The organism is Vibrio mimicus CAIM 602 (genome assembly GCF_000338875.1).
Lineage (GTDB): Bacteria > Pseudomonadota > Gammaproteobacteria > Enterobacterales > Vibrionaceae > Vibrio > Vibrio mimicus.
Genome location: NZ_AOMO01000022.1, coordinates 1 through 57,671, shown reverse-complemented (window position 1 = coordinate 57,671; position 57,671 = coordinate 1). Strand labels below are relative to the sequence as shown.

Below are 57,671 nucleotides of genomic sequence, written 5' to 3'. Positions count from 1 at the left end.
CGTTAACCGATTTCAAACAGCGGCTCAGTTAGGCTGCTCCAAAAGCTGAGCTAACGCGGCTTTTTCTTCCTCAGTGCGCGATTTGAGCTCATTCGAGCCTCGAGTTATGGTTGCAATACCCACTCCGAGCATCTGACTAATTTGACGTTGAGACATCTCACCACTCAATAGTTCATGCACGATATTGACTCGAGCAACAAGCGATTCACGTTCATCAGGCGTCATCAGCAAGGTCAACAACATTTCATGTTGATCTTCTTGCACCGCCTGCTTGACCAAATCCAATACTTGCTGCCACTCACTGTAATAAGGTTGTTGTACCATGGTTGTACTCGTTAGGTGATACACGGGCACATTGTAGTACAGCAAGTTGAGGAATCAATACTTTGTATTTAACTCGTGATCATTAAGAAAACGCCCTTCCACACCCATCAAATCTCGGTAATAGGTTTCGAACATCAAAATGTTCTGTACATAACCACGAGTTTCAGCAAAAGGAATCGCTTCAATGAAGCCGTATGCATCCAGCTTGCCTTGACTACGCTTCAACCAAGTATCGACTCGACTTGGGCCAGCATTGTATGCCGCAAACGCCAAGATCCGATTTTGATCATAGCGTTCAAGTAAGCTGCTTAAATAACGGCTACCAATCTCAATATTCTTGCCAACTTGATACAACTCATCCGGGTTGGAATAACTCAATTGATATTTTCTCGCCGTGTAGCGCGCCGTATCAGGCATGATTTGCATCAAGCCTCGAGCTCCCACTGGTGATTGCGCATCTGAATCCATCGCACTTTCTTGTCTTGCCAATGACATCAAAGTAATCGGATCGATGCCATTTTTCTGCCCATGCAAATTAAACAGGTTTTGATGTACTACTGGGAAGCGTAATTGATTGTTATCCCATAAGCTCGCAGAAATGGTCGCCGTGATCGTCATCTGATGCCAACCTGCATTTGCAGCATACGCAGCCAACATTTCCTTCTCTTTTTGTGAAACTCGCTCAAGCAGCCAACGCCATTCACTTTTTGCTGCGATAACCTTATCCAGAGCAATCAACTCATCAATTCGTACTAAAGCTTTCTTATGCGCTTTAATCAAAGCCATATCGAGCGTAACTGTGCTGGTCGGATAATTAACGGATTGTTGTAGCACTTTTGCTGCCGCAACACTGTAAAAGCTGCGCTGACCAAGCAATGTTTTAAGGCGTTCTGTTCCTTCTTTCTTCTTACCGAGCGCCATTTCACTGCGCCCGAGCCAATATTGCCAACGCAATGTTTTACGTTCTTGTTCTGGTAAAACAGAAATCCATTGGGTCAATTCTCGCCAATTATTCTCACGCAGCGCTAAACGAGTTCGAGCCTCAATCAAGCGAACGTTGTTACTTTGACGAGCCACCTCATCACGCCATTTAGCAAGCGCTTCATCTTCGGTTTCCATCAAACGGATTGCGATGAAATGGGAAATCCGGCTTTTTTGCTCACGATTCCAGCCTTGAGCTTTGGCCACATCGTTTAGAACCGCTTGAGCTTCTTGAGGTTCGGATCTTGCCCACTTTTGTAAGGCTAATTCTGCAACCTTTTGATTAATGGGATCTTGTGAGGCCTTACGGCTATAGGCTACCACCCGTTCTGGTTTATCAAACAATTCAAGCATTGCCTGCGCTTTGGCTTGTGATTTTTTCCCATCCAGCTTTTTCTGCAGATAAATCATCAGGTTTCGGTTGCGACCTTCAAACGCGAGCAAGCTTCGTTTTAACACCCACTCATCCGTCAATCCCCCAACGCGTTCCCACTCAGCGAATAATGGATCACAGGCATCAGCGATACTCGCTCCATTTAGCCACAGTTTTTTAGCGCCTTCGAAAGCTTCACTGCGTTTTCCTGTTTGCAACTTGGCATTGAAGTAATGGCATTGATAAGTCTCGCCATTGGGCAATTGGGTTTGAAATTGCAGTAACGCCGCCCATTTTTTATTTTGAGCCAAAGCATCAAGATAAGGCGCAGCAACCCGGCCAGAGAAAGGATACTCTTTGTGGCTATCAATAAAATTGCGCACCGCGATCGGCGGCTTACTACCGAGATCGACTAAAAATGCCCGATAGTCGAGATAAGGAGTCAACGGATAGCTCTCTATTTGTTTACGAATGCGTTGGTATTCCGGGACTTTCTTTTCATCCAACCAACGCTGAGCCTGTTCATATTGAGCCCTCTGCGCTTCTAAATCCAAAGCACTCGCGCGAGCAGAGCCCATTGCACATACCGTGGTTAGCATCAAAATCGAAACAAGGCTATGCGGCTTAAATACCGTCAGGCGCGTCATGAGATCTCATCCTTAAAATCAGTGTGATAACAAATTATTACGCGTAATCTCGCCTTAAATGTAAAGACAGGCGAAGTAAACTTAACGCAAATAATGCAACATTTTGTTGAATTTCCCATTATCGCGAGCGATGAAATAAAACCCTTGAATACTAATAGGTTTATTCATCATTAAGACCTTGGTGAATCAGCTTTAATTGTATTAACAGAGTGCAAATACTTCGCGCCAGACTCTCATTAGATAAGAAAGAGATTAAGAATTTTTTACCCGAGCCGAAAAGCGGGTGCTCTAGTAACAAAACGTCTGGCTTTGGTATAGAATAGCGACTTTATTCCGTTTGAAAGATTAGGAACGATCGGCAATGGCTGAATACGTATATACCATGTCTCGGGTGAGCAAGATTGTGCCGCCCAAGCGTCAAATTCTGAAAGATATCTCCTTGAGTTTCTTCCCGGGTGCCAAAATCGGTGTTCTGGGCCTTAACGGTGCGGGTAAATCAACCCTGCTGCGTATCATGGCAGGCATTGACAAAGACATCGATGGTGAAGCTCGTCCACAACCTGGTCTTAAGGTGGGTTACCTACCTCAAGAACCAAAGCTGGACGAGAATAAAACCGTACGTGAAGTGGTTGAAGAAGCCGTTGCTGATGTCGCTCATGCGCTAAAACGTCTTGATGAAGTTTATGCGGCATACGCCGAGCCAGATGCTGACTTTGATGCACTGGCAAAAGAACAAGGTGAGCTTGAAGCGCTGATCCAAGCGAAAAATGGCCACAACCTAGATAACGCACTAGAGCGTGCTGCCGATGCGCTGCGTCTGCCTGAATGGGATGCGCAAGTGAAATTCCTGTCGGGTGGTGAACGCCGCCGTGTAGCTATCTGTCGTTTGCTGCTAGAAAACCCAGACATGCTGCTTCTCGATGAACCGACCAACCACTTGGATGCAGAATCTGTCGCTTGGCTGGAACGTTTCTTGGTGGATTACTCAGGTACTGTGGTCGCGATTACCCACGACCGTTACTTCCTAGATAACGCCGCAGGTTGGATTCTGGAACTTGACCGTGGTGAAGGTATTCCATGGCAAGGTAACTACACTTCATGGCTAGAGCAGAAAGATGCTCGTTTGAAGCAAGAAGCCTCGCAAGAGAAAGCGCGCCAGAAAACCATCGAGAAAGAGTTGGAATGGGTTCGTCAGAATCCTAAGGGTCGTCAGGCTAAATCGAAAGCGCGTATGGCACGTTTTGAAGAGCTGCAAAATACTGAGCACCAAAAACGTAATGAGACTAACGAGCTGTTCATTCCACCAGGTGAGCGCTTAGGCGACAAAGTGATTGAAGTGAAAAACCTCACTAAATCATTCGATGGCCGCGTACTGATTGATGATCTTTCTTTCAGTATGCCAAAAGGCGCGATCGTTGGCATCATCGGCCCGAACGGTGCAGGTAAATCAACCCTATTCAAGATGCTGAGTGGTGTAGAACAACCGGATTCAGGCACGATCGAGCTGGGTGATACCGTCAAGTTGGCCTCTGTGGATCAGTTCCGTGATAGCATGAACGACAAGCACACCGTATTCCAAGAGATCTCGGAAGGTGCGGATATCATCCGTATCAACAACTTCGAAATCCCTGCTCGTGCATACTGTTCACGCTTTAACTTCAAAGGTGTTGATCAGCAAAAAGTGATTGGCGAGCTATCTGGTGGTGAGCGTAACCGTGTTCACTTGGCAAAACTGCTCAAAGCGGGCGGCAACGTACTGTTACTCGACGAACCAACCAACGATCTGGACGTAGAAACATTACGTGCTCTAGAAGAAGCGCTGCTTGAGTTCCCTGGCTGTGCCATGGTGATCTCGCATGACCGCTGGTTCCTGGACCGTATTGCTACCCACATCCTTGATTACCGTGATGAAGGTAAAGTGAACTTCTACGAAGGTAACTACACTGAGTACATGGATTGGTTGAAGCAAACTCTCGGCGCACAAGCGGCTGAGCCTCACCGCATCAAGTACAAGCGTATCACCAAGTAATTGATCGCTATGTAGCGGATAATCCGTTTAGCCCAAACACAAGAAAAGGTCGCACTGCGGCCTTTTCTTTTTTCACGCATTCAATGAGCTTACTTCTTAAAGAATGACGTGTACTTAACTCTCAGCGGATTGTTTGTGATTAAGTAGGCTTATTTCGGTATGGGTTCGGTGATTTATTACACACTTTGCTATGCTTATTTTATCTGTAAGCCGTCTTTGTTTGAGAGAACACTATGATCGAAAAACGCCGCTTTTCACGAGTTCTGTACCAAGCGCCAGCCACCTTAAGTCAAGGAGACAAAGAACTGGCCACTTGCATTCAGGATTTGTCGCTGCACGGATTGCTGCTCTGGTCAGAAGAAGAGCCGGATTTAGATACTCACGCTCTGGTGGATGTGGTCTTTACCCTACCAGACAGCGATGTCACTTTATCGCTGACCGCGAAGATCATTAGCATCCAAGAACGGATTATTCGGATGGCGATCAATCATATTGATATCGAAAGCATTGGGCACTTACGCCGGCTAGTCGAATTGAATGTTGGGAATGACAGTCTGTTACACCGAGATTTAGAGCATCTCTCTGATCTTGGTTTGCATTAACAATCCCAAGCCCAATTGGGCTTGGGATGTATGTTGCTTAAAGCTAATCTTAAGCTCGGTGAATCGCGTCGTTAGCCTGTTTGAGCAGATTTTGGCTCTCGTTCATAAACTGTTGTGAGTAACCACCAAACCACTGACTGACTCGTTCAAATTGAGCAACAAAACTCTCTTTATCTCCCGCACTCACCAGCTCAACCGCTTCACTTAAACAACGGTGAAAGCGTTGAATCATCTCAATGTTGTCGGGGGATGAAAGAATAATGTCTCCATACAAATGAGGATCCTGACCAAACAATCGCCCAACCATGGCTAACTCTAAACGATAAATGGGAGAGCTTAGTTTAAGCAGTTGTGCCAAATTCGGGTTTTCTTTGGTTAGGTGCAAACCATAAGCAAAGGAAGTGAAGTGGCGCAGTGCTTGGATCAGCGTCATACCACGATCGTGTTCGGCAGCATCAATCTGGCACAAGCTTGCGCCCCAAATAGCAAACTGTTGTAACAGCCATTGGTAGTGTTCATTGCCTCGACCATCACAGTAAACAATCACCTGCTTCGCCAAGCTGGGAACGTCTGGGCCAAACATAGGGTGCAGCCCAACTACAGGGCCTTTGTGCGCTTGTAGCATGGCCGCAAGCGGCTTGGCTTTGATTGAGGTGAGATCGCACAAAATGCAATCGTCCGGTAACAGGCGCAGCTTTTCGATCACGCCGAGTGTCAAATGGATAGGTACCGAGACCACCACTAAGCCAGCATCGCTGAGCAGTTCATCCGCTTTATCCCAATCTTGGCTACCCAATACTTTGACTTGATAACCAGAGAGTTTAAACATGCGGCCAAATAGTCGACCAAGCTGACCATTACCACCAATGATCACCACAGAACGTAATTCAGGATTGAGGCACTTAAAGCCTGAGTCCTTTTCACTGGCGTAGGATTCACGCATGGTACGGCGTAAAATATCTTCAATCAGTTGTGGCGGAACACCTTTACTTTCCGCTTCTGCTCGACGCGAAGCCAGCATCGCAGCTTCACGATCAGGTGCATAAATCGGCAAGCCATAACGGCTTTTCACTTCCCCAACTTGTTCAACCAATGCCAGACGGCGCGCCAGTAGCTCCACCATCTGTTTATCCACTTCATCGATTTGGTCACGTAACTGATTCAACTCTACGGCCATGTTCTATCCTTGTTATCCTTGCAAACGGTTGTGCAGAAAAGGAATCAATTCCTGGTGCGCACGGCGCAATAATGCCTCAGTCGTCGGCCAATTTATACAGCCGTCAGTGATCGATACGCCGTATTGCATCTTTTCACGAGGCAGATCGGAAGACTGGTTACCTTCATTAAGATGGCTTTCAATCATCAGACCAATGATCGAACGATTCCCTTCACGGATCTGGTGAATCACATCTTCTGCTACCAAAGGCTGGCGGCGGTAATCTTTACGTGAGTTAGCATGGCTACAATCCACCATCAAAGAAGCTTCTAAACGCGCTTTTTGCATCTCTTCTTCACATTCAGCGACTGACACAGAATCGTAGTTGGTTTGTTTGCCACCACGTAAAATCACATGCCCATTCGGGTTGCCTTGTGTAGTGAGCAGCGCCACTTGTCCTTCTCGGTTGATCCCCATGAAACGATGGCTGGATGAGGCTGCCTGCATCGCATTAATTGCCGTTGCCAAGTTGCCATCGGTACCATTTTTAAAGCCAATTGGCATGGAAAGGCCACTTGCCATCTCACGGTGAGTTTGTGATTCCGTGGTACGCGCACCAATCGCTGCCCAACTAAAGGTATCTGCCAAGTATTGCGGACTTATCGGATCGAGCGCTTCGGTTGCCAACGGGATTTCCATTTCTGCCAAATCGACCAGCAGTTGGCGACCCACATGCAAACCGTGTTCGATATCAAAACTGCCATCAAGATGCGGATCGTTAATCAGCCCTTTCCAGCCAACCGTGGTACGGGGTTTTTCAAAGTACACACGCATCACAATGTATAGCTGATCGCTGAGTTCTGCTGAGAGTGCTTTCAGTTTTTTCGCGTACTCTTTCGCAGCATCAACATCATGAATTGAGCAAGGCCCACAGACGATCAACAGTCGAGGATCGCGCTTATGGATGATATCCGCTACGGTCTGACGCGACTCACGAATAAATTTACGCGCCTTGTCACTGAGCGGAATCTTGGCTTTTAATGCATCAGGGGTGATCAATATCTGTTCGTCACTGATATTTACATCGCTCAATTCACTTTTCTTCATCTCATCACCTGTAATTATTTTTTTACACAACCAACTAAACTCGCTGGAAACTTAAACAGAAAACACGTTAACAGGCTTTTGAAACAATGCAAGTGTAAATTTAAACCAACATTTAGTGTAATGATTATTTTACATACTCTATTTAATTGCACTTGGTACACAAAGTGGGGAATAAAGCGTGTTTTGTTCGCTTTGAGTATCTTAAAATAAGCCGTTTTTCAGATCAGTGCGACGGACAGGTTATGGATCTCATCCTCTCATTATTACAACAGATGTGTGTTTACCTTGTTCTCGCTTATATGCTGAGTAAAACACCTATTTTTCTCCCCTTACTCAACATTTCTGGCCGCCTTGACCATAAAGTCAGCGTTTATGTTCTTTTCTCACTGTTTTGCATTATGGGCACCTACTTTGGCCTGCAAATCAATGATGCAATTGCCAACACTCGTGCGATTGGGGCTGTGATGGGCGGCTTATTTGGTGGGCCTGTGATTGGCTTTGCCGTCGGACTAACTGGCGGATTGCACCGCTACACGTTAGGTGGATTTACCGATCTCGCCTGTGCTATTTCCACCACCGCCGAAGGCTTAATTGGTGGCTTGCTACATACGTATTTGCTACGCAAAGGTAAAGGTCAGTTACTGTTTAGCCCAAGTATTGTGTTTGCCGTTACCCTGTTCGCCGAAATCATTCAGATGCTGATCATCTTGTTGGTTGCTAAGCCGTTTGACCAATCCTACGCGTTGGTATCCACCATCGCCGCGCCGATGATCATTGCTAACTCAGTCGGTGCCGCTCTATTTATGAGTATCCTGCTCGATCGCAAAACCATTTTTGAAGAATATTCCGCTACGTTTTCTCGCCGAGCACTGAATATTGCTGAACGTTCTGTCGGTATTCTTGCCGCGGGTTTTAACCCGGATAACGCCAATAAAATTGCGCGGATTGTTTATGAGCAAACCAATGTTGGTGCCGTCTCCATCACAGATCGCGAAAAAATCCTCGCCTTTGTAGGAATCGGCGATGATCACCATAAGCCTAATACGCCGATCAGCTCGCAAAGTACGCTGGATTCAATTAATCGCAATACGATCATCTATCTGGATGGCAAAGAGCATCCTTATCAATGTTCTTTGTCACCGACCTGCAAACTGGGCTCTGCGTTAATCATTCCATTACGTGCTGGGGATCGGGTTATCGGCACCATCAAGCTCTACGAACCGAAACGTAAGCTGTTTTCCACCATTAACATGTCGATGGCGCAAGGCATTGCACAACTGTTATCCAGCCAGATCCTGTACGGCGAATATCAGCAAAAGCAAATCCTGCTATCGCGTGCAGAAATCAAACTGCTGCAAGCTCAGGTCAATCCGCATTTTCTGTTTAACGCACTCAACACTATCAGTGCGGTGATCCGCCGTGAGCCAGATAAAGCCCGCGAACTGATTTTGCATCTCTCGCAGTTTTTCCGCAGCAACCTAAAGCAGAACGTAGAAACCGTTACGCTGCGTGAAGAGCTTGCTCATGTAAACGCTTATCTCACCATTGAAAAAGCGCGTTTTAGTGACCGTCTCGATGTTGAAATTGCGATTGATGAATCCCTGTTAGAACGCAATGTCCCCAGCTTCACCTTACAGCCTTTGGTGGAGAATGCCATCAAATACGGCACGTCTAATCTATTAGAAGCTGGCAAAGTGCGGATTTACAGTGAGGTAGTACAAGGTGGAATTCGGGTCGTGGTGGAGGACAACGCCGGACTCTATCAACCACCGAGTGAAGATTACGATGGTTTGGGCATGCAAATTGTTGAAAAGCGCCTAACCAATAAATTCGGTACAAAATCAGGGCTACAGATTGAAGTAGCACCACAAGAGTACACGCGAATGAGCTTTATCATTCCCGAACAAGGAACCTACTAAGGGATTAACATGTTATCTGCATTAGTCATTGACGATGAACGCTTTGCCCGTGAAGAACTCGCGGAGCTATTAACCGAAAGCGGTCAGATTGAGGTCATCGGCCAAGCAAGCAATGCGATTGAAGGGTTGAAAAAAATCAATCAACTCAAGCCGGATGTGGTGTTTTTGGATATCCAGATGCCGCAAATATCGGGTATCGATCTGCTCAGTATGCTCGACCCAGACACCATGCCTGAGGTCGTTTTCGTCACCGCCTACGATCAATATGCGCTACAAGCGTTTGAAGACAATGCGTTTGACTATCTGCTCAAGCCGGTCGACACCGAGCGCTTAGCCAAAACCGTGCAACGTTTAATTCGCCAGCACAAGAAAAGCGACTATTCACTGCTGACTCAACCCAGCCTAGATCAAATCCCTTGTATTGGCTTAAACCGTATTGTGCTGCTGCCGATTAATGAAGTGGAGTTTGCCTACAGTGACATCAGTGGCGTCAATGTGCAGACTGCACAGCAAAAGGCAACCAGCCAGCTGACGCTGAAGGTTCTAGAGGAGAAAACAGCCTTAGTACGTTGCCATCGCCAGTACTTGGTGAACTTGAAAGCGATTCGCGAAATCAAGCTGTTAGAAAACGGGCTGGCGGAAATGATTACCCATACGGGTCACAAGGTCCCAGTCAGCCGCCGTTATCTTAAAGAGCTGAAAGAAATGCTGGGATTTTACTGATCCCAGCTCTACTTCTATGAGGAAAACTATTCGGAGAACTGCTCGATTAAGCGCTGCATATTGGCTGAAGCTTGCTGCCAACGCTCTGAGCGCTTCAGTTCACTGTAGCTGAATTGCTGTTTTTTCAGCAGTGCTGTGGCTTGAGGAACTTCCATGATCGGTAGGTGATCCAGCACTTCGACTGCCGCCTCACGCTTGTTACACATCAAAATCATGTCACAACCCGCGACCAAGGCTTGATGGGAGCGCTCAACCGGCCCGCCCATCACGGCTGCGCCTTCCATGCTCAAATCATCAGAGAACACGATGCCTTTAAAGCCGAGTTCTTCACGTAACACTTGCTTTAACCAGTAGCTCGAACCGCTCGCAGGTTGTGCATCGTAATGCGGATACACTACATGCGCTGGCATCATTGCATCGAGTACTCCTGCTTCAATTTGCGCACGGAAAATCGCCATGTCTTGGGCAATCGTCTCTCGCTCATCGTAAGGGGTTTCTAAATGGGAATCGGCAATCACCGCGCCATGGCCGGGGAAGTGTTTGCCAGTGGTCGCCATGCCTACCGCTTTCATACCGTGCAGAAAAGCACTGCTGTGATTGAGTACGGTTTGTACATCTTCACCAAAAGCGCGGTTACCAATCGCTTTACAAACAAAGCCCATATCGAGCACTGGAGCAAAACTCAAATCGACATCGTGTGCAATCAGCTCTGCCGCCATCAGCCAACCGCCTTGTTCAGCGAGCTCAACGCCATTCTCAGCACGCGCGTAATACTGCGCAGGGGGAATGCGAGAAAAGCCTTCACGGAAACGCTGCACACGGCCACCTTCTTGATCGACACCAATCAAAATCGGTCTTTTCGCCGCTTGGCGGATCGCTTTATTGAGAGCCAGCAATTGCTGGTTATCGTGATAGTTGCGACCAAACAGAATCACACCACCCACCGTTGGGTGCTGCAGAATTTCGCGATCTTCGGCACTCAGTTCGTAACCGGCCACATCCAACCAAAGCGGTCCCATGCTTGCTCCTTGAAAAATTTGGCAAAATTGTCACAAGCCACGAGGTTATTCAGTTTATTTTTCAATTACAATGCCTTTGTTTGAATATGACAGAGGGATAACCAAATGGCAGAACGCGAACTCTATATCGGTGTGATGTCGGGAACCAGTTTGGATGGTGTGGATACTGCGTTGGTGGCGCTGCAAGACGATAAAATTGAACTGCTTGCTCACCACGACTTCCCAATGCCTGCCGACCTCAAACAGCGGCTACTCAATGTATGTATTGGCCAACCAACCACCCTGATTGCGATGGGCGAATTGGAGCACGATCTTGGTCATTTGTTCAGTGATGCAGTGCTGGCGCTTCTACAGCACAGTGGCTATCGCGCCGAGCACATTCGTGCGATCGGCTGTCATGGACAAACCGTGTTCCATCAACCGACAGGCACGAAACCTTTTACCATGCAAATTGGCGATGCCAACATTATCGCTACGCGCACAGGCATCACGACTGTCGCCGATTTTCGGCGCAAAGATGTCGCACTTGGCGGGCAAGGCGCCCCGTTAGTTCCCGCTTTTCATCGCACGATATTTCATGCCCATCAATCCACGGTCGTGGTGCTCAATATCGGGGGGATTGCCAATATCTCTGTACTCAAGCCCAATGGTGAAGTGATTGGCTACGACACCGGCCCCGGTAATATGCTGATGGATAGCTGGTGCCAAAAAGAACATAACCAGCCTTACGATAAAGATGCCCTATGGGCAAAACAAGGCTGCGTGGATTCCGCATTACTGACCCATTTAAAACAAGATCGTTACTTTGCACTGCCAGCCCCCAAAAGCACAGGCCGAGAGCTATTTAATTTGCCTTGGTTAGAAGCGCAACTCGCCACGTTTTCGGTTGATGCAACCGATGTGCAACGCACCTTATGTGAATTCACCGCGCAAACCATTGTTGAGCAAGTCACTTCGTTTGCAGAAGGGCCTCAACCCCAACTTTTGGTGTGTGGCGGCGGTGCGCAAAATCCTTTACTAATGGAACGCTTACAAGCCTTGCTGCCAAGCTGGCAAGTTGCCCCAACCACCCAAATGGGCGTGGATGGCGATAATATGGAAGCCATGGCTTTCGCTTGGCTGGCACAAAGGCGCATGCACGGTTTACCCAGTAATTTGCCCGCGGTGACGGGCGCGTCACGCCTCGCGAGCCTTGGCGTGATTTACTACCCCGATTAATCACTACAGGAATTTTTATGACCAACGATGCTCTTATCGCAGCCCTTTCTCATCTCGTTTCCGAAGGTCGTAACCCCGATACGATGGACATCGATTTGCTCTCTTCACAAGAAATTGTCGAGCGTCTCAATCAACAAGACAAACAAGTACCACTAGCGGTGGAAGCCGTACTGCCACAAATTGCCCAAGCAGTCGATAAAATCACCGCGGCCTTTAAACAAGGTGGTCGTTTGATTTACTTAGGCGCGGGCACCAGTGGCCGTCTTGGCGTGTTAGATGCCTCAGAATGCCCACCAACTTTTGGGGTGAGCGATCAAATGGTGATTGGCCTGATTGCGGGCGGTAAAGAAGCCATGTTTACCGCACAAGAAGGGGCGGAAGATAACGCCACGCTGGGCACGCATGACTTACAACAAATCCACTTTAGCAGCAAAGACGTACTGGTCGGAATTGCTGCTAGTGGCCGTACGCCTTATGTGATTGGCGCACTTGAGTACGCCAATGATTTAGGCGCGACCACCATCGCCCTCTCGTGCAACCCTGACTCACCGATTGCAGAAATCGCCCATATTGCGATTTCTCCCGTCGTCGGGCCTGAAGCGTTAACCGGTTCAACACGTCTTAAATCCGGCACAGCACAGAAGTTGGTGCTCAATATGCTCACCACGGCCAGCATGATCCGTCTTGGTAAAAGCTATCAAAATCTGATGGTGGATGTACGTGCCACCAACCGCAAGCTGATTGCCCGTGCGGTAAGAATTGTCATGCAAGCGACCGATTGCCAACGCGAAGAAGCCGAAGCACTGCTCAAAGAGAGCCACAACAACGCAAAACTGGCGATTTTGATGCATCTGACTGGCATGAACTATGAACAGGCGACAGCGAAACTCTCGCAATCGGACGGCTTCTTACGCCGCGCCATGGAAGAGCACGAAGAGTAAGAAATCAGAGAAAAACGAGAGCCCTATGGGCTCTCGTGACTTTTGATAAGCGAGACGACGATTTCGCCCTCTTTCGGCGAAAAGCTCGCCACATCCTGACACATCTGCACTCGCCCACGGCTGTCGACTAAAAATAGCGGCAATACAAAACTCTCTTTGTGCGTTTGCTGATAATCCTGATAGGTGAAGTTTTCACTCAATTTGGTGTGTTTCACTTCCGCACCTTGGCCTACCAAACTCGCCAGTTTCTTGTAGCTCACTTCACCGCCTAAAAAGGGCAAACCGTGGTATTCCTGAGCCACCAGATGTTTTTCACTGACATTATTGGCGGCATTGTCATTGAGGCAGAACACGCGTTTATCACCAAAGTCAGATAGAAACTGCATGCACGCCATGATGTTGAAGTGTTTATCAGGGCTCAGTGCCAAAACATGCCCAATCCCGATCAAATTGAGGTAATCCTCAGCATGGCTGGAAATGGGGTTACCGTAATAATGCTCAAGCCCGGCCATTCGCGCTTGGCGAATGTAGTCCCAGTTGGAGTCTGTTACCACCACTCGACAATCGTACTTGGCGATCGCTAAACCGACCTGACGCGCTACATCGTTGGCACCAATGATCAAGAAGCCTTTCGGCGCAGGTTCAGACACTTTCAATGCCAACGCCATTGGCCGAGCAGTCGCACTCTGCAACACCACAGTTCCTATGATCACCATAAAGGTCAACGGCACTAATAACTTGGCATCGGCGATACCAAACTCCATCAATTTGATGGCAAACAGAGAAGAGATCGAAGCCGCCACAATCCCGCGCGGAGCCACCCAAGCTAAAAAGGCTTTTTCACGAAAATTGAGCGTACTACGCAAAGTTGAAATGAAGATAGACGCAGAACGAGCCAGCAGTTGCATCACCACAAACAGTCCTAAGGCGCTCCAGCCTAAAGCTTGGAAATCCGCCACTTCAATCCGAGCCGCGAGCAGAATAAAAAGCCCCGTGATCAGTAAAATCGTCAAGTGCTCTTTAAAGTGCAAGATGTGCTGAATATTGACCCCTTTGGCATTCGCCAGCCACATCCCCATTACCGTCACAGTAAGTAGGCCAGATTCTGATTCCAATGCATTGGATACAGAAAAAACACCGAGCACCACACTCAGCACAGCAAAGGGCTGCAAATACTCCGGCAGTAAGCCTCTGCGTAGCACAGCAGCAACAGCTGCTCCCGACGCAATACCAATGGCAAAACCAACCAATAAGATGAGACCGAAGACTTGTAAGCTATGGGCATGGCTGCTGGATACGATGAACTCATACACCATCACCACAAACAGTGCGCCAAGTGGGTCAATCAAGATCCCTTCCCAACGCAGAATGTTGGCTAAGCGTGCCGTTGGGCGCACAGTACGCAACAAAGGCACAATCACCGTTGGGCCTGTCACCACAGTCAAGCTGCCAAACATCAGCGCTAATGACCATTCAAAGCCAAGCAACCAGTGCGCCGCGGTACTGGTAATTCCCCATGAGACTAATGCGCCAAGGGTAACAATACTCCATACCGTATTACTGACGCCGCGAATTTCTTTGAAGTTAAGGGTCAAACTCCCCTCAAATAAGATCACTGCCACGGCGAGTGAAACTAAAGGGAAGAGCAAATCGCCCAATAGCCGCTCCGGGTTCAATACCCCAAAAACTGGGCCTGCGAGTATCCCTGCCAACAGCAAAAATAAGATGGCGGGCAGACGCAATCGCCACGCTAACCACTGACATCCCAAACCGACTACGCCAACCGCGGCAATAGTCAGGCCAATAGACTCTTCGTGCATCATTGCACCTCTTATCGGTTATTGATTGTACTCATTCCAACCGCGTTGCCATTCCATACGAAAACGCTGGGCTTGCTCTGTACCTTCACAAATCCCTTCATAGTATTGACCACTCAGGCCAATTTGATAGGCAACATTGGGATTGCAGTATTGTTCGAGCCCTTTTTGGTAGCCCTGTTCATAATCCGCTAAGTTGGCAGAGCCTAATTCGATCAGCGATTGATAAGAACGTTGTGAATGTCCAGCTATCGCATCTTGGTACCCAATCTCAAACCAGTTCCCTTCCTTGACCCATTGCGACTCACTGGCAGCACAACCTGCGAGTAGTGAGATGAAGCTCATTACTATCCATTTTTTCATGTTTTACCTTGAGTTAGCCAATCGTCATGTCAGTTGATGAAATGAGCATGCCACTGAATGGGGTATGCTGCCACTCAAATTTATGCTCAACCGTTTACTCTCACTCTAAACCACTCAATCAAACTAAACGCCGCTTAATTCACGACACGACCACTGACTCTGAAAGCCAGTGAAGCTCGCATATCGATAACTTATTATCCACAGTGAGCTTAATTCATTAACAAAAGGACAAACGCTATGTTGTGGTTTCTTACCTGTGTCGCAGCCCTCGTTGGCGGTTACTTTATTTACGGAGCTTTCGTAGAGAAAGTATTTGGCATCAACGAAAAGCGTCAAACCCCTGCCCATACAAAAACTGACGGCGTCGACTATGTACCGATGTCCACCCCAAAAGTTTATCTCGTACAACTGCTGAACATCGCGGGCGTAGGCCTATCTTTGGTCCAATCATGGGTGCGCTGTACGGCCCTGCGGCCATGCTGTGGATCGTTGTTGGCTGTATCTTCGCGGGTGCTGTTCACGACTACTTCTCAGGTATGCTTTCTATCCGTAACGGCGGTGCTTCGGTTCCATCCATCACGGGTCGTTACTTAGGCAATGGCGCTAAACACTTTATGAATATTTTTGCCATTGTGTTGCTGCTTCTCGTTGGTGTGGTGTTCGTTTCAGCACCAGCTGGCATGATCACTAACCTGATCAACCAACAAACCAGCCTGACAGTCAGCATGACTAGCATGGTCGTGATCATCTTCGCTTACTACATTCTGGCAACCATTGTCCCAGTCGACAAAATCATCGGTCGTTTCTACCCACTGTTTGGTGCGCTACTGATTTTCATGTCTGTTGGTCTGATGACAGCGATTGCGTTCTCTTCTGAGCACCAAGTTCTAGGTGGTTTTGAAGTGAGTGACATGCTGAAAAACCTCAACCCGAACGACATGCCTCTGTGGCCTGCTCTGTTCATCACCATCGCTTGTGGAGCTATCTCTGGCTTCCACGCTACTCAGTCACCACTGATGGCACGTTGTATGGAGAATGAGAAGAACGGTCGCTTCGTGTTTTACGGCGCGATGATTGGCGAAGGCATCATTGCCCTGATCTGGTGTACGATCGCTCTATCTTTCTTCGGTTCACTGGAAGCACTGTCTGAAGCGGTGAAAAACGGTGGTCCAGGTAACGTAGTCTATGGTGCCTCTTTCGGTCTACTGGGTGTGTTTGGTGGTGTGATTGCTTTCCTGGGTGTGGTTATTCTACCAATCACTTCTGGTGATACAGCGTTCCGCTCAAGCCGCCTGATCCTTGCTGAATACTTCAACATGGAACAGAAAACTCTGCGTAACCGCCTAATGATGGCTTTACCTCTGTTCGTTATCGGTGCAGTATTGACCCAAGTTGATTTCGGTATTATCTGGCGCTACTTCGGTTTTGCAAACCAAGCCACTGCGGTAATGATGCTGTGGACAGCCACCGCTTACCTGATGCGTCACAACAAACTGCACTGGATCTGTACTGTGCCTGCGCTGTTTATGACTACCGTGTGTATCAGCTTTATCCTCAACAGCAGCACTTTAGGCTTTGGCTTACCAATGCAGATTTCAACTATTGCAGGTGTGCTTGCTTCACTGGGCGCTCTGGCTTATGTGGCTAAAGTATCTAAAGGCAAAGGCGAAACGGATTTAGCGGATGAAGAGAAACCACAAGGCGTGACTAAAACCGCTTAATATCGAATCTTCAATCACGTGATTGAAAAACGAAAATGGCTCCCAGATTGGGAGCCATTTTTTTGTTCTGCGAACAGAGCAGAGAGCTGTCATCCACATCAATCAACCGAGTGGATGACGAATGGATTAATCGACTTGCTTAATTTGCAACTCTTTAGGCACTTCAAAGAACATGTTCTCTTCGCGACCAAGTACCTCTTCTACCGAAGTTGCACCCAATTCTTTGATGCGATCCAGAATTTGGTTCACCAACTCTTCCGGTGCAGAAGCCCCTGCGGTTACGCCCACTAAACGAGCATTCTCGAACCATTCAGGATGGATATCTTGCGGGCAATCGGTCAGATACCCCGGAGTACCCAGTTTTTCAGCCAGTTCTTTCAGGCGCGTCGAGTTCGATGAGTTTTTCGAGCCGACAACCACCATCACATCCACTTGCTGCGCCAAAATACGCACCGCATCTTGGCGATTCTGCGTGGCATAACAAATGTCGTCTTTGCGTGGTCCTTGAATCTTAGGAAATACGCGGCGCAGCTCATCAATCACATCGGCTGTTTCATCGACTGATAGCGTGGTTTGACTCACGTAGTGCAGATGACTTGGATCTTTCACCTTAGCTTGTAGCGATACTACATCTTCTGGCTTTTCGACCAGATACATGCCGCCTGTATCACTGGCGTACTGCCCCATCGTCCCTTCCACTTCAGGGTGACCTGCGTGACCAATCAACACCACTTCCATATGTTTACGGCTAGCACGCGCGACTTCCATATGCACTTTCGTCACCAGTGGACAAGTCGCGTCGAAAACCGTCAGCGAACGCTCTTTCGCTTCTTGACGCACAGCCTGTGATACGCCATGAGCAGAGAAAATCACGATGTTATCGTTCGGAACTTCACTCAGCTCCTCAACAAAACGTGCACCACGCTGTTTTAACCCTTCGACAACAAAGCGGTTATGCACCACTTCATGACGGACATAAATCGGCGGCTGATAAAGTTCAAGTGCACGCTCAACAATGCTGATGGCGCGATCCACACCCGCACAGAAGCCGCGAGGGTTTGCTAACAGTATTTTCATTTCATTGCTCATTGCTAGTCGTTATGGTTGGCTATTGTAAGGAAAGTCACTCAACAGACAAGATCTCAACATCAAAGGTGATGTCTTGACCTGCGAGAGGATGGTTAAAGTCGACCGTGACAGAATCGCCGGCAATTTCAGTAATGATGCCCGGAATTTCCATACCATCTGGCCACTAAAAGCCATGATAGTGCCTACCTCTAATTCCAGATCGCCACCGATAAACTTACTGCGATCCATATAATGAATGTGATCAGGATTAGGTGCGCCAAACGCATCTTGCGCGGCGAGAGAAACCAATTTTTTTTCACCCGGCAGCATACCAAGCAAACACTGTTCAAAGTTCGGGCTTAGGCTGCCATCCCCCATCACCAACTTGGCCGGTTTTCCTTGATTATGAGTACTATCGGCGAGTGAGCCATCTTTGAGCTTAATCGTAAAGTGCAGAGTAACTGCAGAATTAGGGGCAATAGGGTTCACGTTATCACTACCTTGTTATCGTTTGACGAACTATTTGACGAACACCGCTCAACAAGCGCGGAAAATGGCTGACCAAAAGCACAGCCTTTATAGTAAAAAGCGCCCTCCGAATCAACGGACGGCGCTTGTGGTTATTTACCTTGTTCAGTTTGCCGTAGAGCAACACGCTTAAGATTGGCTAGGCGAGCTTTTCTTCGCAAGAAACCCATCTAAGATGATCATCGCGGCACCGATACAGATCGCGCTATCCGCTAGATTGAACGCTGGCCAATGGTAAGTACCCCAATAAAAATCGAGATAATCGACCACAAAACCATGCACGATGCGATCGAACACATTACCCACTGCGCCACCGATGATCAGTGCGTAGGCAATATTATTCCATTTATCGGTCGCAGGTAGGCGGCGCATCCAATACGCGAGCATCCCTGTTACCACAAAGGCAATGCCAGTAAACAACCAACGCTGCCACCCTTCCTGATCACTCAGAAAGCTAAACGCAGCACCGTAGTTATGTACATAAAGCAGGTTAAAGAAAGGCAGCACCTCAATTCGGTTTGCCCAGCCATAGCCCATCTTATCCATCACAATTAACTTGATCGTAATGTCTGCGATGAACACTAGAAGCGCCAGCCACAGCCAGCGCAATCCAGATTGTTTGAGAGTCAGTGACGAATTCGACATTGCTATCAGCCTAAGTTACGCAAACTTGCGTACTTCACCTTCACCCTCGACGTTAGACACACAGCGGCCACAAATCGTAGTGTGACCAGCAATCGTGCCTACATCAGGAGTGTGGTGCCAGCAACGGTCACACTTCTCAGCTTCCGTTTTGTTCACTTGAACAAACAGGCCATCAATATCTGTTGCGTGCGCAGACTCACTCTTCTCAGCCAGTGGTTTCACCACTGCTTTTGAAGTCAGCAGGACAAAACGCAGCTCATCGCCCAGTTTCGCCAGCTTGCTCGCCAGTGCATCATCCGCAAACAGTACTAATTCTGCTTGCAGTGAACCACCGATCAGTTTTTCGTTACGGGCGTTTTCTAGCAGTTTGTTGACTGAGCCACGCACTTTCTGAATGTCATTCCAGAACGCGTTGTTCAGCTCTTCACCCTCTGCCAGACCAAACAGGCCATCGAACCATTCAGTGGTAAACACAAACTTGTCACGTGCGCTGCCGTCCGCTTTCTGCGCTGGCATTGCGTTCCAAATTTCGTCTGCAGTGAATGACATGATAGGCGCCATCCAACGAACCAGAGCTTCAACGATGAAGAACAGTGCGGTTTGACAGCTACGCTGTGCATGGCCACCACGTTTCGCTGTGTATTGACGGTCTTTGATCACATCCAGATAGAAAGAGCCCATCTCGATAGAACAGAAGTTCATCAAACGCTGTACGACCGCGTGCAGGTTGTAATCCTGATACGCTTGGATGATTTCTTGTTGAGCAGCCAGTGCGCGACCTACCGCCCAACGATCCAGCGCCACCATTTCTTCAACAGGAATAATGTCTGTGGTTGGGTTGAAACCGTTCAGGTTCGCAAGGAAGAAGCGGGCTGTGTTACGAATACGACGGTACGCATCCGCAGAACGCTTGAGGATCTCATCTGATACCGCAACTTCACCAGTGTAATCGGTTGAAGCAACCCACAGACGCAGAATGTCAGCACCCAGCTTGTTGGTCACATCTTGTGGAGAAACCACGTTACCGATCGATTTCGACATCTTACGACCTTGACCATCAACCACGAAGCCATGCGTCAATACTTCTTTGTAAGGCGCTTTGCCTTTCATCGCCACAGAAGAGATCAGTGATGATTGGAACCAACCACGGTGCTGGTCTGAACCCTCTAGGTACATATCCGCTTCTGCGCCGTTGAATTCGCTACGCGCATCCACAACCGCAGAGTGAGTCACCCCTGAGTCAAACCATACATCTAGCGTATCCAGAACTTTCTCATAGTTGGCCGCATCTTCTGCACCAAGCAGCTCAGCAGAATCAAGATCCCACCATGCTTGAATGCCTTTTTGCTCAACCAGTTGTGCCACTTTCTCAATCAGCTCAGCGCTGTTTGGATGCAGTTCAGCGGTTTCTTTGTGAACGAAAAGTGCAATTGGCACGCCCCAAGTACGTTGACGAGAGATACACCACTCTGGGCGACCAGCCACCATACCTTCGATACGGCTTTGACCCCAATCTGGCATCCATTGTACGCCTTTGATCGCTGTCAGAGCTTGTTCACGCAGACCTGCTTGTTCCATGGATACGAACCATTGTGGTGTCGCACGGAAGATGATCGGCGTTTTGTGGCGCCAGCAGTGCGGGTAGCTGTGCTCATACGCATGATGATGCAGCAGCGCGCCTTTTTCTTTTAGCACTTCCAACACTGAGTCATTGGCTTTGAATACGTGTTGACCCGCAAACAGCTCAGTATCAGAAAGATACACGCCGTTTGAACCTACAGGGTTCGCTACTTCTAGACCGTATTTTTGGCCTACTGCAAAGTCTTCTTGACCGTGACCAGGCGCAGTATGTACCACACCAGTACCTGAATCGGTCGTGACGTGATCGCCCAAAATGGCAGGCACAGTGAAGGCGTAAAATGGATGCTGGAACTGAACCAGTTCAAGATCCTCACCTTTCGCAAAGCCAAGGTTGTGGAAGTGCTCAATGCCTGCACGATCCATCACAGATTTTGCCAGCTCAGAAGCCACGATAATGCGCTCTGGTTGCTCACCTTCAACTTGGATCAGTACGTACTCTAAATCTTCACGCAGACACACTGCACGGTTTGCAGGTAGCGTCCAAGGTGTCGTTGTCCAGATAACGATCGACACGTCGCCTTTGCCTTCATGACCAGCATTCAGACCAAACTTAGCCAGTACCGCCGCTTCATCAGCAGCTTTAAAACGAACGTCAATCGAAGGAGAAACTTTGTTTTTGTACTCAACTTCTGCCTCAGCCAGTGCTGAACCACAGTCAGTACACCAGTGAACCGGTTTAAAACCTTTCAGCAAGTGGCCGTTGTCAGCAATTTTGCCTAGTGCACGGATGATGTTGGCTTCGGTTACGAAGTCCATCGTGCGGTAAGGTTTATCCCACTCACCCATGATGCCAAGACGTTTGAAGCTCTCTTTTTGGCCTTCAACTTGGCCTGCCGCGTATTCACGACATTTTTCACGGAATTCAGCAGCGGTCACTTTTTGTCCCGGCTTACCCACTTTTTTCTCTACCATCAACTCGATAGGCAGACCGTGGCAATCCCAACCAGGTACATAAGGCGCATCAAAACCAGAAAGGGTTTTGGATTTAATAATGACGTCTTTAAGAATCTTGTTCAGAGCGTGGCCAATATGAATATCACCGTTGGCGTAAGGAGGGCCATCGTGCAATACGAAAGATTTTTTGCCTTTTTTAGCCTGACGGATCGCACCGTACAGATCTTCTTGATACCAACGTTGCAGCATTTCTGGCTCGCGTTTGGCCAGATCGCCGCGCATTGGAAACCCTGTTTCAGGAAGGTTCAGGGTATCTTTATACTCACTCATCGATTCTTAATTCCGTTATATTGGGCGAAGTTAGACATGTTGTTGCTTGGTGGAATCAACCGAACAACCCTTAAGCTGACGCAGCCACACCCTTGCTGCTTCAGCATCCAATTCAATTTGTTGCTTTAATGCCTCAAAAGAGGCGAATTTGCGCTCATCACGTAATTTGTGCAAAAGCGCGACTTCCAACTGCTTACCATACAGGTTGCCTTGGAAGTCAAAAAAGTGCACTTCAAGCTGTTGGCGAATGCCATCAACCGTCGGGCGATTACCAATATTGGCAACCCCTCCGATAGGCGTTTGACCTAAACCATACGCTTCAACCACATACACACCTGAAACCGGAGATACACAGCGTTTAAGTGGAATATTAGCGGTTGGAAACCCTATAGTTCGACCCAGTTTTTGGCCATGAGAAACACGACCACTGATGCTGTAGTTACGCCCCAACATATCGGCTGCGCTAGTCAACTCATCGGCAGCTAAAGCCTCACGAATCGCGGTACTGCTCACTCGCTGTTGTTGCAAACAGAAACTTTGGGTGCTGACGACCTCAAAACCGAATGCTTGACCCGCTTGCTGCAACAGAGCGAAATTGCCTTTGCGCTCTTTACCGAAGCAGAAATCATCACCAACTACCAGAAACTTAACACCCAAACAGGTGACCAACAAGTCACGAATAAAAGTGTGGGCATCTAATTGGGCAAAATGATGATTAAAATTGACGCACAACAACCGATCAACGCCAAGTTTGCTCAATTGGACAAATTTGTCGCGTAGACGAGTTAAACGAGCTGGCGCTTGTTGTTTAGCAAACAGCTCTAATGGCTGAGGCTCAAACGTCATCACTACCGAAGGCAACCCCATCTGCTGGGCACGCTGCACCACTTGACTGAGCACCTGCTGATGACCTAGATGAACACCATCAAAATTGCCAATCGTCAATACACAGCCGTGATGGCGAGATTGAATGTTATGAATACCGCGAATTAATTCCATCGGAAGATGCTTAAAACCTATATTTTCATTCTCATGGTGCGAAACTGGCGGATTATACCTAAAGCTCGCTACTCTGTCGCCGCTTTTAAATCTTTGAGGCGAATTCCCAGTAACAGCAAAATCGCAAGATAACTTGCTGCACCAATACCGATTAGCCACGTCAGCATCAGCACTCGCTGACTAATGCCCCAGGTCAACCAGGTCGCCATACTCTCTAGTTGCCACAAAATAACCCCAGTCATTACAGCGCCAGCTAAAGCAAGGCGAGCAACAAACCACACGGTTTTACTGGTCAGCAGATAAACACCTTGGCGGTGCAAACCACCATAAAGCAGAGCCATATTGAGGAAAGCCGACATCGAAGTCGCTACCGCTAATCCTACATAACCATAAAACCAAGCAAAAATAGCGTTGAGTATTATGTTGCTCACCATAGCGATAATGCCATAGCGTACCGGGGTTTTAGTGTCTTGACGCGAATAGTAGCCAGGCGCTAACACTTTGATCAGCATAAAGCTCAGCAACCCAGATGAGTAAGCCAACAGAGAATAAGACGCTTGATCCACATCACTTGGCGTAAATTCACCACGCATAAACAGCACCATCAGCATCGGTTTAGCCAACACCATAAGACCGAGCATTGCAGGGATCCCCAAGAAAGTAACCATGCGAACCCCCCAATCCATGGTATGGGCAAATCCATCACTATGAGCATCAACATGCTTGCGCGACAAAGCAGGCAATATCACCGTCGCAATCGCAATACCAAATAAACCGAGGGGAAACTCCAACAAGCGATCTGAGTAATAAAGCCAACTGATTGAACCAGTTTGCAGAAAACTGGCCACAAAAGAATCAAACAATAGGTTGATTTGGCTAACAGAAACACCAAACAGCGCCGGGATCATCAGTGTGCGAATTTTCACCACACCAGGATCTTTCCACCCCCATTTTGGCCTAACTAGCACTCCGGCTTTGATTAAAAAAGGCAGTTGGAATAAAAACTGTACTAAACCACCTAAAAATACACCAATTGCCAGACCAACTTCAGGCTGTTCTAGATTTGGCGAGAGATACAAAGCACAGAGGATCATCATCACATTCAAGAAAACAGGGGTGAAAGATGAAACTGCGAACTTACCTAAGGTATTTAAAATGGCACCAGAAAGCGCAACAAAGGTGATAAACCATAAATAAGGAAAAGTTATTTTCAGCAACAAGCTAGCTAACTCAAACTTTCCTGCAGCAGGGCCACCATTGAGCCAGTCAAGAAACCAGCCAGCACCAAATAACGCGGTCACCGCACCAGAGCCGAGTACCCCAATTAAGGTGACTATCGAGACTAGAACGCCCAATGTACCGGAAGCACGCGCGATCAACTCTCGAGTTTTATTCATGTCTCCAGAGGCATGATACTCGGTTAATACAGGGACAAACGCCTGAGAAAAGGCACCTTCTGCAAATAATCGGCGTAAAAAATTGGGAATTCGGTTGGCAAAAAAGAATACGTCAGCGCTCGCGCCTGCACCCATCAAATTGGCCACAACCACATCGCGCACCAAACCTAAAACACGAGAAATCAAAGTCATAGCACTTACAATCATGCCAGACTTGAGTAAGCGTTTACTCACGGTAACCTCGAATAAAGAATCAAAGCCGCATTATCTGATTCGAAAGGGTAAGAATGTCATAGTGAGATCAGATAAGTATTAGCATTGGTAAAAAAATGCTGATAGAATCCCCGCCATCTTAACCGCGAAGGCTCTTCGATACCAAGTTTGTTTGGTTCAGTTGGGTTTTTGCACAAATCATTTGACATTAAAGAGCAAATCGGGGATATTTCCCGCCCTTAAAATGTCACCGAACTAAGTTTTTGGGAGTTAGACCCTTGGCAAATAACAAATCTGCTAAGAAGCGCGCTATCCAAGCTGAGAAACGTCGCCAGCACAATGCTAGCCGTCGTTCTATGATGCGCACTTACATGAAGAAAACTGTTGCTGCAATCGCTGCTGGCGACAAAGAAGCTGCAACTGCTGCATTCGCTGTAGTTACACCAATCCTAGACCGTATGGCGACTAAAGGCCTTATTCACAAGAATAAAGCAGCTCGTCACAAGTCTCGCTTCTTTGCTGCTATCAACGCTCTGTAATAGAGTTTGATCATCAGCAACAAAAAACCGGCCTATGCCGGTTTTTTTATTGCCTTTTTTCTACCAATCTACCAAAAATCGAATTGAGTTCTGGCAATCCTAGCTCTGACAATAAAGACGATGTAGAAGCTCAATCATGGCTTTTACTTCTGCACTGCTCAGTGTGTAATAAACGGTTTGTGCTTCTTTACGAGTGTTCACCAATCCATCACGACGCAACCATGCCAAATGTTGGGAGAGCGCAGACTGGCTAAGTGCCAAACGACTGCTCAGTTCACCCACAGACAATTCATTGTCCAGTAACATACACAAAATTTGTAGTCGCCGCTCATTCGCCATCGCTTTGAGCAGTACCACCGCTTTAGCAGAATTTTTTTCCATCTCTTGGAGATTCATTAATAGCCCCCTTTAATACGGCATTTTAATCCCAGCGTTTCCATTCACTTCTCTCTGTGGTTCTAATCTCCGATGATCGACATCGGCTAAGTGATAATGGTGCACCGGAACAGTTAAAGCGGAGAAAACTCGCTGATAATGATAAAAAACTAATCAAGAGCGCTAGTTTATTGTTTTAACTTATCGTTGGGTAGTGATCTACTGCTTAACAGTGATAATTATTTATAAAAACAAGTTAGTAAAATCTGCATCACACACATTTTTTACTGCTGGATGTTGGATCATACGTTCCGCGAAGATGACATAATACTCTTCTTTGATCTCATCCACATGTCCGATCAGTTTTAATGAGGACTCAGCATCCACCTCAGAAACATAAAATGAAGGCGCCATAAATACCGCAGCGCTGTTATAAATAGCGAATGCTTTCATTAGAGCAGAATCATCAAACTCGCCGAGAATATGCGGTTGTAGACCTTGGCGATCAAACCATTGCCTCACTTTACGCCCCATTGCAGTACGGCTGCCCGGCACCAACAGCTTTTTACTTTCTAAGACGGCTGGAAACGGGGCGAAGTCAACCTCTCCAAAGCTAAAAAAGCTCATCCGGCTTTCACCCAGCTTTTTGCTGAAAAGACCGGGGCTTTGACTCGAGTCAACAGGACAATCCGATAAGATCATGTCCAGTTTGTGTTGTGAGAGCTGCTCTAACAGCATTTCGTGGGTTGATTCAAAACAGCGTAAATGAATTCGGTTATCGCCCGGAACCGAAGTAAGCAGAATTTTGCTGACTAATCGTTTTGATAAAGCATCCGCCACACCTACATCAAACAGCAAGTTTGAACGTTGACTGTAGTTGACGATATCTAACATCTCATAACTCAGACCGAACATGCGATCCGCATATTTAAAGACTAACTGCCCTAATTCGGTCGGCTCAATATTACGTCCATTACGCTTGGTTAGTTTACCGTCTAGCCGATCTTCCAAGGCTTTAATTTGCCCAGTCACCGTTTGTGGCGTTAGAAATAGCGCATCTGCCGCTTTGGTGACAGAGCCTTGTTTGCATACCATCCAAAAGTAATAAAGATGATTGTAGTTAAGATGAGACATGGTTTGTTCTACCCATTGAAAAATCTGCCTCTCTTATAACAGAAGCGATCTTTCACAACAATATATTCGAACAAACCGAATTAAATGACGTTTTAGGTTGAATTTTATATAGGTCAAATCACCCCATTGTCATAAATGAAGAGTCTATTTTCTTTCAAGCAAAGCCGTTACACACTTTGTTACAACCAAACCTCGATGAGCATTACGCTTGCTATCCTTTTAAAAACAGTAAGATAAAATCATTTCTATCACTAAAATTTTAAGTCTGCTGCAAGATTGCTGAATAACTCATCAGTTACACCTAAATGTCATATTAGTGAAATATTTCCACTCTAGCATTGGCCTCGAATTCAACAACCGACCGAACCCTTAACAACGGTCCACGGAGAAAATGATGATAAACCAAGCAACTTCCCCAACAGCGCCAATTTCGCTGACAACGAAAGGCCTGCGTTGGGCAAACTTGGCTTTCATGCTGTATCTACTACTTCTTGCTGTCGCTATGGTCGGCAGTGGTTTTAAATGGGCAACTGGCGACCAAGCCAAAGTCCTGTTTGAATTTGCTTCTCATCCTATTGCGGGATTAATGATCGGTTTAGTGGCAACCGCCCTGATCCAATCTTCAAGCACAGTAACTTCCATCATTGTGGGCTTAGTAGCAGGTGGTTTACCTGTTGAGACTGCAATTCCTATGGTGATGGGTGCCAACATCGGTACAACCGTAACCAACACTTTGGTGAGCCTCGGCCACATGCGCTGTAAAGAAGAGTTTCGCCGAGCCTTTGCCAGTGCCACCATCCACGATTTCTTTAACCTGTTAGCGGTACTGATCTTCCTACCTTTAGAAATGATGTTTGGCATTTTAGAGAAAGTGTCACACTGGCTTGTTTCACCTCTGCTTGCTACTGGCGATATGAGTATGAAAGGCTTTGACTTCATCAAGCCGATTACAAAGCCGATCATCACAGGTCTTGAAAATCAACTCTCTGTATTAGGTGATACTTTCGGTGGTGCAACACTGATCGTATTGGGTATTGCGACTATTTTCGTGGCAATTACTGTGATGGGCAAACTCATGAAAAGCCTAATGGTTGGCCGTGCTCGTGAGATTCTACAAAATGCTATCGGTCGTGGCCCAATGCACGGTATCGCGTCAGGTACAGTGGTTACAGTGCTCGTACAATCGTCTTCTACTACCACCAGCCTAATGGTTCCTCTAGTGGGGTCAGGTGTACTGAAAGTACGTGAAATCTACCCATTCACTTTAGGTGCCAACATAGGTACTTGTATTACAGCCCTGCTGGCAGCAACGGCGGTTTCTGGTGAGTTTGCTGTATTTGCCCTGCAAATTGCCTTGGTTCATTTAACCTTTAACTTGATGGCAACCGTGTTGATCTACGGCGTTCCTTTCCTACGTGAACTGCCAATTAAAGGTGCTGAATTGATTTCAGCTCTGGCTTGTAAGAGCAAAATGGTCGTGGTCGCTTATCTTCTGGGTGTGTTTGTGGTGATTCCAGGTAGCATTCTTGCTCTCACTGCATAAGCTTTCCACCAGCACTAAGTGATAAAAAAAGCTCCCTAATCGGGAGCTTTTTTATTTTTGCTGATTTCGTTCCAGCTCAAACAACGTAGGCTTAAACCGAGAAAGGATACTGAATCGCGTCGTGGAACTGGTATCCGGTCACTTCAAAATCATCTAGGGTCACCCAAGTTTCTAAATCATGCAGAGTTTTAATCTCCGGATTGATATGGAACTGAGGTGCAGGGAACGGCTCACGTTTTAGCTGCACATCACGCATCAAATCCAACTGATCTTCATAGATGTGTGCGTTAACGATTTTGTGATAAGCCATGCCTGGTTTTTTACCTGTGATCTGCGCCATCAACGCAAGGAACACATAGACCTGAACCATATTGAAATTCAAACCCAACGGCACATCACACGAACGCTGTGTGCTGTTGAGATACAAGGTATCACCCAGTAACGAAAAGTGATGGCTGTACATACAAGGGCGCAGACAGCCCATGTGAAATTCGCCAGGATTGTAGAAGTTCAGAATTTCACCTCGGTCATCCACCCCACGAGTCAGGTCATCGACAATTTTTTTCAACTGATCGATATGCCCACCGTCCGGCTTTGCCCAAGCACGGCCTTGAACACCATAAACACGCCCCATGTCATCCTCACCTTTACGATAAGGATTATTCAGCCATGCCTGATTCAAGTTGGCATTGGCATCCCATGTTTTCGTGCCTAATTGACGGAAATCCGCCGCATTATCGTAGCCGCGAATATAGCCGAGTAACTCAGCAACGGCCGCTTTCCAAAAACTCTTACGTGTAGTTACCAGAGGGAACTGATTATTGCCAACATCATAAGTCAAATCGGCGTTAATCACGGTCAAACAACGTTTTGCCGTGCGTTCATTTTCAACCCAAACACCTTGATCGACGATGCGCTGACAAAGTTCTAAATACTGTTTCACCTAACTACCCTATTTTGCTGCAACACGATCTTGATACAAACCGCGCTTATAAGACCAAACCATCATCAAAATACCAATGATCACCATCGGTAAAGAAAGAATCTGCCCCATTGAAATGAAGCCACCAAACAGGCCCAATTGAGCATCTGGCTCACGGACGTATTCAACGAGGAAACGGAATGTACCGTAACCCGCCAGGAACAATCCGGACACGCTGCCTAGTGGTCGAGGTTTACGGATAAACCAATTGAGGATGAAAAACAGAACCACACCTTCTAAAGCAAACTCATAGAGCTGCGACGGGTGACGTGGTAGTGGACCACCATTCGGGAACACAAATGCCCAAGGTACATCTGTAACGCGTCCCCAAAGTTCACTGTTCATAAAGTTACCGATACGTCCCATACCTAAACCAAATGGCACTAGAGGAGCAACAAAATCGGCGACACCAAAGAAGGTGCGTTGATTTTTACGGGCATACCAGAACATAGCCGTAATCACACCAAGTAAGCCACCGTGGAAAGACATACCGCCAGTCCACACTTTAAAGAGATAAAGTGGATCAGCAAGGAACAGATCGAAGTTATAGAAAATCACGTAGCCGACTCGACCACCAATCACCACGCCTAAAAAGCCGGCAAACAGCAGGTCAGAAACTTGTTCACGCGTCCACCCACTGTTTGGACGGTCGGCGCGACGGTTAGCCAGCCACATAGCAAAAAGAAAACCCACCAGATACATCAAACCATACCAACGTACTGCTAGGGGGCCAATAGAAAACAATACGGGGTCAATATTGGGAAACTGCAGATAACCCTGAGGCATAACAAACCTTCTCTAAAAATTAGTGGTGTTACTGAAATAACATAGTGGCAGCAACACACATCAAAAAGATGGCAAAGAACTTCTTCAGCCTTGCCGTTGGCATTTGCGTGGCAAGCTTAGCACCAATCCTTGTTGTGAGCATTGATGTCGTAGCAATCGCTAACAAAGCAGGCACGTAAACGTATCCAATGCTGTATTGCGGTAAATTCTCGACCTGATATCCGTGCAAAATAAAGCCGATCATGCCGGATATCGCAATCGCGAAACCACACACCGACGAAGAACCTACCGCTTTTTTCATCTCAATGCCATGTCGATTCAAAAAAGGCACGGACAATGAACCGCCACCAATCCCCGCCAAGCTTGATACCACACCGATTCCGGTGCCACATATCGTGGTGACGAAAGCATTCGGCATTGGATGATGCTGCTGCATGCGAATAGAGCGATACATCTGCACACTCAGACAGAACACGATCACACCAAACACTTTAGGTAGATATTGGCTTGGGATCCACTCTGCAACCGCGGAGCCAAAAAAACCGCCTATCACCACACCGGGCATCAACCATTTGACGACAAACAAATCGACATTTCCCAGTTTTAAGTGGTTTAACGCCGAAGAGCCTGAAGTAAGAATAATGGTTGCCAGTGAAGTTGCTAAAGCAAGCTGCATCGTGATCTCGGCTGAGACTCCGGCATAAGGCAATAAAAATAGCAGTGCAGGCACGACCAATAAACCACCGCCAATACCCAACAGACCAGCAAGCACACCAACCACTGCACCTAACAGCAGCAGCAAAGCTAAGAGTTCAATATTCACATTTGGTTCCTATTTTTTGCCTGCGCGGACAAAACCAGCAAAGCCATGTTTTTCAATATAGGCGAGCATCATATCGTAAATGTCTCGTCCATATGGCTGAATTAATGCACGGTCAGCCAGCTGTTTCAATTCCGCCAGTTCAGAGTGACGCACCAAATATTTTACTTTGGCGACGTTGGAGGTGTTCATACTCAAGGTGGTGTAGCCAAGACCAATCAGCAGCAAAGCACCGATAGGATCACCAGCTAATTCCCCGCATACACAGACCGGGATCTGATGGGTTTCACAAGTCACTTGGATCTGTTTGAGCGCCATCACGACCGCTGGATGCATAGATTCATACACATCCGCTACGCGAGCATTGTTACGATCAACGGCTAATAGGTACTGAGTTAAATCGTTGGTACCGACAGACACAAAATCAATTTTGTCGGCGATCAGCGGCAGCAAATAAAGCATTGAAGGTACTTCTATCATGATGCCGATCTGTGGCATGACGATTCGCGGATCAAGCAACGACACTTCTTGATAGGCTTGATAGATAAATTTCAACGCATCATCCAGCTCCTTCGCCCCTGAAATCATCGGCAAAAGAATGGATAAATTGCCTGATTCCGCACTGGCTTTGAGCATAGCTCGCAGTTGGATAATGAAGATATCAGGATGATCTAAGGTAAAGCGAATTCCACGCCAACCGAGAAACGGGTTATCTTCCTCAATCGGCAGATAAGGTAAAGGCTTGTCACCACCAATATCAAGTGTGCGCATTACCACACGTTGATGAGGGTACATATTCAACACATGACGGTATTGTTGAGTCTGTTCTTCTTCAGAAGGAAAACGGTGCTGCAGCAAGAAAGAAATTTCTGTGCGATACAAGCCAACCCCATCGACACCTTGATTAACGGCAATGCTGGTATCGGCACTCAAGCCCGCGTTTAGCAACAGCTCAACTCGTGCACCATCAATGGTAAAGGCCGGCTCACGAATCGCATCATTGACCATACGGGCCAACTCACGCTCTTCATTCGCTAAAGCACGATACTCATTGAGAATGGTTTTTGAAGGCGAGATGAAAAGCTTCCCGCTGTAACCATCAACGATACCTTTTTTACCATTGATATCGCGAAGATTAATCGAAACCCCCATAACAGCAGGGATCCTAACGCACGTGACAAAATCGCCGCATGCGAATTCGCGGCTCCTTCCAGTGACACTACTGCTAGCAGCTTATCTTTCGGTAACGCAGCCAGAATACTGGCGGTTAATTCCCTAACCACCAATATCACTGGTTTATCAATTTTCGGCTGAGTCGATTCAGTATTAAGCAAGAAAAACAGCAACCGCTGCCCCAATTCACGAATATCTTGCGCCCTTTCACGAAGGTAAACATCCGACATACGAGCAAAGCGGTTAGAGTAACTTTCTACCACTTGTCTGAGTGCCCAATCGGCACGATCCCCTTTTTGAATCTGCGTTTTGAGATCTTTACGCAGCATGGGATCGTTCAATAGGTGAGTAAACAGATCAAAAATGGCAAGTGTTTCTTTGTTGATATCACCATCGAGCTTTTTACGCATACGGCGAAAATCGGCCAGTGCACTCTCTACCGCTAACGCGATCCGTTCTTGCTCTAGATCGATATCCAAGGTTGAAGCTGGCAGTACCTCTGAAAGATCAGGTTGGGTGTCATCCCACCAGTATTCACCAATTGCAACACCTGAAGAGGCTGCTACCCCAGTGATCGCCTGCTGCTTCTTGGATAAACGCCAATGCCCTTGAGTTTGAGCATGCGCTACGAGCACGGCTAACTGCGCTGCTAGAGTCACCAAAAAGGAGACTTCCATTTCACTGAATAAACGGGGGGATTTTTGCTGCACAACCAGCACACCAAGCACCTGTTTGCGATAGATGATCGGCGTACCAAGGAAAGAGTGATACACCTCTTCGCCAAGCTGCTTAAAATATTTAAAGCTAGGGTGTTTAGAAGCTTCTGCTAGGTTAATGGGCTCAGCGGAGCGTTTGACTAATCCGACAAGACCCTCATCGAAATCAATGTGGATCTTATCGCCTTTAAACTTGAGCCCTTGGGTCGCCATCAGTTCAAGGCGGTGCATCTCTTCATTTGCTAAGTAGACAGTGCAACATTCCGTGTTCATCGCTTCACACGTCTGTTTTACAAAAATATCCAACGCCTGATAGACGTTTTCAACTTTTGAAACTTGTTCGACTATATCCCTTAGCTGAGAAAGCATGCCTAACCTCTGTGATTGTTGCGTTTGCCCTTCACTTTCCTTTCTTTAAATGGCATCGCCAATGAAGCAAATTCTTTCATTGCGCGGCGATAAACATCGCGTTTAAACGACACCACTTGCCTTACCGGATACCAATAGCTTACCCAGCGCCAACCATCAAACTCAGGAGAACTGCCACGTTGCATGTTGATTCTGGATTCATCACATTCCAAACGCAGCAAGAACCATTTCTGTTTTTGTCCGATACAGACAGGTTGAGAGTCCCAACGTACCAAACGCTTTGGCAATTTATAACGCAGCCAATGACGGCTGGTTGCAATTACTTTGACGTCTTTCTTGGTTAACCCAACTTCTTCATACAGTTCACGATACATGGCTTGTTCTGGAGACTCTCCATCATCGATTCCTCCTTGAGGAAACTGCCATGAGTGTTGCCCGTATCGTTTCGCCCAGAAAACCTGACCATGGTTGTTACAAATCACAATCCCGACATTCAGCCGGTAACCATCGCCATCGATCACTGGCAAACCTCTAGTAAATTCTTTAATTGCGTTGATTTTTCCACATATCCCCAAGCGGAGCAAACTTACTATTGTGATTCGCCCGAGATTTATTAGTAAATCGGATAAAAAAGGATAAGTTCGACTTAAGATCAGAGTTATCAACAATTTTATGAGACATACCGCGCATTTATTCACGTTTTCTGTGAATAACCGTGTGAAGAAACTTGGAGGTTGTGCAAAAAAATGGATTTACTAACATAGAACAAGGAAATCTGAAATGGCAAAACCAAACAAAATCCAATTAAAAACAACAAGTTAATTTCAATCCAAGAATTAACTACAACAACATGACGAAAATGACGTTAAGATCCTCAGCAAGAGGTCAAAGATCCATCAATTCACACCTCTGACTGCTATAGCCAAGCGAGATAGCAAAAAGACCACCAGCTAGCCTAGGTCTATCAACCTTGGAACACTGTGTATTGATCCATGAGTAAGCTTTATTTCATGAAGAGAAAATAAATCTGTGGATAACCTGCTTATTTAACTTAAAACAGGTGACGTTAACGCATTCCCGAGTTGACTTATCTCTCCACGCAAAACCTGCAACGCAAAATCATTACGAGCAATAAATCGGGTTCGGAAATGCCAAATAGAAGCAAAATCGGTACAATCAGACCGTGATGAACAGAAAAATCAAAATGCCATGAAGCCAGCACCTACTTCCGAACAAGAGTTACTGACCCGTGCCCAACAGATTGCAGGACTTAGTTTTGCTGAATTAGCAGATGAAGCAGGAATGACCGTTCCACCGGATCTGCGCAAAGATAAAGGCTGGGTTGGCCAACTGTTGGAATGGCACTTAGGTGCAACCGCAGGTAGCCGCCCGCAACAGGACTTTGAACATCTTGGCATTGAGCTAAAGAGTATTCCGGTGAGCTATCAGGGAAAACCACTGGAAACGACCTTTGTCTGCGTAGCGCCGCTCACAGGTGTACACGGTTTAACTTGGGAGCAGAGTCATGTACGCAATAAGCTCTCCAAGGTACTTTGGATCCCCGTTCAAGGTGAACGAGAAATTCCCCTCGCCGATCGCTGTGTTGGCTCACCTTTGCTTTGGAGCCCTTCCGCCGAAGAGGAAGCACAACTTAAAGCGGATTGGGAAGAATTAATGGAGCTGATCGTACTGGGCAAAGTGGCGCAAATTACGGCCAAACATGGTGAAGTACTTCAACTGCGTCCTAAAGCAGCAAATGGACGAGCATTAACCGAAGCCTATGGCAGCAATGGCCGCCCCATCAAAACCTTACCACGCGGATTTTATTTACGAACTCAATTCACAGCTCAAATTCTGCAACGCTACTACGCCTAGTCATTCATATCGGTGACATTTTTGTTTTCGTGTTACCGCGACTCGCTTATAGTGAAAATCCTGTTTCCCTTTACTATTTAAATATTCAAGCGGAAACAGCATATACAGTAAGTTCTCTATACCCGAACCACTGAAGTGATAGCGAAACGGCAATCAAGTGCTCTATTGGTATCGCAAAATTGGCACCTGTAAACGGTGTGAGCATGGGGTACACAACTGTCACCATTGCTGCAACTTCATGTTGGAAAGGGATAACTTTCGTCCTTTGGTTTTCAAACAAGGAAGTGCTATGCAATACACCAAGCTGCCTCATTCCAGCCTCGAAATCAGTAAGATCTGTTTAGGAACCATGACTTTTGGTGAACAGAATTCACAAGCTGATGCCTTTCAACAGCTCGATTATGCATTAGAACGTGGCGTTAACTTTATCGATACGGCCGAGATGTATCCGGTTCCGCCTAGCGCTGCCACACAAGGTAAGACCGAAGAGTTTATTGGGAATTGGCTTGCTAAGTCAGGAAAGCGAGAAAAAATTGTGCTGGCGACCAAAGTTGCTGGGCCTCGCAATGTACCTTACATTCGCGACAAAATGGCGTTAGATCATCGTAATATTCATCAAGCCATTGATGATAGCCTTCGCCGTCTGCAAACCGATTATATCGATCTCTACCAAATCCACTGGCCACAGCGTCAAACCAATACTTTCGGTCAGCTCAACTACCCTTATCCAGATAAACAAGAAGAAGTCACACTGATTGAAACGCTCGAAGCGCTCAATGACTTAGCGCGTATGGGCAAAATTCGTTATATCGGTGTCTCAAATGAAACCCCTTGGGGAGTCATGAGTTATCTGCGTTTAGCCGAAAAACATGAACTGCCAAGAATTGTCTCGATTCAAAATCCCTACAATCTGCTCAACCGCAGTTTTGAAGTAGGACTCTCCGAAATTAGCCATCTCGAAGGTGTGAAGCTTCTAGCCTATTCACCACTCGCCTTTGGTACTTTAAGTGGAAAATACCTCAATGGTGCTCGTCCTGCTGGTGCGCGCTGCACATTACATCAGCGCTTCGCACGCTACTTCACACCACAGGGGCTACTTGCTACACAAGCATATGTCGAACTCGCACAGCAATTTGGATTAGACCCAGCACAAATGGCACTGGCGTTTGTTAATCAGCGTCCATTCGTCGCATCAAACATCATCGGTGCTACGAACATGGCGCAACTAAAGTCTAATTTGGATAGTTTGGATATTTCATTAAGTGCAGAACTGCTGCAAAAAATTCAGGAGATTGGAACCACTTACTCCAATCCCTGTCCTTAGTAATATGGGGCTGGTGACCTCACCAGCCCCTTAGCATTACGTCGGTATTCGCGCATTTAACACTCGACGGATGTGTCTTACACGGCGTTCGGCAACAACTGCATCCGGCAGATCCCAGCCAATTGGACGACCATCGGTTTGCAAGCCTATGTCACGCAACAAATGTGGATTATTCCAAGGTAGATGGTAACTACTTCTTCGTACTTTACGCTTCCATTCTCGCTCCTCACGACGCAGATCAGCACGAACCAATAACACAGCTAATTGTAAGTAAATAGATTGACGCATGATATTTTTCTCCAGTTTGTTCGCTGGGGAAAATGACGGTAGGAAAGTCAGAAGACACTCTTACTCAGCTGCCATTTTCCGCAGCCTAATAAGAGGTTACGGATTAATTCAGTTATCTTTGCTCAAATCATTATTCATAACGCGCGCGGTTAAATCTCGGCGAGCGTTTTGAGGTTTAGAATGAGTTTGAGAAGCGCTAAACGATGATGCAGATACGAAATGTGTCATGATGCGCCTCCAAGCAAAGTCAATTAATCCAAAAGAAGAGTGTGTTGAGTAAGTTAAACTTACGGTTAAATTCTAAACAATTCAGGTTACAAAATTCAATAATTTATTACATGAGCTCGAAAATTCAGCGTTTCTTGCTGAGCACTTCTTTTATAGTGTTTATGAATAACATATTCATCCAGGCAATAGAACGAGAGCGGGATATGCATCCGCTATACTTCCACGATTATGAGTAGTTTTTGGCTCAGTGTGTAAGAGAGAATAAAAAATTCAGCCACTTAAAAAAGTGGCTGAACATCAATACAACTCAAATTAGAGAACCTTAGAAATTCTCATCCGTGATTAAGTTGTGTTTATTAAGCAAGCGGTACATGGTCGCTCGTGACACTCCAAGCTCTTTTGCTGCAGTAGAGACTTGTCCAGAATGGGACTCCAATACCAACAGCAACGCATCACGCTCTGAACGCTCACGAATACTCTTCAAACTACGTCGGCCATCACTGCGCTTAGGTAAATCAAGTTGAGATTCATCCAAAACAACACTGTCTGACATCAAGACCACGCGCTTAATTTGGTTCATCAGTTCACGAACGTTACCCGGCCAGTGATAGCGAGTTAAACCGCGTACCGCATCTTCTGAGAAGCTACGCGCTTGCGCGTTATACTCTTTGGAGTATTCCTGCAAGAAATGCTTAGCCAGCAACACAATATCAGATGCTCGCTCTTTAAGACTTGGCACATTAATACGTAATACGTTGATGTAGTGGTAAAGCTCTTCGTTAAAATCGCCGTCAATCAGGGCTTTCTCAATATCAGATGAGTTTGCAGCTAAGATACGCACATCAACAGCACGCACACCCTGATCCGTTTCTACCGTACCTTCTTGTAAGAAACGCAGTAGATTAAGCTGTTGGCTTTTTGGGAGGGTGAGAATGTCATTCAGCAGTAGAGTACCGCCATCAGCTTGCAACAAAAGCGGTTGTTGAACCTCTTCCATATCACCAAGGCCGAACAATTCACTTTCCAGCCTCTTCTCAGACATAGCTCGGCAATTGACTGAAATAAAAGGCTTCTGTGCTCGTGACGACGTTTTGTGAATTGCTTTAGCTACCGTTTCTTTACCCGTTCCACTTTCACCGTAGATCAGAATACTGACATCAGTAGGCCCAATTCGTTTGATCTGATCACGCAGACGCTTCATTGGCATAGATTCACCAATTAAACCCATGTTGCCTGCAGAGCCAAAATGAGGCCAAACCTTCTTTTCTAGCTTCAGCATGCCGAGTTGGTGACCAATGGTGCTCAATAGCTGAGCATCAGGAATAGGAGCAGTAAAAAAGTCGATACAAAAGTTAACGATAAACTGGCAAATGGTGTCCGAGCTTAACTGCGCCTCACGAATAAATGCTAACCAACGGACCTGCTTGTGGCTACTCACCAAATTAGCGATTCCGTTGAGGCTGAATTCATCATGGCTTAAATCAACGATACCGATACATGGACCTGTTTCAACAAACAGCGTATCCGCTTTACGTAAATCAGCCACTTGGGTGCAACGCCAACCCACTTTTTCTAATACGGCAAGCCAGGGTTCATAGGTACCTCCCACCACAACGAGGGAGCCTGGTACTGAATCCATACGGAATTGATTACTCATGAACCTATATTCCTTATTTTTATTGTTACGATGCGAATTATTCTATTCGCACCCACTACTTATTACGGACGTTACATTAGCGAGACTTCGCATAAGAATCTGTCTCATAGGTAAGACTAGGCAATAAATACCAAACTTTCTAATCAACTTATGGGTGAGAATCATAATAAAAATGAAAGAAAGGCTTACATTTCACTGTTCAGACGTGATTATTTTCTTAGTGGTATAAAAAAAGCCGCCCATTTGGCGGCTTTTTAGAACATGTTCAGTGATTATTGCTGAGGGCGCATCGCTGGGAACAAGATCACATCACGGATGGTGTGTGTATTGGTCAGTAGCATAACCAGACGATCAATACCAATACCTTGACCTGCTGTTGGCGGTAAGCCGTGTTCTAAAGCGGTAATGTAGTCGGCATCGTAGAACATCGCTTCATCATCACCGGACTCTTTCGCTTCCACTTGAGCTTTGAAGCGCGCGTCTTGGTCTTCAGCATCGTTAAGTTCTGAGAAGCCGTTTGCCACTTCACGACCACCGATGAAGAACTCAAAGCGATCAGTGAAGAACGGGTTATCATCACTACGACGCGCCAGTGGAGAGATATCCGCTGGGTAGCCTGTGATGAAGGTTGGCTGCATCAATTTAGGCTCAGCCGTTTCACCAAAGATCTCTTCAAGAAGCTGACCACATGTCCAGAAAGGTTCAACATCAACGTGAACGGATTTCGCGATAGAAACCATTAGGTCACGGTTTTGGATGTCTTCTTCGGTGAGAGCTTGGATCTGCGCGTGATTTGGGTTGTAGTGCTTAATCGCGTCGAACATGCTCATGCGCGCGTATTTGCCACCAAACTCAACGGTATGCTCACCGTAAGGCATTGAGGTTGAACCAAGCACTTCTAACGCCACTGAGCTGAGCAGTTCTTCCGTCAAGTCCATCAGATCTTTGTAGTCTGCGTACGCCATATAGAATTCCATCATGGTGAATTCTGGGTTGTGACGTGGAGAAAGGCCTTCGTTACGGAAGTTACGGTTGATTTCGAATACACGATCAAAACCACCTACAACAAGACGCTTCAGGTACAGTTCAGGCGCGATACGCAGGTACATGGGCATGTCGAGCGCGTTGTGGTGCGTGATGAATGGACGCGCACTCGCACCGCCAGGGATCACGTGCATCATTGGCGTTTCCACTTCCATGAACTGTTTTGAGATCATGAAGTTACGAATTGCTGACATCACCTTAGAACGTACAACGAAAGCGTTGCGAGAATTTTCGTTGACGATCAGGTCAACGTAACGCTGGCGGTAACGCATTTCTTGGTCAGTCAGACCGTGGAATTTCTCTGGCAGTGGTCGCAGTGCTTTAGTCAACAGTTGGAATTGTTCCATGTTGACGTACAGGTCACCTTTGCCTGATTTATGCAGCGCACCTTGAACACCGATGATGTCACCGATATCCAGACCTTGGTATTTGTCTTTCAGCTCTTGTTGAACTTCTTTAGATGCATAAGCCTGAATGCGGCCAGAAGTTTCCTGAATAACCAGGAATGGACCACGTTTTGCCATCACACGACCGGCGATAGACACAACATGATTCAGTGCTTCCAACTCTTCCTTACTCTTTTCACCGAACTCCTTCTGCAGATCACCTGCTAGGCTGTCGCGACGGAACGAGTTTGGGTGTCCGTTTGCTTTACAGTCCTTACGGATGTGATCCAACTTGCTGCGACGCTCTGCAATCAGTTTGTTTTCTTCTTGCGCGATTTGCTCTTGATTAATCTCGTTTTGAACAGCATCAGTCATTTGCATGTACCTTGTGTAGTCGGTAAAAAGCTTACAGGCCTGATTTCAGGCTAGCTTCGATAAATTTGTCTAAGTCACCATCGAGTACCGCTTGCGTGTTGCGGTTTTCAATACCTGTACGTAAATCCTTGATTCGTGAATCATCCAACACGTAAGAACGGATTTGGCTACCCCAACCAATGTCGGATTTGGCATCTTCGTTGGCCTGTTTTTCAGCGTTCTGCTTCTGCAGTTCCAATTCAAACAGTTTGGCGCGAAGTTGCTTCATCGCTTGGTCTTTATTTTTGTGCTGCGAGCGATCGTTTTGGCACTGTACGACCGTATTGGTCGGTACGTGGGTAATACGTACCGCCGATTCGGTGGTGTTAACGTGCTGACCACCGGCACCAGAAGCACGATACACATCTATACGCAGATCGGCAGGGTTAATTTCGATATCTATGTTTTCATCCACTTCAGGGTAGATGAATGCAGAAGCAAACGACGTATGGCGACGGCCGCCTGAATCGAACGGTGATTTACGCACTAAACGGTGCACACCCGTTTCTGTACGCAGCCAACCATAAGCGTAATCACCAATGATACGCACAGTCGCTGATTTCAAGCCCGCTACATCGCCTTCCGAAACTTCAATCACTTCGGTTTTAAAACCTTTAGCATCAGCCCAACGCAAGTACATGCGCAGCAGCATAGAAGTCCAGTCTTGCGCTTCTGTACCACCAGAGCCAGCTTGTAGGTCAAGGTAGCAATCTGAAGAATCGTGATCGCCAGAGAACATGCGGCGGAATTCGAGCTGTTCAAGCTTAACTTCTAATTCGTCCAATTCAGGACCGATTTCATCAAAAGTTTCTTGATCTTCAGCTTCAATGGCCAGTTCTAGCAGGCCTTCGACATCTTCAACACCGCGATCCAGTTGATCGATAGTATCAACAACCGCTTCTAGAGCTGAACGCTCTTTACCTAGGGCTTGCGCACGCTCAGGTTGGGTCCAGACATCAGGTTGTTCTAATTCGGCATTGACTTCTTCTAGACGCTCTTTCTTGGCATCGTAGTCAAAGATACCCCCTCAGGATATTTGTGCGCTCAGACACATCCTGCAGGCGGTTTTTAATAGGATTGATTTCAAACATGTTGGCTTACGAGTTATGAATAGAAATTAACCGCGGAATTCTACTGAAAAATGTGATGAAGATACAGGAAAAAATACTCTATCCCACAGGGGAAATCAGAATAAATACCAAAAGAGAGGCATAAAAAAGCGGAAGCCTTGGCTTCCGCTTAATCCATTATTCAACAGGCTTATGCCAACTCTTCTTCTAGGGCTTGTGATGATGTTCCAGAGACAAAGAACATGCAGATCATCGCCGCACAAGTCGGTAACAACCAGCCCATGCCGTATTCAAAGAAAGGCAGGAAATCGAAGGCTGATACATCAAAGCCCGCCACTTTCGCTGCATCCAGCAATGCCACCAGCAGAGAAACTGATAGTACAACGCGGTAAGCAATGCGAGGATTCGGCAATTTGTGACGTACGAAGGTCAGAGCCACCAGTGCAATCGCAACAGGGTACAGAGCAAACAGCACTGGAATAGACAGAGTGATCAGCTGTGCTAGGCCAACATTGGCAACCACACCACAAGCTACACCGTTAATCACAACCCATTTTTTGTATGACCAAGGCGTGTGCTTACTGAAGAAATCTGAACACGCTGAAATCAAGCCAACCGCAGTGGTCAAACATGCCAGCATCACGATCACAGACAGTACTAGCTGACCATAGTTACCAAATAGCGCTTTAACATATTGGCTTAAGATAGCACCACCATTGTTTGCGCCTGCAGCCACACTTGAGCTCGTAGCACCAAGGTAGAACAAAGAACCATAAACCAGTGCCAAACCTATTGCAGCAATGAATGCAGAGGTGATCAGATAGCGAGTCGTTGCAGCGCGATCAGTAATGCCTTTGCTACGTAGAGCATCAACAATCAAGATACCAAACATCAAAGACGCAAACGTATCCATGGTGTTGTAGCCTTCCAAGAAACCTTTGGTCAGTGGCTGGCTCAAATATTCGCCTTGCGCAGCAATCATTTCACCTTGTGGGTTCATGAATACGCCTAAAGCAAGAATGATCAGGCCAACAAACAGAGCTGGAGTCAGCAATTTACCAATCAAATCAACCAGTTTGCCTTGCGACCATGAAAAGAACATAGCTACCGCAAAAAACAACACAGAGAAAAGCGTTAGATAAGATTGAGTGCTCTCTGCAAAAAATGGTTTTACCGCCATTTCATACGCAACAAGACCAGTACGTGGTGCAGCAAACGCAGGGCCAATCACGATGAGGATCAGCGCAGCCATCAATACTGATGCCTTGACTGGCAGATCTTTCGTTAGGTGTTCCCAACTACCACCAGCGACAGCAATCGCAATAATGGTGATCAGTGGTAGACCTACCGCTGTCAGCAAGAAGCCGAACATGGCTGGTGTAATGTTTTCACCCGCTAATTGACCTGCGAGTGGTGGAAAGATGATATTGCCTGCGCCTAAAAAGAACGCGAACAGCATAAAGCCCAAAGCTAAAATATCTGCTAGTTTTAACGTCTGCTTCACAGATAACCCTTATTTATAAATGTAATGAATGTTGTGTGTGCATCTCACTGCTTATAAAAATGTAAGTTTAAGCAGCGTGTGGCCGAATAATGACGAATGTGCCTGTATTTCGCAACCGCAAAGCAAAAAACGCCATAATAATTTATAATCACAACAATAATGCAGTGTCATATGCTATGTCACAATAAAAAACCAGAATTACACACTATATAATTAGATTATTTTTTCACCAACCAACAGAATAAAATGTTAGCAATCATCTTCATGAAAGAGATTTTCGCTTAACTCCTGTTTGGCAGTAAAATTACGATGAAAACCAATAAATTAATGAATAAGAGCTTTCAGTTTAAACAGTTCGCCATAGAAGAAGGGGAATGTGGCATGCCGATCAGCACTGATGGCGTGTTGCTAGGAAGCTGGGCATTTGTCAGCTCTCCGGCCTCGATTTTGGATATTGGTTGTGGCACAGGTCTGCTAAGCCTAATGTGTGCTCAACGCTTTCAATCCGCACAAATCACTGCACTTGATATTGAGCCCAGCGCCTATCAAGCCACTGAAAAAAATAGTGACAACAGCCCTTGGGCAAACCGTATTCAATGTTTACAAGCAGACATTCGCTATTGGCACCCACCACAACGCTTCTCTGCCATTATCTGTAATCCGCCTTATTTCAACAGCGGAGAAACCGCTCAGCAGTTTGCCAGAGCAACAGCCCGCCACACTGGAAGTTTAAAGCACCAAGAGTTGATCGAATCTTTGCCTCAATTATTGGAGCCAGACGGCGTAGCAAGTTTTATTCTGCCTAAAACGGAAGGCGATCAGTTTATCGCTTTGGCTGAGCAGGCCGGGCTTTACCTTGGCCGATATTGCCAAGTGCAACCGACATCAGCCAAGCCAGTACATCGCCTATTGTTTGAGCTGCATCTCTCTCCTTGTACCGTCAAACATTCTGCGCTGGTGATCCGCGAAACTGACAGCTACAGTGAGGCGTTTCGCCAATTAACCCGCGATTTTTATCTGAAGATGTAGCAATTAAAGATGTGATCTAAAGCGTGATCCATCTATAATGTGCGCCCTGTTTTAAGACAGAGCCTTTCAACGCTTGTGGAGTAATTATTTGTGATTAAAACCTTTGCCGACCTCGAACTCGATCCAGTGCTGCTTGAAGCGATCGAAGAAATGGGCTTTAGCCGCCCAACACAAGTTCAGGCTGAAGCAATTCCGCAAGCTCTGGATGGTCGCGATGTCTTAGCCTCTGCCCCAACGGGTACAGGTAAAACGGCGGCTTTCGCGATCCCAGCGCTGCAATACTTGCTCGATTTCCCTCGCCGCAAAGCAGGCCCAGCTCGAATCCTGATTCTAACGCCAACCCGTGAACTGGCGATGCAAGTGGCAGAGCAGGCTCAAGCCCTGGCCAAAAACACTCGCCTGAATATTTTCACCATCACTGGTGGTGTTCAGTACCAAGAACACGCAGATATTCTGGCCACCACACAAGATATCGTGGTGGCAACTCCGGGACGTTTGTTGGAATACATTGATGCTGAACGCTTTGATTGCCGAGCGATTGAGTGGCTGATTCTCGATGAGGCGGACCGCATGCTGGACATGGGCTTTGGCCCAACCGTTGACCGCCTTTCGGCAGAGTGTCGCTGGCGTAAACAGACACTGCTGTTCTCTGCAACGTTAGAAGGACGCGGTGTTGAAGGTTTTACCGCCGATCTATTGAAAAACCCAGCTCATATTGATGCTGAGCCTCCACGTCGTGAACGTAAAAAGATTTCACAGTGGTACCACCGCGCGGATGACATGCCACATAAAGTGGAACTGTTGAAAAAGATCCTGACTGAACAAGCTGAACGTTCAATTGTGTTTTTGAAAACCCGTGAGCGTCTCGCTGACCTGCGTGCTGAGCTAGAAAAAGCCCAGATCCCATGTGCATGGATCCAAGGTGAAATGCCACAAGATCGCCGTAACAATGCGATCACCCGTTTCCGTGAAGGTTCAGTGAACATTCTGCTCGCAACCGATGTTGCGGCACGCGGTATCGACGTTCCGGACATCAGCCATGTGATCAACTTTGACTTACCACGCAGCGCAGACGTCTACCTGCACCGTATTGGTCGTACTGGACGTGCGGGGAAAAAAGGCATCGCGATTTCTCTGGTTGAAGCGCACGACCAACCCATGATGGCGCGTGTTGAGCGTTACATCAAAGAAGAAGTGAAAGAGCGCTTTATTGATGGCCTACGCCCTAAACACAAAAAGCCTGTGTTTAAGAAAAAGAAAAAAGACACCAAAAAAGCAACGGATAAAGGCACCACGAAAAAGAAAACCGCAAGCAAAGCAAAAACGGCAAAGAAAAAATAACCGCCGAAGCCTGATGACAAAAAAGCCGATGATTTCTCATCGGCTTTTTTATATCCGAGATTAAAAATAAAGGCGCGCTCTAAAGTAGGCACGCCTTCATCTCAGTAAGATTAAGTATTAGTGCTCACGAGTCGCGCGGAATTTCACCTCAGGCGAACGCTCCTGTGCCAAGTTGAGGTTAACCATGGTTGGCGCAATGTAAGCGAGGTTGTCACCACCATCGAGCGCTAGGTTACTCTGGTTCTTACGTTTGAATTCCTCAAACTTTTTCACGTCGTCACACTCAACCCAACGTGCTGTCGCTACGTTAACACCTTCATAGATAGCTTCGACGTTGTATTCAGATTTCAGACGCGATACCACCACATCAAACTGCAGCACACCAACCGCACCTACAATCAGATCGTTGTTTTGCAGCGGACGGAATACCTGTACCGCCCCTTCCTCAGAAAGTTGCACTAAGCCTTTCAGCAGTTGCTTTTGCTTCAGTGGATCACGCAGACGAATACGGCGGAACAATTCAGGCGCGAAGTTCGGAATACCCGTAAATTTCAGCGTTTCACCTTGGGTAAAGGTATCACCGATCTGGATCGTACCGTGGTTATGTAGACCGATGATATCACCTGCAAACGCTTCTTCTGCGCGCGCACGGTCACCCGCCATGAAGGTTACCGCATCGGAAATGCTGATCTGCTTGCCAAGGCGCACATGGTTCATCTTCATGCCTTGCTTGTAAGTACCTGAAACAATACGTACGAAAGCAATACGGTCGCGGTGCTTAGGATCCATGTTGGCTTGAATTTTAAACACGAAGCCACTGAACTTCTCTTCGCTCGCGTCCACCACACGTTCTGCCGCTTGGCGAGGCATTGGCGATGGAGCCCATTGCGTCAGGCCATCCAGCATATGGTCAACCCCAAAGTTACCCAGAGCCGTACCAAAGAACACCGGTGTCAGTTCACCCTGCAAGAACAACTCACGATCAAACTCATGAGACGCACCAAGTACCAATTCCAGCTCTTCACGCAGTTGCGCGGTTAAGTCTTCACCCACTGCCTTATCCAGCTCAGGGTTATCTAAGCCTTTCACGATACGCTCGTCTTGGATAGTGTGGCCTTGACCCGTTGAGTACAAAATCGTTTCATCACGGTGGATATGGTAAACACCTTTAAACTCTTTACCACAACCGATTGGCCATGTGATGGGCGAACAAGCGATTTTCAGCTCATTTTCCACTTCATCCAGCAATTCCATCGGGTCACGAATTTCACGGTCAAGTTTGTTCATAAAAGTCACGATCGGTGTATCACGCAGACGAGTGACTTCCATCAATTTACGAGTACGATCCTCAACACCTTTCGCCGCATCGATCACCATCAAGCAAGAGTCCACCGCCGTCAGGGTACGGTAAGTATCTTCCGAAAAGTCTTCGTGTCCCGGAGTATCCAGAAGGTTTACCAGACAATCGCCGTACGGGAACTGCATCACCGAGGTGGTCACCGAAATACCACGCTCTTTTTCCATTTCCATCCAGTCTGATTTTGCGTGTTGGTTTGAGCCACGGCCTTTTACCGTACCAGCTACCTGAATGGCACGTCCGAACAGCAGAACTTTTTCAGTAATCGTGGTTTTACCCGCGTCAGGGTGCGAGATGATCGCGAAAGTGCGGCGTTTAGACACTTCGCCGAAATAAGGTGTAGTTGACATCAACAGATTCTCTTTTTGCTCAGCCAGCCTAATAAAGCCGACCAGCGTTTCGGTTCAAATTTGCGCGGTATTCTCGCTGATCTTGGCGCTTGGAGCAACTTCACTGCAATTAATGAATGATTTCGTGTTTTCTCATTATCGTTTTAATTAATTTATCAACTGATTTGGACTATAACTGTAGAATATAGAGAAAAAATGAAGTCGGCCTATGACCAAATTTCGCAAGATTCATTCGTTGGCTTTCAAGCAAGCCAAAAGTGTTTTCTTAGTCTCGGTACTCTTGGGACTCTGTTTTAGTTTCTACCATACATTGTCCGACCTACATCAAGAGCAGAGTAAGGTCCAAGAACACTACAATTTTAAGCTGGTGCAGAGTTATGAGAATGCCAGTCAGGCTGCTTATCATCTGAATAATCTGTTGGCTGAACAGGTCGCAGCCACCCTAATGCTCGATCCCGGCATTTTTAAAGTCGAAATTGTCGATGACTTTGGCGATGTGATGACCAGCAAAGAACGGGCAATCAGCCAACAAAGTGAACTGGTCAGTATTCTTGCCACTTATCTGACACCTTCTATCTCCATGTTTAGCACAGAGTTGCATCAACCCAATTCCAATGTCGTTGTAGGCAAGCTCAGTTTTTACATTGATGGCTCCTCCATCGCCAAAGTGTTTATTGCCAAAACCACCCGCGTGATTTTGTTCGATTTGCTGCGAAATACGTTACTCACCACGATTTTACTGATCTTTTTCTATCAAAAACTTTCTCGCCCAATCACTATGCTGATCGGTTGGGTGAATTCACTCAATGACACTCAACGCTCCCCTCTTCCCCCGCGGCTGACTCAAGATGATGAACTCAGTGAGTTGGCTTCAACTTTTCAATCGATGTGGAAAGGTAAGGAGTTAGCGGAATCCAAGCTTAATCAACTTGCCTATTACGACAGCTTGACCGGACTTGCGAATCGAAGTCTGCTACTGAAAAAACTCAGTGATGCCATCACTACTGCACAAAATTCACATACCACTGGCACCCTGTTTTATTTGGATCTGGATCGCTTTAAAACCATCAATGACTCGCTCGGTCATACGATAGGTGATCAATTGATTAAAGCGGTAGCACTACGAATGGAGGCATGGACGAAGAATGACTATCTATCTGCCCGCATTGGTGGTGATGAGTTTGCAGTGCTGATCCCTTATCTGTCTCCGAATAAAGCAGAGGAAGTGGCCAAGCAACTGCTCACTCTGATTTCTAACCCCTACACCATAGATGACCACCAACTCTACTGCACGGTGAGTATTGGTATCTCAATTTTTCCTTCAGTTGGGATAAGCAATATCGATGTGCTCCGCCAAGCGGATACCGCACTCTATCGTGCGAAAGCGGGTGGGCGCAATAAATTCATGTTCTATGAACCAGAAATGCAGGCGCAGGTGGAATCTTTCCTAGAGATCGAAAAAGGTCTGCATGAAGCGCTCAATCAGCATCAATTAGAGCTTTACTATCAACCGCAGGTCGATGAACAGCACAACATTGTGGGAGTGGAAGCGTTAATCCGTTGGAATCATCCTAAGCGCGGACTGCTTCCTCCCGGCGTTTTCATGCCAATAGCCGAAGAAACTGGGCAGATTTTACCGATTGGCAATTGGATTATTGAGCAAGCCTGCTATCAATACTCGCAATGGAAAAAACAAGGTATATTACCGCCACATTTTCGCCGTTTAGCCATCAATATCAGTCCATTACAGTTTGCTCAAGAATCATTTATTGAACAGGTGAACCATGCATTACGCCAAGCTGGGATCTCTGGTGAACCCATCGAATTGGAGATCACGGAAAGTTTGCTGCTTGAGAATGTGGAAAGTGCCATGCAAAAAATGGCGCAATTGAAAGAAAGCCACATCAGCATCTCGATTGATGATTTCGGGACTGGTTACTCTTCGCTGCGTTATCTGAAACACCTTGCGGTGGATGTACTGAAAATAGACCGTTCGTTTGTCAGTCAACTGCATCTGGATGATAACGATCAAGCGATAGTGGATACCATTTTGGCCATTGCCAGAAAACTGAACTTGGAAGTGATTGCGGAAGGGGTTGAAGACACCTCAGAGCTCGCAGCACTCAAACAACTTGGTTGTAACCAATTCCAAGGCTATTTGTTCGATAAACCGCTACGAGCGGAAGATATTGCACAGCGCTTTGTTAGCAATAATTACCATAAGATCCAGACGTTGCCCGAACCCAGTAATAGCTTACAAAAATAGGTAACTCATGATGATCGCATCTTCTTTTTTGCCATGAGCAGCAGGGTAATAGTTGATGCGACGGTCGATTTCATTGAAGCCCGCTTGCTGATAAAGATGAAAAGCACGCTGATTACTTTCACGCACCTCCAACCAAGCACTTTCTGCCTTTTGCTGCTCACACTGTTCAATAAAATGATCGAGCAATTGTTTTCCGTACCCTTTGCCTTGCATCGCTGGATCGATAGCAATGTTGAGTAAAGTCACTTCACCAACAATATTCTGGGCATAAAAATACCCCACGACCTGCTGATCAACCAACATCACCTGATGACAAGCCCCACGGCTATTGAGATCGCGCACAATAGATTCCGCCCAAGGATGAGAATGTGCGGCACGCTCGATGCGCCATACGGCATCCAAATGCTCAGATTGCATAGTAGTAAATAGTGAGCTCATGATGCGGTTCCTTGATAAGCACAAATTTGTTGCCACAGTGCGCGGCGATATTGGGTATTACCATCAATGTCACTTAAACGCGGCGAATGGAGCTGCTTTTGAGCTTGATGTGGCAAGGGATCACATCCTGCAAACCAGATCCACTCTAGCCCATCATAGGCAAGGTTATCGAGCTGCGTAGGAGCGATATGGCGAACCATCACCAGTTCAAGATGAAAGCTTTTGAGGATCCTCTCCAGTAACAGGATTTCTGAACCTTGTGGCGGCTCATTGGCTACCAACAAAAGTCGACAAGCTTGATCTAAGGATTGTTTAACGGGCTGAAACCCCATCAAACGCTCAGGATGGATCAATTCCCATTGTTGAATGCCCATCGCGGACAAATAGTGTGAAGAAGAAAGCATGGTGTTACTCGCAGCCTATCTGAGCGGCAATGCTAACAAACAGGTGATTGGCGACTCAAGCGCTAGAGAGAAAAAGGAGCTTAAATGCTCCTTTTTCATGAGGAGTGATACTTAGAAAACCGTAAACTCAGGACTGTATTCAACGAGTCCACGTCGACCGTCCAGCTCTCGCTCCCACAAAGCAACTACGCGGAAAGCGCCTTGAGGAACCTCCCAAGCACAGTGCAATTGGTATTGGGCTGCATCTTCAAAGCCGAAACGTGAGTAATAAGCCGGATCACCAAGGACTACACAAGCGGGGTATCCCAGTTCTCCAAGTGAGCTTAAACCTTCTTTCACCAACTCAGCACCAATGCCTTGGCGACGGTATTCTTCTTTCACCGCCAACGGTGCTAAACCTTGCCAATTCAGATCTTCGCCATCTACCGTCACAGGGCTGAACATCACATGTCCAATAATCTCCCCTTCATCATCACACGCCACCAATGATAACGTTCGCCGTCCATTTTCACGTAACGCCATCACCAAATTGGCTTCAGCCTCAGTGGCAAAGACCGTTTTCAATAGTTCATCGACGGCCAAAATATCGGCAGGCGCTTCAGTTCGAATAAGCATTAATAACCTCTTGGGATGAATTTGGCGTTTGCATCCCTTTATGCACAAAATCCGCCAACTGGTGAAGCAAAATCTGTAAAGGTTTAGGTAATTGTTGCAGATCCACGCTATCCATCAGGTTTTTCACTTCCAAGCCGAGTTCAGTATCTCCCTCGATAGAAAGTCTACGCTGGAAAAATAGTGTATCTGGATCTTCTTTACGTCCCGCAATCAGCACCAAATCATTCAGATTACCGCTAAAGCTGACATCCTCACGAACAGGAGCATCAGCCACCACTAATTTTTCATCTTGGTAACTGATAAACCAACGTAAATCCATGTCTTTCACTTCGACCTTCAGCCATTTCTCTTCGAGAAATTCGAAGTCCCCATCTTGCAACGCCTCACGGAATACCAAACCCATTGCATCAAGCAAGGCTTTTTTTTGAACGTTTTGGGGCAATAAGTGGATTGGAGATCGCAAAATTGAAGCAGCGTTCAGAACCAGTTGAGTGCGAATCTTGTTTAACACGAGCGTTATCCGTTACCTTGTTAGTCAATCTGCGCTAATCATACTGGATGTCAGTACACGGATTCCTGTCATGTATCAAAAAATAACTTCAGGCCGAGAACCTTTTCTACTGTGCAATTCACAGTTATAGTTAATGAGTTACCGAATTGGTAACGCTATACCCAACCGCATGTTACTGTCGGTATCGCTAGGATGTATGATTCGATGAACAGAACCGCTTTCTGTCACCAAAAGGAAAAAACTCTAGCCAAACTGCCTAACTTTGTTGGTGGGGATATTATAAATGTCATCGCGCACGGACAGTTGGTAGTATTTTAAATGCCTGCTCAAACCTCATCTCAGCTCACTCATTGGTTTGCAAAAATTACGTCACACAGTCCGTTCTTTTTTGCAATCCTCAATGACCAACACAAGTATGTGATGGTCAATGAGCGCTATTGTGATATCGCCGGTCTTTCTAGTGAAGAAATGGTCGGGATGAGTGATAGTCAGGTTTTGGGTGAACATTTTTACCGTCACCTCAAGCCATTCTATGAACGCGCTTTTAAACACGAGCACATCGAATCTGAACTGACACTCAGTGAAATCGATCTCGAAACCAGCTTACACTTTTCCATCTCACCGATCGTGATGCACGACCAAGTGCAATACATCGTCTTTCACGCACTGGATACCTCAGAAAAGCAAATCTTAGTGCGCTCTTTGGAAGAGTCCGAAAACAAATATGCGCTACTGACTACCCTATTACCCGACGGGTTGATGATGGTTGAGAACGACTGCATCATCTCAGCCAACCCTTCGGCTGCACGTTTGCTTGGTTTTGAAGACACGCAAAAACTATTGGGTGAAAACTTGTCTCGGCTGTTTATTGATGAGAAAACCAAAACCGTGTTCTCCTCACAATTAGCTTCGCTGCTGACAGAAAGACCACTGATATGCCTAACCGGGCCAAGGTGCGGTTTCGAACGAAAAGTTCAACTGCATGCGGGCAGTACATCGATACTCGGTAGCCAATCGCAACTGATTTTATTGCAAGATGCGGATGAAGCACCAAAACAGCTTTCCGCAACAACCCAAGTCGATGCCCATATCGACAGCCTGACCGGACTGTACAACCGACACGGATTTACTAAGCGCTTAGAGCAGTGTATCCAAAATGAAACCCCTTTGGTTTTACTCTACCTCGATATTGATAACTTCAAAAACATCAACGATTCTCTCGGCCATCACATCGGCGACAAAGTCATCAAAGAAGTAGCCGCACGCCTGAAACGGCTCCTACCGCAACAAGCAGTACTCGGCCATTTAGGCGGCGATGAATTCGGTTTGATTTTACCTGAGCCAGAACACAACCGTTCGGCAGAAATGCTGGCAGATCGCATCATCTCATTGATAAACCAACCTTTTGATCTTCACCATTTCAGTAAACGTTTAGCTTGTTCCATCGGTAGCGTGCGCTATCCGGGCGATGGTAACGATGCCCGCGTGCTGCTGCAAAATGCTGATACGGCCATGTATGAAGCTAAAGAGCGTGGCAGAAATCGTCTCATCAAGTTCAACGATCAGATGAACAAAGAAGCGCGTATGCGCCTCTGGTTAGAGATCGAACTGCAAAAAGCACTGCAACAAAACGGGCTAGAAGTTTGGTATCAACCTAAAGTAAATGCGCGTGATTTTAGTATCAATGGTGCAGAAGCCTTGGTGCGTTGGAAACATCCAGTAGAAGGCTACATCAGTCCCGGTGCTTTCATTCCAGTGGCTGAAAAAGCGGGCTTGATTGAACATTTGGGTCGCGTTGTCATGCGCGAAGTGTTTGCCACGGTAAAGCGTTGGAAACTGCAAGGCATTCTGCCAGGCCGCGTAGCCATCAACATTTCACCAGAGCAATTTGGCAATCCACAGCTCATTGATTACTTAGAAAAATTACTCAGAACAACGGGGTTAGATCCGAACTGCATTACCTTTGAGCTGACAGAAAGTGCAGTAATGAGTGACAGTGAACACACTCAGCAAATGCTTAATGCTATCAAGAAACTCGGCTTCACCTTGTCAATTGATGACTTTGGTACGGGTTACTCTTCACTGGCTTATTTAGCGCGTTTCCCGATTGATGAACTGAAGATTGACCGCGCCTTTATCAGCGACATTGATACGCTGCCTAAACAGCTCACCGTTATCGAAAACATCATCAATTTGGGTCGCTCACTGAGTCTGACTGTCGTCGCGGAAGGGGTGGAAACCCAGCAGCAAGCCACTTTGCTTTCCAACCTCAATTGTCATTCCATCCAAGGCTTCCACTTCTATCGCCCTCAGCCCAAACATGAAGTGGAAGAGCTGTTCGCGCAAAATCGCCGCCACCGCAAATCCCTCTAAGGGGTTAATTTTGCTCTGATTGGCCGAAACCTGCCTTACATCAAATCTGCGTTGCTCAATCCTTCCTAAAATGCGTTCACTATTCCCTGAATTCAGAGCCTTACGCTATGGAACTTCTCTGTCCGGCCGGAAATCTGCCGGCCCTGAAAACAGCGATTGATTGTGGCGCCGATGCGGTTTACATCGGTTTCAAAGATGATACAAACGCTCGCCATTTTGCTGGCCTTAACTTTAGCGGCAAAAAACTGGAAAAAGCGGTTCAGTATGTCCATGACCACCGTAAAAAAAATTCATATAGCTCTCAACACCTTTGCTCATCCGAATGGCTTTGAGCGTTGGACTAACGCGGTTGATCAGGCTGCGGATCTGGGTGTGGACGCTTTGATCATTGCCGATATTGCCGTGCTTGAGTATGCGGCACGTAAATATCCGCACCTTGAGCTGCATCTTTCCGTACAAGCATCAGCCACCAACGTTAAAGCGGTTGAGTTTTATCATCAAAACTTCAACGTCAAACGTGTGGTATTGCCGCGAGTGCTTTCCATTCATCAGGTGAAGCAGCTTTCGCGCAATATTCCACAAGGTGTCGAGTTAGAAGTGTTTGCCTTTGGCAGCCTGTGCATCATGTCGGAAGGGCGTTGCTATCTCTCGTCCTACATGACAGGCGAATCCCCCAACACAGTCGGTGCTTGTTCACCAGCCAAATACGTGCGCTGGCAAGAGACTGAGTCAGGGCTCGAATCTCGCTTGAACGAGATTTTGATTGATAAGTACACAGCGGGTGAAAATGCGGGTTACCCGACGCTATGTAAAGGGCGCTTCATTGCAGAGATAGAAGGTGAAAGTAAGTGCTATCATGCATTGGAAGAGCCAACCAGTTTAAACACTTTGTCACTGCTGCCTGAGCTATTTGCTGCCAATGTGGCTTCTGTGAAAATTGAAGGGCGTCAACGTAGCCCAGCTTATGTAGAACAAGTGACTCGCACTTGGCGTGCGGCTATTGATCGCTATCTGGCGAATCCTAGCCAGTATCGCGTAGAACCTAAATGGGATGCTGCGCTGGCGAATGTATCAGAAGGCACTCAAACCACACTCGGTGCTTATCACCGTCAATGGCAATAAGGTCAAGCGATTATGAAGTATGCTTTAGGTCCCCTACTCTATTTCTGGCCAAAACAGGACGTCGACAGTTTCTATGCCCAAGCTGAGGCTAGCATGGCGGATGTGATTTATCTGGGTGAAACGGTCTGCTCGAAACGTCGTGAGTTGAAACCTCAACACTGGTTTGAGATTGCCAAATCCCTCTCTGATGCGGGTAAGCAAGTCGTACTCTCAACCATGGCACTACTCGAAGCACCCAGCGAAATCAATGTGATGAAAAAATACATTGATAACGGTGATTTTGCGATTGAGGCCAACGATGTTTCTGCCGTACAAATGGCTCACGAAAAAGGTATTCCTTTTATCGTGGGGCCAGCAGTGAACACCTATAACGCGCACACGCTGAAGCTGTTCTTAAAGCAAGGCATGATCCGCTGGTGTATGCCAGTTGAGCTGTCGCGTGACTGGTTAATCAACACCTTACAACAGTGTGATGATTTGGGTATCCGCGGTAAATTTGAAGTCGAAGTATTCAGTCACGGTTACTTACCACTGGCTTACTCGGCACGTTGTTTTACGGCGCGAGCAGAAAACCGTGCGAAAGATGAATGCGAAACCTGCTGTATTCGCTACCCAACCGGAATTCAGGTAGCAAGCCAAGAGGGGCAATCGGTATTTAACCTCAACGGCATTCAAACTCAATCGGGCTATTGCTACAACTTGGTTAATGATTTGCCAAGTATGGCGGGGTTGGTGGATGTGGTACGTTTAAGCCCATTAGGTGTTGAGACGTTCCAACATCTCCAGCAATTCAAAGCCAACGAACAAGGCCAAAAGCCACAGCTCATTGAGAACCACCAATGCAACGGTTATTGGCATCAATTAGCGGGGCTAGCTGTTAAAAATAACTAAGCCAGTGCAAAAAGGGTTGCTTATCTGCAACCCTTTTTTCTACCCCTAATTATGCATAGGAGACTTGCGGCGCTTTCCCCATTTTTCTGACATCACGCCATAGCATGATCGCCACCCCAGTACTCAGCACAATATTGGAGATGGGCAGCGCAATCCACACACCACTTAAACCAAAAAACTTCGGCAAAATAAACAGGAATGGCAGCATAATCGACATATTACCAACGGTAATAAACATGGCTTTACCACCACGATTGGTCGATTGATAATACGCCGCACTCACCACCAAGAATCCATCCAGATACATAGCAAACAGGTGGAGTTTGATCCCCATCTGTGCACCGGCCATCAATTCGCTGTCATCGGAGTTAAAAATCGCAATCGCCTGCTCGGGGAATAGATTCAGCACAACAACAAACACCATGCCCCCCAGTACAGCAATGCCCATGGCTAAGCGTAATAGCTTACGAATGTGATCATAGTTACGTGCCCCAAAATGATAACTGGCCAGCGGCTGCATACCATTTGCAATCCCTTCAACCGTCAGATAATAAACCGTCACTATATAGCCCATCACCGCATAAGCGCCGACCATGACTGCATTGCCATACTCAATCATCAGAGTGTTATGCAGCGCCACCATGGTTGAACCGTAGGCATACATAAAAAAGCTTGAGACACCAATCGCGAAGATCTTAGGTAAAGAGTGCCACTCCAACTTCAGACAGCGACGTGTTAAGCGCATTTTGGCTCGTGCGGAGAAGAAGTATGCCAGCCCCAACAAGGTAACTACCAGCTGGGCTATCGTCGTTGCAATAGCCGCCCCAGTCAGTTCCCAGTTAAGCCAAGCGATAAACACATAGTCGAGAACGATATTGCTGACCGCACCAATCACCATCAAGAGGGTAGCCAAATTGGGGCTGTGATCGTTACGCAGCAAAAACGGCATAGCAATCGAACCCAAAGTGAAAATACAGCCGACGATAAGCACTTGCAGATACTGTAAGCCTAATTCGAATACACGACCTTGTGCTCCCTGCCAATGCAGAAAATCATCGGCCATAAACCACAAAACTAGCGCAACAATAGGGGCAAGTAACAACAAGCTCATTAAACCCGTGGCGAGAATACGCTTGGCACTCTCAGGATCGCCCTCACCTTGTTTGATTGAGGAAAGCGCACCAGTACCAACCCCAACCAACATACCGATACCGAGAATAGTACCGATCACTGGCCAAGCCACATTGATCCCAGCGAGACCTTCAGCCCCCACATAATGGCCGATGAAGATACCATCCACCACTTGGTACAGACCATTAACCAGCATCGCAGCGACCGTGGGAATGGTATAGCGAACAAACTGTCGGTAAATTGATCGATTCATCATAAAGACATATCTATTTAGTTAGTTTATCTAATAAAAACCACCACTAGCGTAGTGCTTTACCTAGCAGCATATCCAACATCAAGGCTTCTTCAGGAGACAAATGTTGCGCGACTTGCTGCGCTAAAATTTGATAGACTCGCGCTTCGCTTGCTAAGTGCAGCTCAGCTTGCTCCGTCAATTCAAAAAGTCGCGAACGTGCGTCTTCTTCACATTGAACTCGTTTCACCAACCCTCGCCTCTCCAGCTTTTTGAGCATGTTAGAAGCGGAAGGCTTACTCACTTCCAAAGCCAGTGCTAAATCGGTTAAACGAATCGCCTGTGGTGAGCTTTGAATCACTTTCAGGTAGTCGTATTCGTTGAAACTGAGCTGAGCAAGAGGATCTTCTTTGCCATATTTACGCCAAACCTTGGCAGCAAAGCGCTCCATCTTCTCTAAATTGATTTCTAGCATGACAAGCAATCATATAGTTAGCAAAGCTAACTATTTTGCCAAAGTAACAGCGATAAAAAAAGCCGCAACATGCCTGTCTCTTATACACAAATCCCCCGTCAAGTACGGGGGATTTTTTTGAACTCTGTTTGATGTTGTCGATCTGATCTTCATTACAACATCAGGCAAGCACTATGAACTTTATATCAAACTCTGCACAATGGGCTAAACATGTCTTTCAACATGCCAACTTAGGTGATAGCCGACGCGTTAAC

At 46.7% G+C, this 57,671-nt stretch carries 45 protein-coding genes and 4 pseudogenes; 17 read left to right on the top strand and 32 right to left on the bottom strand.

What is annotated here, in order from left to right; all coding sequences use genetic code 11:
- Positions 1 to 24: 24 nt before the first annotated feature.
- Both trpR and D908_RS14590 read right to left on the bottom strand, forming a co-directional pair.
- Complete coding sequence (gene trpR, locus D908_RS14585) at positions 25 to 324, bottom strand: trp operon repressor (protein ID WP_000250623.1); 300 nt, start codon at positions 322 to 324, stop codon at positions 25 to 27.
- A gap of 54 nt (positions 325 to 378) precedes the next feature.
- A complete protein-coding gene (locus D908_RS14590; RefSeq protein ID WP_005523101.1) occupies positions 379 to 2,325 on the bottom strand; it encodes a transglycosylase SLT domain-containing protein in 1,947 nt (648 codons plus the stop codon).
- 361 nt (positions 2,326 to 2,686) lie between these two features.
- On the opposite strand from D908_RS14590, the gene ettA reads away from it, so the two are divergent.
- Positions 2,687 to 4,354, top strand: a complete 1,668-nt coding sequence (gene ettA / locus D908_RS14595; RefSeq protein ID WP_000852859.1) for an energy-dependent translational throttle protein EttA — start codon at positions 2,687 to 2,689, stop codon at positions 4,352 to 4,354.
- 233 nt (positions 4,355 to 4,587) lie between these two features.
- On the top strand, positions 4,588 to 4,956 hold the full coding sequence (locus tag D908_RS14600) for a PilZ domain-containing protein (protein WP_000570787.1): 369 nt from the start codon (positions 4,588 to 4,590) through the stop codon (positions 4,954 to 4,956).
- A 49-nt stretch (positions 4,957 to 5,005) separates the two neighbouring features.
- Here D908_RS14600 and tyrA read toward each other — a convergent pair whose 3' ends face one another.
- Positions 5,006 to 6,133 (bottom strand): bifunctional chorismate mutase/prephenate dehydrogenase, encoded by a 1,128-nt coding sequence (gene tyrA, locus D908_RS14605; RefSeq protein WP_005523099.1) that lies wholly within the window; start codon positions 6,131 to 6,133, stop codon positions 5,006 to 5,008.
- 12 nt (positions 6,134 to 6,145) lie between these two features.
- Positions 6,146 to 7,219 carry a 3-deoxy-7-phosphoheptulonate synthase gene (locus tag D908_RS14610; protein WP_005523095.1) on the bottom strand — a complete coding sequence of 358 codons (1,074 nt, stop codon included), beginning with the start codon at positions 7,217 to 7,219 and terminating at the stop codon, positions 6,146 to 6,148.
- Positions 7,220 to 7,461: 242 nt separating this feature from the next.
- Between D908_RS14610 and D908_RS14615 the strand changes: the two genes are divergently transcribed.
- Both D908_RS14615 and btsR read left to right on the top strand, forming a co-directional pair.
- On the top strand, positions 7,462 to 9,138 hold the full coding sequence (locus tag D908_RS14615) for a sensor histidine kinase (protein WP_005523093.1): 1,677 nt from the start codon (positions 7,462 to 7,464) through the stop codon (positions 9,136 to 9,138).
- 9 nt (positions 9,139 to 9,147) lie between these two features.
- Positions 9,148 to 9,861, top strand: a complete 714-nt coding sequence (btsR, locus tag D908_RS14620) for a two-component system response regulator BtsR (protein ID WP_000947389.1) — start codon at positions 9,148 to 9,150, stop codon at positions 9,859 to 9,861.
- Between the two features lie 26 nt (positions 9,862 to 9,887).
- On the opposite strand, the gene nagZ is transcribed toward btsR, so the two are convergent.
- Positions 9,888 to 10,880 carry a beta-N-acetylhexosaminidase gene (gene nagZ, locus D908_RS14625; protein ID WP_005523092.1) on the bottom strand — a complete coding sequence of 331 codons (993 nt, stop codon included), beginning with the start codon at positions 10,878 to 10,880 and terminating at the stop codon, positions 9,888 to 9,890.
- Between the two features lie 105 nt (positions 10,881 to 10,985).
- Here nagZ and D908_RS14630 point away from each other — a divergent pair, with 105 nt between their 5' ends.
- Positions 10,986 to 12,098: an anhydro-N-acetylmuramic acid kinase gene (locus tag D908_RS14630; protein WP_005523091.1), complete on the top strand. Its 1,113-nt coding sequence runs from the start codon at positions 10,986 to 10,988 to the stop codon at positions 12,096 to 12,098.
- Between the two features lie 17 nt (positions 12,099 to 12,115).
- Positions 12,116 to 13,039 (top strand): N-acetylmuramic acid 6-phosphate etherase, encoded by a 924-nt coding sequence (gene murQ, locus D908_RS14635; protein ID WP_000180253.1) that lies wholly within the window; start codon positions 12,116 to 12,118, stop codon positions 13,037 to 13,039.
- 23 nt (positions 13,040 to 13,062) lie between these two features.
- Here the strand turns inward: murQ and D908_RS14640 are convergent, their stop codons facing one another.
- Together D908_RS14640 and D908_RS14645 are read right to left on the bottom strand one after the other, a co-directional pair.
- Positions 13,063 to 14,859, bottom strand: coding sequence for a cation:proton antiporter (locus D908_RS14640; protein ID WP_005523090.1), 1,797 nt, complete (start codon positions 14,857 to 14,859; stop codon positions 13,063 to 13,065).
- 18 nt (positions 14,860 to 14,877) lie between these two features.
- Positions 14,878 to 15,219, bottom strand: coding sequence for a DUF2799 domain-containing protein (locus tag D908_RS14645; RefSeq protein WP_005523089.1), 342 nt, complete (start codon positions 15,217 to 15,219; stop codon positions 14,878 to 14,880).
- A 237-nt stretch (positions 15,220 to 15,456) separates the two neighbouring features.
- Between D908_RS14645 and D908_RS14650 the strand changes: the two are divergent.
- A pseudogene (locus D908_RS14650) lies at positions 15,457 to 16,940 on the top strand (carbon starvation CstA family protein).
- A gap of 126 nt (positions 16,941 to 17,066) precedes the next feature.
- On the opposite strand, the gene ispH reads toward D908_RS14650, so the two are convergent.
- From ispH to murJ, 6 genes and pseudogenes are all read right to left on the bottom strand, one after another.
- Positions 17,067 to 18,029, bottom strand: a complete 963-nt coding sequence (gene ispH, locus D908_RS14655) for a 4-hydroxy-3-methylbut-2-enyl diphosphate reductase (RefSeq protein WP_032467530.1) — start codon at positions 18,027 to 18,029, stop codon at positions 17,067 to 17,069.
- 34 nt (positions 18,030 to 18,063) lie between these two features.
- Positions 18,064 to 18,497, bottom strand: a pseudogene (gene fkpB / locus D908_RS14660) (FKBP-type peptidyl-prolyl cis-trans isomerase).
- Between the two features lie 168 nt (positions 18,498 to 18,665).
- Positions 18,666 to 19,181, bottom strand: coding sequence for a signal peptidase II (gene lspA / locus D908_RS14665; protein ID WP_000071969.1), 516 nt, complete (start codon positions 19,179 to 19,181; stop codon positions 18,666 to 18,668).
- Between the two features lie 15 nt (positions 19,182 to 19,196).
- On the bottom strand, positions 19,197 to 22,046 hold the full coding sequence (gene ileS / locus D908_RS14670; protein WP_000006103.1) for an isoleucine--tRNA ligase: 2,850 nt from the start codon (positions 22,044 to 22,046) through the stop codon (positions 19,197 to 19,199).
- 30 nt (positions 22,047 to 22,076) lie between these two features.
- Complete coding sequence (gene ribF, locus D908_RS14675; RefSeq protein WP_005523085.1) at positions 22,077 to 23,045, bottom strand: bifunctional riboflavin kinase/FAD synthetase; 969 nt, start codon at positions 23,043 to 23,045, stop codon at positions 22,077 to 22,079.
- A 68-nt stretch (positions 23,046 to 23,113) separates the two neighbouring features.
- Complete coding sequence (gene murJ, locus D908_RS14680; RefSeq protein ID WP_005523084.1) at positions 23,114 to 24,676, bottom strand: murein biosynthesis integral membrane protein MurJ; 1,563 nt, start codon at positions 24,674 to 24,676, stop codon at positions 23,114 to 23,116.
- Positions 24,677 to 24,933: 257 nt separating this feature from the next.
- On the opposite strand from murJ, the gene rpsT reads away from it, so the two are divergent.
- Positions 24,934 to 25,194 (top strand): 30S ribosomal protein S20, encoded by a 261-nt coding sequence (rpsT, locus tag D908_RS14685; RefSeq protein WP_000002742.1) that lies wholly within the window; start codon positions 24,934 to 24,936, stop codon positions 25,192 to 25,194.
- 99 nt (positions 25,195 to 25,293) lie between these two features.
- Here the strand turns inward: rpsT and D908_RS14690 are convergent, their stop codons facing one another.
- Entirely contained in the window at positions 25,294 to 25,590 is a 297-nt protein-coding gene (locus D908_RS14690) for an ArsR/SmtB family transcription factor (protein ID WP_001053147.1), read from the bottom strand.
- Between the two features lie 222 nt (positions 25,591 to 25,812).
- Entirely contained in the window at positions 25,813 to 26,703 is an 891-nt protein-coding gene (gene nhaR, locus D908_RS14695; protein ID WP_005523083.1) for a transcriptional activator NhaR, read from the bottom strand.
- A gap of 394 nt (positions 26,704 to 27,097) precedes the next feature.
- Here nhaR and D908_RS14700 point away from each other — a divergent pair, with 394 nt between their 5' ends.
- Positions 27,098 to 28,246: a Na/Pi symporter gene (locus D908_RS14700; RefSeq protein ID WP_000609763.1), complete on the top strand. Its 1,149-nt coding sequence runs from the start codon at positions 27,098 to 27,100 to the stop codon at positions 28,244 to 28,246.
- Between the two features lie 91 nt (positions 28,247 to 28,337).
- Here D908_RS14700 and D908_RS14705 read toward each other — a convergent pair whose 3' ends face one another.
- The 5 genes and pseudogenes from D908_RS14705 to rppH all read right to left on the bottom strand — a co-directional run bounded on the left by D908_RS14705 (position 28,338) and on the right by rppH (position 33,613).
- Positions 28,338 to 29,189 (bottom strand): thymidylate synthase, encoded by an 852-nt coding sequence (locus D908_RS14705; RefSeq protein WP_000816217.1) that lies wholly within the window; start codon positions 29,187 to 29,189, stop codon positions 28,338 to 28,340.
- A gap of 9 nt (positions 29,190 to 29,198) precedes the next feature.
- The gene (lgt, locus tag D908_RS14710; protein WP_001135566.1) at positions 29,199 to 30,014 is read right to left on the bottom strand and encodes a prolipoprotein diacylglyceryl transferase; all 816 of its coding nucleotides are present in this window, start codon (positions 30,012 to 30,014) and stop codon (positions 29,199 to 29,201) included.
- A 28-nt stretch (positions 30,015 to 30,042) separates the two neighbouring features.
- Complete coding sequence (locus D908_RS14715; protein ID WP_005523082.1) at positions 30,043 to 30,837, bottom strand: sulfite exporter TauE/SafE family protein; 795 nt, start codon at positions 30,835 to 30,837, stop codon at positions 30,043 to 30,045.
- A 9-nt stretch (positions 30,838 to 30,846) separates the two neighbouring features.
- Positions 30,847 to 33,092 (bottom strand): annotated as a pseudogene (gene ptsP / locus D908_RS0118970) (phosphoenolpyruvate--protein phosphotransferase).
- A 2-nt stretch (positions 33,093 to 33,094) separates the two neighbouring features.
- A complete protein-coding gene (gene rppH, locus D908_RS14720; RefSeq protein ID WP_005515701.1) occupies positions 33,095 to 33,613 on the bottom strand; it encodes an RNA pyrophosphohydrolase in 519 nt (172 codons plus the stop codon).
- A 688-nt stretch (positions 33,614 to 34,301) separates the two neighbouring features.
- Between rppH and mutH the strand changes: the two genes are divergently transcribed.
- Together mutH and D908_RS14730 are read left to right on the top strand one after the other, a co-directional pair.
- The gene (gene mutH, locus D908_RS14725) at positions 34,302 to 34,967 is read left to right on the top strand and encodes a DNA mismatch repair endonuclease MutH (protein ID WP_000801213.1); all 666 of its coding nucleotides are present in this window, start codon (positions 34,302 to 34,304) and stop codon (positions 34,965 to 34,967) included.
- Positions 34,968 to 35,256: 289 nt separating this feature from the next.
- Positions 35,257 to 36,291, top strand: a complete 1,035-nt coding sequence (locus D908_RS14730) for an NADP(H)-dependent aldo-keto reductase (protein WP_005523081.1) — start codon at positions 35,257 to 35,259, stop codon at positions 36,289 to 36,291.
- A 36-nt stretch (positions 36,292 to 36,327) separates the two neighbouring features.
- On the opposite strand, the gene D908_RS14735 is transcribed toward D908_RS14730, so the two are convergent.
- The 5 genes from D908_RS14735 to brnQ form a co-directional block, all read right to left on the bottom strand.
- Entirely contained in the window at positions 36,328 to 36,579 is a 252-nt protein-coding gene (locus tag D908_RS14735) for a hypothetical protein (RefSeq protein WP_001249918.1), read from the bottom strand.
- 550 nt (positions 36,580 to 37,129) lie between these two features.
- Positions 37,130 to 38,464: a cyclic-di-GMP-binding transcriptional regulator VpsR gene (vpsR, locus tag D908_RS14740; RefSeq protein ID WP_000070670.1), complete on the bottom strand. Its 1,335-nt coding sequence runs from the start codon at positions 38,462 to 38,464 to the stop codon at positions 37,130 to 37,132.
- A 272-nt stretch (positions 38,465 to 38,736) separates the two neighbouring features.
- Positions 38,737 to 40,269, bottom strand: a complete 1,533-nt coding sequence (gene lysS / locus D908_RS14745) for a lysine--tRNA ligase (protein WP_000128757.1) — start codon at positions 40,267 to 40,269, stop codon at positions 38,737 to 38,739.
- 31 nt (positions 40,270 to 40,300) lie between these two features.
- A protein-coding gene (prfB, locus tag D908_RS14750) for a peptide chain release factor 2 (RefSeq protein ID WP_100068112.1) occupies positions 40,301 to 41,399 on the bottom strand; the annotation gives its coding sequence in 2 pieces (ribosomal slippage) (positions 40,301 to 41,323 and positions 41,325 to 41,399; 1,098 coding nt in all).
- A gap of 169 nt (positions 41,400 to 41,568) precedes the next feature.
- Positions 41,569 to 42,882, bottom strand: coding sequence for a branched-chain amino acid transport system II carrier protein (gene brnQ, locus D908_RS14755; RefSeq protein ID WP_000815028.1), 1,314 nt, complete (start codon positions 42,880 to 42,882; stop codon positions 41,569 to 41,571).
- A gap of 309 nt (positions 42,883 to 43,191) precedes the next feature.
- On the opposite strand from brnQ, the gene D908_RS14760 reads away from it, so the two are divergent.
- Positions 43,192 to 43,911, top strand: coding sequence for a tRNA1(Val) (adenine(37)-N6)-methyltransferase (locus D908_RS14760; RefSeq protein ID WP_005523079.1), 720 nt, complete (start codon positions 43,192 to 43,194; stop codon positions 43,909 to 43,911).
- A gap of 90 nt (positions 43,912 to 44,001) precedes the next feature.
- Positions 44,002 to 45,252 carry an ATP-dependent RNA helicase SrmB gene (gene srmB, locus D908_RS14765; RefSeq protein WP_005523076.1) on the top strand — a complete coding sequence of 417 codons (1,251 nt, stop codon included), beginning with the start codon at positions 44,002 to 44,004 and terminating at the stop codon, positions 45,250 to 45,252.
- Positions 45,253 to 45,369: 117 nt separating this feature from the next.
- Here the strand turns inward: srmB and prfC are convergent, their stop codons facing one another.
- Positions 45,370 to 46,959 carry a peptide chain release factor 3 gene (gene prfC / locus D908_RS14770; protein ID WP_005523075.1) on the bottom strand — a complete coding sequence of 530 codons (1,590 nt, stop codon included), beginning with the start codon at positions 46,957 to 46,959 and terminating at the stop codon, positions 45,370 to 45,372.
- A 208-nt stretch (positions 46,960 to 47,167) separates the two neighbouring features.
- Here prfC and D908_RS14775 point away from each other — a divergent pair, with 208 nt between their 5' ends.
- Positions 47,168 to 49,225 carry a putative bifunctional diguanylate cyclase/phosphodiesterase gene (locus D908_RS14775; RefSeq protein ID WP_005523074.1) on the top strand — a complete coding sequence of 686 codons (2,058 nt, stop codon included), beginning with the start codon at positions 47,168 to 47,170 and terminating at the stop codon, positions 49,223 to 49,225.
- Here the strand turns inward: D908_RS14775 and rimI are convergent.
- The 4 genes from rimI to ubiT form a co-directional block, all read right to left on the bottom strand.
- Entirely contained in the window at positions 49,214 to 49,663 is a 450-nt protein-coding gene (gene rimI, locus D908_RS14780) for a ribosomal protein S18-alanine N-acetyltransferase (RefSeq protein WP_005523073.1), read from the bottom strand. The genes D908_RS14775 and rimI overlap by 12 nt on opposite strands.
- Positions 49,660 to 50,067: a DNA polymerase III subunit psi gene (locus D908_RS14785; protein ID WP_005523072.1), complete on the bottom strand. Its 408-nt coding sequence runs from the start codon at positions 50,065 to 50,067 to the stop codon at positions 49,660 to 49,662. The genes rimI and D908_RS14785 overlap by 4 nt, the downstream gene beginning before the upstream one ends.
- Before the next feature lie 111 nt (positions 50,068 to 50,178).
- Entirely contained in the window at positions 50,179 to 50,682 is a 504-nt protein-coding gene (locus D908_RS14790) for a GNAT family N-acetyltransferase (protein WP_005523071.1), read from the bottom strand.
- A complete protein-coding gene (gene ubiT / locus D908_RS14795) occupies positions 50,666 to 51,193 on the bottom strand; it encodes a ubiquinone anaerobic biosynthesis accessory factor UbiT (protein ID WP_000932663.1) in 528 nt (175 codons plus the stop codon). Before ubiT ends, D908_RS14790 begins: the two co-directional genes overlap by 17 nt.
- Before the next feature lie 318 nt (positions 51,194 to 51,511).
- On the opposite strand from ubiT, the gene D908_RS14800 reads away from it, so the two are divergent.
- The 3 genes and pseudogenes from D908_RS14800 (at position 51,512) to D908_RS14810 (ending at position 55,579) form a co-directional block, all read left to right on the top strand.
- Entirely contained in the window at positions 51,512 to 53,566 is a 2,055-nt protein-coding gene (locus D908_RS14800; RefSeq protein ID WP_001111420.1) for a putative bifunctional diguanylate cyclase/phosphodiesterase, read from the top strand.
- A gap of 107 nt (positions 53,567 to 53,673) precedes the next feature.
- Positions 53,674 to 54,688 (top strand): annotated as a pseudogene (gene ubiU / locus D908_RS14805) (ubiquinone anaerobic biosynthesis protein UbiU).
- A gap of 12 nt (positions 54,689 to 54,700) precedes the next feature.
- Entirely contained in the window at positions 54,701 to 55,579 is an 879-nt protein-coding gene (locus tag D908_RS14810; protein ID WP_005508256.1) for a U32 family peptidase, read from the top strand.
- A gap of 49 nt (positions 55,580 to 55,628) precedes the next feature.
- On the opposite strand, the gene D908_RS14815 is transcribed toward D908_RS14810, so the two are convergent.
- Positions 55,629 to 56,966 carry an MATE family efflux transporter gene (locus D908_RS14815; RefSeq protein ID WP_000981951.1) on the bottom strand — a complete coding sequence of 446 codons (1,338 nt, stop codon included), beginning with the start codon at positions 56,964 to 56,966 and terminating at the stop codon, positions 55,629 to 55,631.
- Between the two features lie 43 nt (positions 56,967 to 57,009).
- Entirely contained in the window at positions 57,010 to 57,417 is a 408-nt protein-coding gene (locus D908_RS14820) for a MarR family winged helix-turn-helix transcriptional regulator (protein WP_000890045.1), read from the bottom strand.
- Between the last annotated feature and the right edge of the window lie 254 nt (positions 57,418 to 57,671).

Coding starts and splice junctions, on each gene's coding strand:
- trpR (WP_000250623.1), bottom strand. CDS start 324: ATGGTACAACAACCTTATTACAGTGAGTGGCAGCAAGTATTGGATTTG.
- D908_RS14590 (WP_005523101.1), bottom strand. CDS start 2,325: ATGACGCGCCTGACGGTATTTAAGCCGCATAGCCTTGTTTCGATTTTG.
- ettA (WP_000852859.1), top strand. CDS start 2,687: ATGGCTGAATACGTATATACCATGTCTCGGGTGAGCAAGATTGTGCCG.
- D908_RS14600 (WP_000570787.1), top strand. CDS start 4,588: ATGATCGAAAAACGCCGCTTTTCACGAGTTCTGTACCAAGCGCCAGCC.
- tyrA (WP_005523099.1), bottom strand. CDS start 6,133: ATGGCCGTAGAGTTGAATCAGTTACGTGACCAAATCGATGAAGTGGAT.
- D908_RS14610 (WP_005523095.1), bottom strand. CDS start 7,219: ATGAAGAAAAGTGAATTGAGCGATGTAAATATCAGTGACGAACAGATA.
- D908_RS14615 (WP_005523093.1), top strand. CDS start 7,462: ATGGATCTCATCCTCTCATTATTACAACAGATGTGTGTTTACCTTGTT.
- btsR (WP_000947389.1), top strand. CDS start 9,148: ATGTTATCTGCATTAGTCATTGACGATGAACGCTTTGCCCGTGAAGAA.
- nagZ (WP_005523092.1), bottom strand. CDS start 10,880: ATGGGACCGCTTTGGTTGGATGTGGCCGGTTACGAACTGAGTGCCGAA.
- D908_RS14630 (WP_005523091.1), top strand. CDS start 10,986: ATGGCAGAACGCGAACTCTATATCGGTGTGATGTCGGGAACCAGTTTG.
- murQ (WP_000180253.1), top strand. CDS start 12,116: ATGACCAACGATGCTCTTATCGCAGCCCTTTCTCATCTCGTTTCCGAA.
- D908_RS14640 (WP_005523090.1), bottom strand. CDS start 14,859: ATGCACGAAGAGTCTATTGGCCTGACTATTGCCGCGGTTGGCGTAGTC.
- D908_RS14645 (WP_005523089.1), bottom strand. CDS start 15,219: ATGAAAAAATGGATAGTAATGAGCTTCATCTCACTACTCGCAGGTTGT.
- ispH (WP_032467530.1), bottom strand. CDS start 18,029: ATGAGCAATGAAATGAAAATACTGTTAGCAAACCCTCGCGGCTTCTGT.
- lspA (WP_000071969.1), bottom strand. CDS start 19,181: ATGTCGAATTCGTCACTGACTCTCAAACAATCTGGATTGCGCTGGCTG.
- ileS (WP_000006103.1), bottom strand. CDS start 22,046: ATGAGTGAGTATAAAGATACCCTGAACCTTCCTGAAACAGGGTTTCCA.
- ribF (WP_005523085.1), bottom strand. CDS start 23,045: ATGGAATTAATTCGCGGTATTCATAACATTCAATCTCGCCATCACGGC.
- D908_RS14690 (WP_001053147.1), bottom strand. CDS start 25,590: ATGAATCTCCAAGAGATGGAAAAAAATTCTGCTAAAGCGGTGGTACTG.
- nhaR (WP_005523083.1), bottom strand. CDS start 26,703: ATGTCTCATCTTAACTACAATCATCTTTATTACTTTTGGATGGTATGC.
- D908_RS14700 (WP_000609763.1), top strand. CDS start 27,098: ATGATAAACCAAGCAACTTCCCCAACAGCGCCAATTTCGCTGACAACG.
- lgt (WP_001135566.1), bottom strand. CDS start 30,014: ATGCCTCAGGGTTATCTGCAGTTTCCCAATATTGACCCCGTATTGTTT.
- mutH (WP_000801213.1), top strand. CDS start 34,302: ATGAAGCCAGCACCTACTTCCGAACAAGAGTTACTGACCCGTGCCCAA.
- D908_RS14730 (WP_005523081.1), top strand. CDS start 35,257: ATGCAATACACCAAGCTGCCTCATTCCAGCCTCGAAATCAGTAAGATC.
- D908_RS14735 (WP_001249918.1), bottom strand. CDS start 36,579: ATGCGTCAATCTATTTACTTACAATTAGCTGTGTTATTGGTTCGTGCT.
- vpsR (WP_000070670.1), bottom strand. CDS start 38,464: ATGAGTAATCAATTCCGTATGGATTCAGTACCAGGCTCCCTCGTTGTG.
- lysS (WP_000128757.1), bottom strand. CDS start 40,269: ATGACTGATGCTGTTCAAAACGAGATTAATCAAGAGCAAATCGCGCAA.
- D908_RS14760 (WP_005523079.1), top strand. CDS start 43,192: ATGAAAACCAATAAATTAATGAATAAGAGCTTTCAGTTTAAACAGTTC.
- prfC (WP_005523075.1), bottom strand. CDS start 46,959: ATGTCAACTACACCTTATTTCGGCGAAGTGTCTAAACGCCGCACTTTC.
- D908_RS14775 (WP_005523074.1), top strand. CDS start 47,168: ATGACCAAATTTCGCAAGATTCATTCGTTGGCTTTCAAGCAAGCCAAA.
- rimI (WP_005523073.1), bottom strand. CDS start 49,663: ATGAGCTCACTATTTACTACTATGCAATCTGAGCATTTGGATGCCGTA.
- D908_RS14785 (WP_005523072.1), bottom strand. CDS start 50,067: ATGCTTTCTTCTTCACACTATTTGTCCGCGATGGGCATTCAACAATGG.
- D908_RS14790 (WP_005523071.1), bottom strand. CDS start 50,682: ATGCTTATTCGAACTGAAGCGCCTGCCGATATTTTGGCCGTCGATGAA.
- D908_RS14800 (WP_001111420.1), top strand. CDS start 51,512: ATGCCTGCTCAAACCTCATCTCAGCTCACTCATTGGTTTGCAAAAATT.
- D908_RS14810 (WP_005508256.1), top strand. CDS start 54,701: ATGAAGTATGCTTTAGGTCCCCTACTCTATTTCTGGCCAAAACAGGAC.
- D908_RS14815 (WP_000981951.1), bottom strand. CDS start 56,966: ATGATGAATCGATCAATTTACCGACAGTTTGTTCGCTATACCATTCCC.
- D908_RS14820 (WP_000890045.1), bottom strand. CDS start 57,417: ATGCTAGAAATCAATTTAGAGAAGATGGAGCGCTTTGCTGCCAAGGTT.